Raw genomic sequence first — 56,893 nt, 5'->3', positions numbered from 1 at the left:
GGCGCACGCGCGTGTTGCTTTCCAGCGCGCGCTTGAAGTCGGGCGTCTCGTGGATGTTCAGGCGGATCCACAGGCCCAGCCCCACCAGCAGCGCGCTGCCGACAAACGGGATGCGCCAGCCCCACTGCAGGAAATCGTCCTGGCTCAGCCAGTGGCCCAGCAGCAGGAAGATGCCGGCCGAGAGCAGGAACCCCAGCGGTGCGCCCAGCTGCGGGAACATGCCGTACCACGCGCGCTTGCCCGGCGGTGCGTTCTCGGTGGCCAGCAGCACCGCCCCGCCCCACTCGCCGCCCAGGCCCAGGCCTTGGCCGAAGCGGCACAGCGCCAGCAGCGCCGGCGCCCACAGGCCAATCTGCGCATGCGTGGGCAGCAGGCCGATGGCCACCGTGGACAGCCCCATCGTCAGCAGCGCGGCGACCAGCGTGGCCTTGCGCCCGATGCGGTCGCCGAAATGACCGAATACCGCCGAGCCCACCGGCCGTGCGATGAAGGCCACCGCGAAGGTCGCCAGCGATTGCAGCAGGGCCGCCTTGTCGCTGCTTTCGGGGAAGAACAGGTGCGGGAACACCAGCACCGCCGCCGTGGCGTAGATGTAGAAATCGAAGAATTCGATGGTGGTGCCGATCAGGCTGGCCAGCAGGACACGACGGGGGGAATTGACGGGCAGTGCGGCAGCGGCGGTTGTCGACATCGGCAGATCTGGAAAGCGGTTCGGTCGATTCTGCCACGCCCCCTGCGGCAGCTGGGGCATTGGTTTCAATCGACACCGACGGCCGAGGGAACTTTTCCTGCCCCGGCCACTCTGTACCCTCCAGGTACCGCAGGGACGCAGCACCGATGCATTCCGTTGCCAGGGCATTGCCACATGACAGCCTGCTGCACCGCTGCGGCGCATGGAGCGTGGTCGCAGGCCTGCACCTGCTGCTGGGCTGGTGGTTGATGGGCAGCCTGCGGCCGGCACCCGGTACGCGTGAAGAGAGCCGCATCAGCCTGCGCTGGCTGATGAGCGAGGCCGCACCACCGGTGGCGGCCCCGCCCTCGCTTCCCCCGGCATCACAGGCCCCGGCACGACGCCCCTCCAGCCCGCCCGCGGCCCGGCCGGTACAGGGCGATACCGGCGCTGTCGACGGCCCGCCTCCAGCGGCTGCGGCCGGCACCACACTCGATCTTGCCCTGCCCGCCGGCAGCATCGACGGTGGCGATGGCATCAGCGCCGAAGGCGTGGCCACGAAGGTGCTGGGCCGTCGCGAAGTGCACCCGGCGTTCCAGCCGCGACGGCCGCCTTTCCGGCTGCGGCCGCAGATGTCGCCGCAGCAGAAGCTGCAGGCGATCAGCCGCTTCCTCGGACTTTGGCCACCGGGCTACATGACCGATCCGTGCGAGCTGGCGCGACAGGACATGGGCTACCTGCAGAACGCGGTGGACCCGCGCGACCGCGACGCCCTGCGCGAGGCGGTGCTGGAGGTCAGCGCGCGGTGCCGCTGACGGCCCCGCGCTCAGAGCTGGATCCAGGTCGCCTTGATCTCGCTGTACTTGTCGAAGGCGTGCAGTGATTTGTCGCGGCCGTTGCCGGACTGCTTGTAGCCACCGAACGGCGCGGTCATGTCGCCGCCATCCCAGCCGTTGACCCACACGCTGCCCGCGCGCAGCTGGCGCGCCACGCGGTGGGCACGCCCCAAGTCGCGCGTCCACAGGCCAGCCGCCAGGCCGTAGCGGCTGTCGTTGGCCAGGCGCACGGCCTCGCCCTCGTCATCGAACCCGATCACCGCCAGCACCGGGCCGAACACCTCTTCCTGCGCCAAGGCCTGCTCCGGCCGCACCTGGTCGAACACGGTCGGCTGCAGGTAGCTGCCACCCGCCTCGACCTCGGCACGGCGGCCGCCCAGCAGCAGGCGCGCGCCATCTGCCTCGGCCCGTGCGATATCGGCCAGCACCTTGTCGGCATGCGCGGCGTCCACCAGCGCGCCCATCGGGGCGTCGGCCTCCAGCGGGTGGCGGGGCTGCATCTGTCGCCCATAGGCCACAACCTGGCGCACGAAATCCTCGCGGATGGCGCGCTGCACCAGCAACCGCGCGCCCGCCGTGCAGACCTCCCCCTGGTTGAAGAAGATGCCCTTGGCCACGCCGCGGGCAGCCGCATCCAGGTCGGGGGCATCGGCGAACACCACGTGCGGGCTCTTGCCGCCACATTCGAGCCAGACCCGCTTGAGGTTGGAGCGCCCGGCATACTGCAGAAGGCGGGCGCCGGTGGCGGTGGAACCGGTGAAGGCCAGCGTATCGACGTCCATGTGCAGGGCCAGCGGCTCCCCCACGCGCACACCGAACCCGGGCACCACGTTCAGTACCCCCTCGGGCACGCCCGCCTCGGCCGCCAGCGCCGCCAGCCGCAGCGCGCTCAGGGGCGAACGCTCCGATGGCTTGAGCACCACCGCATTGCCCATCGCCAGCGCCGGCGCGATCTTCCAGCAGGCCATCAGCAACGGGAAATTCCACGGCACGATCGCCGCCACCACGCCCACCGGCTCACGGCTGACCAGGCCCAGTTCCTGCGCCCCGGTCGGGGCGAGTTCACCGTACAGCTTGTCCACCGCTTCAGCGGTCCAGGCCAGGCAGCGCACGGCGCCGGCGATGTCCACCCGGCGCGCGTCACGGATCGGCTTGCCCATGTCCAGTGTTTCCAGCAACGCCAGTTCGTCGCCATGGCGCTCGACCAGCGCCGCCAATGCCAGCAGCACCTGCTTGCGCTGCGCCGGTGCCATGCGCGGCCAGGGCCCGCCATCGAAGGCGCGTCGCGCTGCGGCCACCGCCCGTTGCACATCCTGCTCGTCGCAGTCGGCCACGCTGCCCAGCACACGGCCATCCACCGGGCTGATGCAGTCGAAGCGTGCGCCACTGGCGGCGTCGACGTATCGGCCGCCGATGAAGGCCTGCCCGGGGATGGCCAGGCGGCTGGCCAGGGCCTGCCAGTGCGCACGGTCGGGGAAGGAAGGCATGGGCCGGCTCCACAACGGGACTGTGGCCCTTTATAGCGCCGGCGTTGACAGCGCCAGGTGAGGCCGCTGCGGTACAGTCGGGCCATCTGCAGTGATGGAGCCGGCATGAAGACCCCCGCCCCCGACCTTGCCACGCTGGCCACCCAGCGCCCGGATTCGCTGCAGGCCTATTGGATGCCGTTCACCGCCAACCCGCAGTTCAAGGGCGCCCCGCGCCTGCTGGTGCGCGCGGAGGGCATGCACTACGAGGACGTGGACGGCCATCGGGTGCTGGACGGTACCGCCGGCCTGTGGTGCTGCAATGCCGGCCATGCGCGGCCGTCGATCGTGGCGGCCATCGCCGAACAGGCCGCCACGCTCGATTACGCCCCACCCTTCCAGATGGGTTCGCCGCCGGCCTTCGTCCTGGCCCAACGGCTGGCTGCACTGGCACCGGGCACGCTGAACCATGTGTTCTTCACCAATTCCGGTTCCGAAGCAGTGGACACCGCGATGAAGATCATCCTGGCCCATCACCGCCTGCGCGGCGAGGGCCAGCGCACGCGCTTCATCGGCCGCGAAAAGGCTTACCACGGCGTCGGCTTCGGCGGCATGGCCATCGGCGGGCTGCCCAACAACCGCAAGCAGTTCGGCCTGCAGCTGGCCGGTACCGACTACCTGCCCCACACCCTGGACCTGCAGCGCAACGCCTTCAGCAAGGGCCTGCCGCGCCATGGCGTGGAGCTGGCCGATGCGCTGGAGCGGCTGCTGGCCCTGCATGACCCCTCGACCGTGGCCGCGGTGTTCGTCGAGCCGGTGGCCGGGTCCGCCGGGGTGATCCTGCCGGCGGCAGGCTATCTGCAGCGCCTGCGCGAGATCTGCGACCAGCACGGCATCCTGCTGGTATTCGATGAGGTCATCACCGGCTTCGGCCGGGTCGGCATGCCGTTTGCCGCACAGCGTTTCGGCGTCACTCCGGATCTGCTCACCTTCGCCAAGGGCGTCAGCAACGGTGCGGTGCCACTGGGCGGCGTGCTGGTCAGCGATGCGGTGCATGCGCCCTTCAACCAGGGGCCGGCCCATGCCATCGACCTGTTCCATGGCTATACCTATTCGGGCCACCCGCTGGCCTGTGCGGCCGCGCTGGCGACGCTGGAGGTCTATGCCAGCGAGCGCCTGTTCGAGCGCGCCATCGAACTGGGCGAGTACTGGCAGGAGCGCCTGCATGCCCTGCAGGGGCTGCCCAACGTGATCGACATCCGCAACTTCGGGCTGGTCGGCGCGGTGGAACTGGCACCGCGTCGCGATGCCCCCGGCAGCCGGGGATATGAGGTGTTCCGGCGCTGCTTCCACGATGGGCACCTGCTGGTGCGCTGCACGGGCGACACCATCGCCCTGTCGCCACCGCTGATCGTGGACAAGGCACAGATCGACCAGATCACCGGCACCCTGGGCGAGATGATCCGGGCCACCGCCTAGGGCCGGGCCCGCGCCGGCGAGCGGGTACAATGGGCGGTTCCGCTCCTGCCCGTTGCCGTGCCCATGGACATCGTCGTCAAAGAAGAACTCAAGGCCTACATCGATCCGCTGACCACCGACGAACATGACGCGCTGGAGCGCAGCATCCTGGCCGAAGGCTGCCGCGATGCACTGGTGCTGTGGGGCGAGGTGCTGGTCGATGGCCACAACCGCTTCGGCATCTGCCAGAAGCACGGCCTGCCGTTCAACACGGTGCAGAACACCCGTTTCCAGAGCATGGAAGACGTGCACCTGTGGATGATCGAACAGCACCTGGGCCGGCGCAGCGTGTCCGATTTCCAGCGGGGTGTGCTGGCCCTGCGCAAGCGCGACATCCTGGCGGCGCGCAAGCAGGTCGAGCAGGCCCAGCTGCAGCGCGAGAGTGATGGCACCGCCGCACCGGCCGAGGAGGCCGGCGAGGACAGCCCGCCGTGGGAACCGGCGCCGAAGATCAGCCGCGCCGAGCTGGCCCGCGAAGCCAAGCTGAGCACGAGCCAGGTGGGCATGATCGAGCGCATCCACGCCCAGGCCGCCGCGGAAGTGGTGGAAGCGGTGAAAGCCGGCGTCATTTCGATCAGCGCTGCGGCCGCCGTGGCCGACCTGCCGGAAGACGAGCAGCGCGCCGCCGCCGCCGGGGGCAAGGACGAGCTGAAGCAGGCCGCCAAGCGCGTGCGTGAATCCAAGCGCAAGCCGCGGGCGCCGAAGCCGGAACCGGCGGAGATGGATTTCGAGGAGGCGGACGAGGATGAGATCGCCAGCCGCGATGCCGAGGTGATGGCCGCACTGGAACAGCTGGGCGAGGACGCCCCGGCCCTGCGCCGCCGCGTGGCCGCGCTGACCCGCGAAAACGACACCCTGCGCGCCCAGCTGGCCGCACTGCGCAGGCAGCTGGAAGCACGGTAAGCAGCAGCGCCGGCGTCCGATGCGCCGGCGTCATCTGGCGACGGGTAGACTTTGCCCATGTCGACTCCCCTCGATCCACGCCGCGCACAGCTGCGGCGCCTGAAGGCCATCGCGCTGGGCCTGCTGCTGTTGATGCTGGCCGGCTTTGCGGTCAGCCACTGGCAGGGCGAGCGTGGCGCGTGGGCCTGGGTATCGGCCTTCTGCGAAGCCGCCGCGGTCGGCGCACTGGCCGACTGGTTCGCGGTGGTGGCCCTGTTCCGCCGTCCGATGGGGCTGCCCATTCCGCATACGGCGATCATTCCGCGCAGCAAGGCGCGCATCGCCGACAGCCTGGCCCTGTTCGTGCGCGACCAGTTCCTGGAACCGGGCGTACTGCTGGCCAAGCTGCAGGTATTCGATCCGGCCCGCCGCCTCGGCAGCTGGCTGGCCGAGCCTGAGCGCACGCGCATGCTGGCCGACATGGCCCGCGGCTGGGCATTGCAGGCACTGGATTTCTTCGACGAAGGCGCCGTGCGCCGGCAGCTGCACGGCTTCGTGGTGCAGCAGCTGCGGCAGTGGAACGCGGCAGCCACCGCCGGCGAACTGCTGGCCCTGCTGACCGCCGATGGCCGCCACCAGCGGGTGCTGGACGAAGGCCTGCAGCGCCTGGGGCGGTGGCTGGAGCAGCCTGAGGTCAAGGAACGCGCCTCGCAGCTGATCGTGCGCTACATCCAGCGCGAGTGGCCGACACTGTCGAGCACGGTGAACTGGGTCAAGCCGATCGATGAGATCGGCGACAGCCTGGCCGAACGGCTGGCGCGGGCGGTGCTGGAGGAACTGCAGCAGGTACTGTCCGAACCAGAACATCCCCTGCGCCAGGATTACGAGCGGTGGCTGGGCAACTACGTACAGCGCCTGCGCGAGGACCCGGCCCTGGCCGAACGCATCGAACAGCTCAAGCAGGAAATGATCGATCACCCGGCCCTGCAGGACTACGTGCAGGGGCTGTGGGCGCGCATCCACGCCAGCCTGCGCGCGGACCTGCAGCGCCCCGATTCCCTGCTGGCCGGCCACCTGCAGCGCAGCCTGGCGTCGCTGGGGCAGGCACTGCAGGACGATCCGGCCCTGCGCGATGCGCTCAACCAGCACCTGCTGGACGGCGCGCAGCGCCTGACCGACCGCCTGCGCGACGGGGTCACCACGCACATCGCGCAGACGGTCAAGGGCTGGGACGAGCGCCATCTGGTGGAACAGCTGGAACTGAGCGTGGGCCGCGACCTGCAGTTCATCCGTTTCAACGGCACCCTGGTAGGCGGCCTGATCGGCCTGCTGCTGCACGCGGCAACGGTGCTGTTCCGGTTCTGAACGAGGGCCGGAAGGGCGCGGAAGCCCTCACGCTTGATTAACAAAATGAGAATGCCTATCATTCGCTGATCGGCTGTACGCTTAGCCAACCCGGCGCCCCCTGCGCTGCCGCCCGTGTACACCCCCGGAACTTCATGCCCGCCGCGCCCCTGCGCGGGCATGCCGATGGGAGAAACGTGGCGCCGCACCGGCCGGTGCGCGGGTTTCAATTGCGTGGCTTCCATCGCCTGTCTTTCTCCTGCATGGAATCGCACCCGCATGTCCCGACCGCTCCTGCCGCCCCCTGCTCCACTGGCTCTTGCCCTGATGTCACTGCTGGCCGGCTTCGCCGCCCATGCCGACGCTCCGGCCGACGCCTCCGCACGTACGCTGGATACGGTGAAGGTCACCGCCGATGGTGAGATTCCCAACAGCTACACCGTCAAGAGCGCCCGCAGCGCCACCAAGCTGGACCTGTCACTGCGCGAAACGCCGCAGTCGGTCACCGTGATCACCCGCCAGCGGCTGGATGACATGGGCCTGTTCGCGCTGTCGGATGTGATGGGCCAGGTGACCGGCGTGAGCGTGTCGGTCACCGACAGCGAGCGCATCAACTACGTATCGCGCGGCTACAGCATCACCAATTTCCAGGTCGATGGCATGCTCAACACCTTCGGTGGGTCGATCAAGACCAACACCGACAGCGCCATCTACGAGCGCATCGAGGTGATCCGCGGCGCCACCGGGCTGACCACCGGTGCCGGTGATCCCTCCGGCACCATCAGCATGGTGCGCAAGCGCCCCACCGACACCTTCCAGATGGGGGCCAACCTGACCGTGGGCCGCTGGGGCAACCAGCGCCTGGAAGCCGATCTGGGTGGCCCGATCGCGTGGGATGGCCGCATCCGTGCCCGCGTGGTCGCCGCCAAGCAGCAGAGCGATTCGTTCCGCGACGTCTACCGGCTCGACAAGGATGTGTTCTACGGCATCGTGCAGGCCGACCTGACCGACAGCACGCTGGCCGAAGTGGGCTATGAATACCAGTCGCCACGCACCACCGGCGTCACCTGGGGCGTGGTGCCGTACTGGGGCCCGGACGGCACGCCGGCCAACCTGCCGCGCTCGACCAACCTGTCCGCGTCCTGGAGCAGCTGGCCGATCGTGGAAAAAACCACGTTCGCGCGCCTGGAACAGCAGCTTGGCCAGAACTGGTCGGTCAAGGCCGCCATCAGCCGGGCCAAGCGCAGCACCAGCGGTGCGGTCTGGTACGGCGCGCAGGGCTACCCGCGTGCCGATGGCACCGGCGTGCGGGCCTACATCGGCAACTTCATGGAAGACAGCACGATGGACGTGGTGGACATCAACGCCACCGGCCGCTTCGCGCTGTTCGGCCACGCGCAGGAAGTGGTGTTCGGCATCGGCCAGTCCACCCGCAAGGGCGAAAATCCCGCCGCGACCGTCGGCACCTATCCGGCCAGCTACGCCCTCGTGCCGGATTGGCGCCACTGGACCGGCGATGTCGCGCCGCTGCCGGTGACCCGCCTGGGCTACCTCGGCTCTGAGAGCGAACTGCGCCAGCAGGCCGCCTACCTGGCCACGCGCCTGCGCCTGGCCGATCCGCTGCTGGTCGTGGCCGGCGTCCGCTATGGCAACTGGGAAACCAAGCGCTGGAACTACAGCTACGACAGCAGCGGCAACCGCACCGGCACCAAGCGCGACGGCTACTCGCCCAAGGACCAGACCACCCCGTATTTCGGCGTGGTGTATGACATCAACAGCGTGCTCAGCGCCTACGCCAGCTATACCGACATCTTCGCGCCGCAGGAACTGCGTGACCGCAACGGCAACTACCTCGAGCCGGTGGTGGGCACGATGTACGAGGGTGGCCTGAAGGCCGAATTCTTCGACGGCCTGCTGAACGCCTCCGCCGCGATCTTCCAGGGGCAGAAGGACAATGTGGGCGAAGTGGACGATACGGTGCCGTCCAATTCGCTGCCCGATGGCGGCCAGGCCTACCGTTCCACCGGCAAGGGCAACAAGGTGCACGGATGGGAAATGGAAGCGCAGGGCACGCTCGGTGAGCATTGGAACCTGGCCGCCGGCTACGCGCACACCGTCAGCCGCAACAAGGATGGCGTACTGCAGAACACCACCACCCCGCAGGACACCGTGCGCCTCAACGCCAGCTGGCGCCCCGGTGGCAGTGACGGCCGCTTCTGGCTGGGTGGCGGTGCGACCTGGCAGAGCCGCCTCTGGCGCATGAGCGCCAAGCCCGCCCCGGACTACGCCAGCAGTGGCCGCACCGTGCAGGCGCCGATCCAGCAGGACGCGTTCTACCTGCTGAACCTGGCGGCCGGCTACCGCTTCAACGCCAATTTCAGCGCGCAGGTGAACGTCAACAACCTGCTGGACAAGAAGTATTACAACAACGTCGGTTTCTACAACGGCGTGTACTGGGGCGAACCGCGCAACGTCACCGTGACGCTGCGCTGGAAGCTCTGACCGCTTGAAGGACGGCGACGGTTCTGCGACCGGCGCCTGGCCATGGATGGCCACCCCACCTTTGTTTTCCACTCCCTGCAGGACTACCGTGGACCGCCCGCCCGCCATCGCCAGCTCCCGCCTCGCCCGCGTATTCGCCCCGCTGCACCCGCACAGCCCGCGCTGGGGCGTGCTGTCCCGTTCACTGGCCGCCATCCTGGGCGGCTACGCGCTGGCGTCGATGACGTCCGTGTTCTGCGCGGTGGCCCTGCCGATGGCGCGCGGCCAGGCCGTGCTGACCGGCATGCTGGTCGGCATTGTCGTGGCCGCCTGCGCCGCGCTGTGGGCCTTCGCCACGCGCAGTGCCCTGCGTGCCTGGCTGGGCATCCTCGTTCCCACCCTGCTGCTGGCCGGCATCTCGCGGCTGCTGGGGGCCTGGGCATGAAGAACGGATTCCGCCAGTCGATGGCGTGGCTGCACACCTGGACCGGCCTGGTGGTGGGCTGGCTGCTGCTGCTGATCTTCATGGCCGGCACGGCCAGCTACTACCGCGAGGAGATCAGCCGCTGGATGCGCCCGGAACTGCCACGCAGCACGGTCAGTACCGATGAAGCCGCGCAGCGCGCCGTCGATTACCTGCTGGCCAACGCCGGCCAGGCCGAAAACTGGTTCGTGACCCTGCCGCAGCCGCGCAACCCGGCCATGCAGATGTTCTGGCGGCTGCCGCCGGACCAGGTGGACCCGGAAAAGGGCCGCCGTGGCGGCTTCGGCGAGGCCACCCTGGACCCGAACAGTGGCCAGCCGCTGCAGGCCCGCGAAACCCGCGGCGGCGATTTCTTCTACCGCCTGCACTTCGACCTGCACTACATCCCGGTGGTGTGGGCACGCTACCTGGTGGGCTTCTGCGCGATGTTCATGCTGGTGGCGATCATCACCGGGGTTATCACGCACAAGAAAATCTTCAAGGACTTCTTCACCTTCCGCAAGGACAAGGGCCTGCGTTCGTGGCTGGATTTCCACAACGTCAGCGCGGTGATGGCCCTGCCCTACCACGCCATGATCACCTATACCGGCATCGTCACCCTGATGCTGATGTACCTGCCTTGGGGTGTGCAGGCGGTCTACCAGGACGATCGCAACGCCTTCTTCGCCGATGCCATCGGTGGCATGCCGGAGTTGAGTGCACCGGCCGAAGGTCGGGCGGCCCCACTGCCGCTGCACCAGTTGCTGGAGGCCGCGCGCACGCGCTGGCACGGCATCGAAGTGGCTGGCTTCACCGTAGCCAACCCGGGCGCGGCCAACGCCGTGATCGACATCCGCCAGCGCGACGGCAAGCGCCTGTCTATCGACACCCCGGCGCTGCGCTATGACATGGTCACCGGCGCGCTGCTGGCCGAAACGCCGGCGTCCGGCGGCGCCACTGCGACACGCGGGGTGATGTACGGGCTGCACCTGGCGCGCTTCGCCGACTGGGGCCTGCGGGCGCTGTTCTTCCTGTCCGGCCTGACCGGCTGCCTGATGGTGGCCAGCGGCGTGGTGCTGTGGGCGGTGAAGGAACGGCCCAAGCATGCCAAGAGCGGGCGCACCGGTTTCGGCCTGCGCCTGGTCGATGCGCTGAACATCGGCGCAGTGGCGGGCCTGCCGATCGCGTTCGCCAGCTATTTCTGGGGCAACCGGCTGCTGCCGCTGGGCCTGGCCGAGCGTGCCGACGCGGAAGCCAACGTGTTCTTCTACGCTTGGGGTGCCGCACTGCTGGCGGCGTTCCTGTGGCCGAAGCGGATGATGTGGGCGTGGCAGCTGTACCTGGGGGCCGCGCTGTTCGCCCTGCTGCCGGTGCTCAATGCGCTGACCACCCACGCGCATCTGGGCGTGACCTTGTTCAATGGTGATGGGGTGCTGGCCGGCTTCGACCTGTCGATGATCGCCTTCGGCGCGATGCTGGCCCTGTGTGGCTGGCGCATGCAGCGCTGGACGCCGCCGCTGAGTGCTGCCGAGAAGAAGCGCCTTGCCGCTGCGGCCACCGGCAAGGTGGCTGCGCCCACGGAGGCCGGCGCATGATGCTGCTGGCCCTGGGCGTGACGTTCAGCGCGTTCACTGCGTTGTCGTTGGCAATGGAAAAGCACCAGCAGGACCTGCATGGCAAGGCTGCGGCCTCGCCCCGGCGGCGCACGGCCTGGCGCGTGCTGGGCTGGCTGCTGCTGGCGCTGACCTTTGCCCTGTGCGTGGTCGACCATGGCTGGGCGATGGGCCCGGTGCTGTGGCTGGGCACGCTGACCGTGGCCGGGATCGGGCTGGCGTTCGGGCTCTATCCCTACCGGCCTGCGTGGATCGCGCCGCTGGCGATCGTGTTGCCGGTGCTGGGGGCGGTGGCCGCGTTGGTGTGATGCAGGGAGCCGCGGGGGGTCTGATCCACGCATGGCGTGGATCTACCCGGGCTCATCCACGCATGGCGTGGATCTACCAGAGCCCATCCACGCGTGGCGTGGATGGACGGGGGCGTGCCGTTGCCGGGGTCAGCCCAGGCGCTTCAACTCCCACGCGCGGTGGATGCGGGCGTTGCGCTCGAAATCCGGGCCGATGGTGCGCGCGGTGATCTCGCGGCACTGGGCGAACTCGGCGATGGCGTTCTCTTCCAGCTTGAAACGGCGGAAGTTGTTGGAGAAGTACAGCACGCCGCCCGGTGCCAGCCGTGCGACGGCCGCGCGCAACAGGCGCAGCTGTTCGCGCTGCACGTCGAAATCCTCGGCACGGGACGAATTGGAGAACGTCGGCGGGTCACAGAAGATCACGTCGTACTGGCCTTCATCGGCTTCCAGCCACGCCATGGCGTCGGCCTGCACCAGCAGATGCTGGTGGCCACCCTGCCCGTTCAACGCCAGGTTGTCGTAGCACCACTGCAGGTAGGTGGCCGACAGGTCCACGCTGGTGGTGCTGGCCGCACCGGCCACTGCCGCCTGCACGCTGGCCACGCCGGTGTAGCAGAACAGGTTCAGGAAGCGCTTGCCCCGCACATGTTCGGCCATCATTTTCCGCAGCGGCCGGTGGTCCAGGAACAGGCCGGTATCGAGGTAGTCGAACAGGTTCACCTGCAGCAGCGCGTGGTTCTCGCGCACCATGATGAACTCCTCGCGCTGCTCGAAGCGGCCGTACTTGCTGCCGCCCTTGCCGCGCTCGCGCGATTTCATCGACACCTGCTCCGGCGGTACGCCGAACACCTCGCGTGCCGCCGCCAGCAGTTCGTTGCGGCGGCGACGCACGTCGTTCTCGGGAATCGCGGCCGGCGCGGCGTATTCCTGCACGTGCAGGAAGGTGCGGCGCTTGCCGCCGTCTTCCTCGTACACGTCAATGGCGGCCGCGTACTCGGGCAGATCGGCATCGTAGGCGCGGAAGCAGGTGATGTCCTCGCGCGCGCGCCAGCTCTTGAACTTCTTCAGGTTCTTGCGCAGGCGGTTGGCCACCATCTGCGCGCCTTCACTCAGTTCGCGCGGCTGCGCCGGATCACGGCCGGGCACGGCGATGGGGTCGCAGACGATCAGCGCACACTCCAGCGCGCCGTTGAACATCTGGTACTTCTTGCCGGCGCGCAGGCCGGTGGCGAAGGCCAGTTCGTCGTTGCCGCACAGCAGGCTGGCGCGCCACTGCGGCACTGCCTTCTGCAGCGCGTTGCCCAGCGCGCGGTACAGCGCCGGATCGGCCGCCAGGCGCTCGTCGTAGGGCGGGTTGCAGACCACCGCGCCGATTTCCTGCTCCGGTGCAGCCAGGTCGGCCACGTCGGCACGCGTGAAACGGATGGCGTGGGCCACGCCGGCCACTTCGGCATTCTCGCGGGCCGCGGCAATCGCGGTCGGGTCGATGTCGCTGCCGTGGATGACCGGCTTCAGTGCCGCCAGGCCGGCAGCCTCGCGCTCACGCGCTTCGACCAGGATGGCCTTCCAGCCGGCCTTGTCGAAGCCCAGCCAGCGGCTCGGCGGCAGGCTGCCATGGCGCATCAGGCCAGGGGCCACGTCGGCGGCCATCAGCGCGCCTTCGATCAGCAGCGTGCCGCTGCCGCACATCGGGTCCAGCAGGCCGCCACCGGCGGCGTGCAGGCGCGGCCACTGCGCGCGCAGCAGCAGCGCGGCGGCCAGGTTTTCCTTCAGCGGGGCCTCGTGGGCGGCACCGCGCCAGCCGCGGCGATGCAGTGGGCCACCGCCCAGATCGATCGACAGCGAAGCACGGCCCTTGCGCAGCGACAGGTTCACGCGCACGTCGGGCAGGTCGGTGTTGACCGAGGGACGCTCCAGGCCTTCATCGCGCATGCGGTCGACGATGGCGTCCTTGATGCGCTGCGCGGCGAAGCGGGCGTGGGTGATCTTGTCACCGGACACGTGCGCGTCCACGGCCAGGGTGTGCTCGGGCAGCAGGTGCTCGTGCCAGGGTTGCGCACGAACGCCGTCGTACAGCGCCTGCTCGTCGGGGCATTCGAATTCGGCGATCGGCCACAGCACGCGGCTGGCCAGGCGCGACCACATCACGATCCGCTGTGCCTGTGCCAGTTCGCCCTCGGCGTTGACGCCGGCGATGGTGGCGGTGGCCTTGGCCAGGCCGAAGGCCGACAGTTCATCGGCAAGCAGGTATTCCAGGCCCTTGGCGCAGGAGACGAAGAATTTCACGGGATCGGTTCGCAGGTGGTCGGGCACGGCAGGCAGCCGGGCCATTCGGAAGGGAGGGCCGTGGGCACGGCCGGCAGGCCCGCGCCGGGGGCGGCGGGGCTGCCATTGTAGTCAATGCGGGCCGGCCTGCCGTGCAGGCCGGGCCCGATCAGGGCCTCACAGGCGCTGCAGCAGCTGCGCGAAGGCCTGTGCGGAGGCGTCCACGTGGTTGGACAGGCGGTGGCCATCGTCCACCAGCAGCAGCGGCAGCGAGCGCTGCTGCGCCCAGGCGATGACATCGGCGGCCGGGATCAGTTCGTCATGCCAGGCATGGACGATGCTGGTGGGCACCCGGGCGACCTCCAGGGCCGGCATCGGGCCCATGGTGGTGGGCGGCACCATCAGGAACAGCCCGGCCACCGGCACCTGCAGCGAGGCGATGGCCGAGATGTAGGCGCCCAGGCTGGAGCCGGCCAGCACCACCGGGCCCTGCGCCGCTGCGGCGGCCGCGCGCTCGACCAGGCGCTGCAGGCGCGCCGGCACGTCGCCGACGCGGCTGACCGCGCTGAGCGCGTCCAGGTCGGTGTAGTCGGGGCGTTCGTGGGTCCAGCCCAGGCGCTGCGCCACCTCGGCCAGCGCGGTCACCTTGGTGGCGTCCGGGCCGCTTTCAAAGCCGTGGGACAGGATGCAGTGGCCGCGGCTCATGCCCGGCCTCCGGCGCGGTGGCGGGAAACAGAAGGAAGGTCCATGCGCCAATGCTAGCATCGCCACCATGTCCTCCCTGCCGCTGCCCGGGCTGCACGTCCAGCCCCTGCCCTACCACGACCTGCTGCCCGAACGTGCCGCCGAGGCGCTGCAGATGGTGGTCATCCACTGCACCGAACTGCCCGACCTGGCCATGGCCCGCGAGTACGGCGAGCGGGTGCTGTACCCCAGCGGCGCCGGCAACAGCGGCCACTTCTACATCGACCGCGACGGCAGTGTGCTGCAGTACGTGGCACCCGAACGCGTGGCCCACCACGTGCGTGGCCTCAACGCGCATACGGTGGGTATCGAACTGGTCAACACCGGGCGCTACCCGGACTGGTTCGACAGCCGCCACCAGGCCATGGACGAGCCGTACCCGGAGGCCCAGCTGCAGGCACTGGAACAGCTGCTGCTTGCGCTGGTGGCACGCTACCCGTCGTTGCAGCAGATCGCCGGGCATGACCAGCTGGACCGGGAGCAGGTGCCGGCCAGCGACGACCCGGGCCGGCAGGTGGCGCGCAAGCGTGATCCGGGGCCGCTGTTTCCGTGGGCACGCATTCTGGCGGCGGTGCCGTTGCAGCCGGTGGAATGAGCGGCAGGCCGGGCGACGTCAATGTCAAAAGCGGGCTGTCGTGGGTTGGCGCGGCGGTGTGGATGAATGTCAAAACGATCGGAAGCGGCTTTTCCGGTAGATCCACGCCATGCGTGGATGAAGGTCGAATCGATCCGCCCCCGCGCGGCTCACGCGCCGGTGGCGACCGGGCGGCTGCTGTCGCTGACCCAGCCGCTCCACGAACCGGCGTACAGGCGCGCACCGGACAGGCCGGCGCTTTCCATCGCCAGCAGCAGGTGGCAGGCGGTCACGCCGGAACCACACATCAGCACCACGCGCTCGGGGTCCTGGCCACCGATCACCGCCTGCAGTTCGGCACGCAGTTCCTGCGCATCGCGCAGGCGGCCGGCGGCCACGTTCAGCGCGAACGGCCGGTTCACTGCGCCGGGCACATGCCCGGCCACCGGGTCCAGCGGCTCTACCTCACCACGGAAACGCTCGCCGGCGCGCGCGTCGACCAGCCAGCCCGGGGCATGCTTCAGGCGCGCACTGATCTCCTCGGCGCTGGCCACCTGGGCGGTGTCGAACCGTCCCGGGTACGGCGGCAGGGCCGGCACCTGCGGCAGACCGGTCTGCAGCGGCTGGCCGGCGGCCTGCCAGGCCGCCAGGCCGCCATCGAGCACGGCCACGCGGGTATGGCCCAGCAACCGCAGCAGCCACCACAGGCGCGCCGCGGCCATGCTGCCATCACTGCCGTCATAGACCACCACCTGCGTTTCCGGGGCGATGCCCCAGCGGCCCACCGTCGCGGCGAAGGCATCGCTGTCCGGCAACGGGTGGCGGCCATGGCCACTGCGGTCGAGATCGGCCAGGTCGCGGTTGAGGTCGGCGTACACCGCGCCCGGCAGATGGCCGGCGGCGTACTGGCCGCTGCCGGCCTGCGCATCGGCCAGCGAGAACCGGGCATCGACCACGCGTACCGCCGTGCTGGCCGTCGCCCGCGCGTCGACCACGCGCAGTGCAGGCGACGACAACGCCGCCGACAACGTGGCGACATCGACAAGCGTGGTCCAGGGCGGATCGATCAGGCTCATTGCACGTGCTCCAGGCGGCGGCGCAGGTTGTAGAGGATGGCGGCGGTGGCGCCCCAGATGCGCTGGCCGGGCCAGCCGTACTCCAGCACGTGGCGCACGCGCCCGCGATGGGTGATTTCCACCTGCCGCAGACTATCCGGCGACATCAGGTAATCCAGCGGGACTTCAAAGACTTCCGCCACTTCGCTGGGCTGCGGCACCGCCACGAAATCCGGATCGACCACCGCCACCACCGGGGTGACGCGGTAGCCGGTGATGGTCACGAACGGGTCCAGGTAGCCCAGCGGCTGCACCTGCGTCGAGGACAGTGCGATTTCCTCCTGGCTTTCGCGCAGCGCTGCGGCCAGGGCATCGCGATCACCGGGTTCGGTACGGCCACCGGGGAAGCCGACCTGGCCACCGTGCTGGCGCAGCGTTTCGGTACGCCGGGTGAGGATGACCTGGGCGCCACCGGCACGCGGCACGATGCCGGCCAGCACCGCCGCTTCCACCGGCGGGCCAGGGGGCAACAGGTCGATCAGCTCGCTGCGGTTCCAGCCGTCGCCGGCCGGTGGCTGGGCCAGCGGGTGCAGGGCCTGCAACAGGCGGTCATGGTCGGCCAGCGAGCCGCGCAGCGACTGCTGGAGCTGCTCGCGCAGGGGCAGCACGCGCTGGACGATGTGGCGGCGCTCGCTGTCGCTCATCGACGACCACCGCGCGATCTCATCGATATGCCGCCCGCAGCCGGTACACAGCCGGTTGCGGTCCAGCTGGCACACTCCAATGCAGGGACTTGCCACAGCACGCGCGGGTTCTTCCGTAGTTTGCACCCTGCAACAGTAGCGCGAATGACCGGTCTTGGGGACGGTTGCGACAGTGGGCGCGACAGTGCGGCAGCGGCCGGGCGATTGCGACGGTGAAGGCCTGCCTCGGCGGCGGGTTGCGGAAACAGAAACGCGCCGGTGGAAACCACCGGCGCGTTTGTTTTCACTGCTTGGATTACTTGACGCTGACCAGCTTGATTTCGAACTGCACAGCCACGTTCGGCGGGAACGGGGTGCGCGGGTCGGCACCGTAGGCCTGGTCCGGCGGCAGGGTGACTTCCCACTTCGAACCGGCCGGCATCTGCAGCAGGGTCTCGCGCATGGCCTTCATTTCGACTTCGCTGACCTTGATCGACGGAATCTGCTGCGCCGGGCGCGCTTCTTCCGGACGCTGGCCGTACGGGAACGGACCGGCCACTTCCAGCTGCACGGTGCTGGCCTGGGTCGGCTTGGCGCCCTTGCCGGCTTCGATCACGCGGTACTGGACGCCGCTCGGCAGCGCCTGCACGCCGGCCTTGGCCTTGTTCTGCGCGATGAACTGGTCGCTCTTGGTCTTGTTGTCGGCAGCAGCCTTGTCGTATTCGGCCTTCGCCGCCTGGGCACGGCCCTGCTCACGCTTCTGGAAAGCTTCCACGGCCGGCTTCAGCTGCTCGGCGGTGATCGCCGGCTGCTTCTTGGCGTAGGCATCCTGCAGGCCCTTGACCACCGAGTTGATGTCCAGCTGCTCACCGCGACCGGTCAGCTCCGCCAGGTTGTTGCCGTAGTCGTAACCGAAGTAGTAGCTCAGCTTGCCCTTTTCGGACGAAACGTCCTGGGCGAAGGCATTGCCCGTCAGGGCCAGGGCCGCGACGGCGACCGCGATAGAACGCAACTTCATCAAACTTATCTCCAGGGGTGGTAACTCAGGGACGTTCTGCGCCGCCCTGAGGCGACGGGTTAGGATAGCCGCCGCAACGTCAGACCGCTACTAACGACGCACGCTAAGACCGGCGGGCGTTCCCAGAGTTCAATATCACTTATTTTTAACGTTCCAGGAGCTTCCGTGGCCGACACCCCTGCCGCCTCCCCTGTCTCGGTTTCCGACGACGGTGCCGTGCGCACCGTGACCGTCCAGCGCCCGGACAAGCTCAACGCGCTCAACGCCGCGACCCTGCAGGCGCTGGCCGATGCCTTCGAGGCCGCCGCCGCCGACCCGGCCGTGCGCGTGGTGGTGCTCACCGGTGCCGGCCCGAAGGCGTTCGTGGCCGGCGCGGACATCGCGGAAATGAACGGCCTGAGCGCCGTTCAGGGACGTGATTTCTCCCTGCTGGGCCAGGCGCTGATGTGCCGGATCGAACGCATGCCCAAGCCCGTGCTTGCCCGGATCAACGGTTTCGCCCTCGGCGGTGGCCTGGAACTGGCCATGGCCTGCCACCTGCGCATCGCCGCCGATACCGCCAAGGTCGGCCAGCCGGAAATCAACCTGGGCCTGATCCCCGGATTCGGCGGCAGCCAGCGCCTGCTGCGCCTGTGCGGCCGCGCGGCCACGCTGGAGCTGTGCCTGCTGGGCGCGCCGATCACGGCCGAGCGTGCACTGCAGCTGGGCATCGTCAACGACGTCGTTCCGGCCGATGCGCTGGACGCCCGCGTCGGCGACATTGCCGCGCAGTTGGCGCGGTCGGCACCGCTGGCGCTGCGCGGCCTGCTCGATGCGGTCCACGTCGGTGGCGAATGCAGCCTGGATGCCGGCCTGGAATACGAGAGTGCACAGTTCGGCCTGCTGTTCGCCACCGAGGACATGCGCGAGGGCACCAGCGCCTTCCTGCAGCGCCGCCCCGCCACCTTCCAGAACCGCTGAGCCGATGGCCACTCGACCCAACCCCGCCGAACTGCTCGCGCGGGTCCAGGCAGACGACCTCGATGGTGCCCTGCAGGCCGGCCTGATGGAGTACCGCGCCAGCGACGACGCCCGCCCTGCCCTGTCCAGCGCGCAGGTGCAGTGCCTGCTGCAGGCGCAGCTGCAGCTGCAGCGCGCCTGGCAGGCCCGCGAGCGCTATCGCGCGCGCGCGGTGCGCCTGGCCCGCCGTGAGGCCGAGCGTGATGCGCGCCGCGCCCCGGCCCCGGTACGCGGCGGCCCGCCGGCGGCACTGCCCCCCGCCGCTGCCGCCATCCTGGCCCGGGCCAAGGCCCGCGCCGCCGGCAGGGACAGCTGATGGCCACGGCAACGAAGAAAAAGGCCGCCGGCACCGCTGCGGCCAAGCCCCGTGCACGCCGGGTGGCACGCATGCCGCGCGCGGACGTGGTGGAGATGTTCACCCGCCTGCGCGAACTCAACCCGCACCCCAGGACCGAACTGGAATACAGCACCCCGTTCGAGCTGCTGGTGGCGGTAACGCTGTCGGCGCAGGCCACCGATGTGGGCGTCAACAAGGCCACCCGTCGCCTGTTCCCGGTCGCCAACACGCCGGCGGCGATCCTGGCCCTGGGCGAGGACGGACTGAAGCGCTACATCGCCACCATCGGCCTGTTCAACGCCAAGGCAAAGAACGTGATCGCCACCTGCGCCCTGCTGCTGGAGCGCCATGGCGGTGAGGTGCCGCGCGATCGCGAAGCGCTGGAGGCGCTGCCCGGCGTGGGACGCAAGACCGCCAACGTGGTGCTCAACACCGCCTTCGGCGAGCCGGCGATGGCGGTGGACACGCATATCTTCCGCGTGTCCAACCGCACCGGGCTGGCGCCGGGCAAGAACGTGCGCGAGGTCGAGGACGGGCTGCTCAAGGCCATCCCGGCCGAATTCCTGCTGGATGCGCACCATTGGCTGATCCTGCACGGGCGTTATGTGTGCAAGGCGCGCAAGCCGGATTGCCCGGGCTGCGTGGTGGCCGACCTGTGCCGCTTCGCGGACAAGACCCCGGCCGCAGACTGACACCGCTGCCGGCACCTGCGGAAACAGCGACGGCGGGCACAGGGCCCGCCGCCGGTACTGCATCAAACGTGGTACGACCGCGGATCAGAACGACAGGTCGCCCCAGACGCCGAATTCCTTGGTCTTGTCGTCCTTGGTGGCCGCATTGGCCAGGTGCGTGTACTTGTACACCGTGGACAGCTTCAGGTTCTTCATGACCGGGAACTCGACGCCGACGTTCCAGTACTTGTCGCTCAGGGTCGGGTCCAGGGTCTTGCTGACGTCGGTGTCATCGTAACGACCGAACACGTTGATGCCACCGTCGGTCACGCGCACGCTGCCCCAGACCGACCAGCCGCTGGTCTTGTCGGTGGCCACGGTCAGCACGTTGTTGAGGTTCTTGGCCTGGAAGTACTCACCGCCCAGGCGGAAGTTGCTGTCGGCGTAGGCCACCATCGCATCGGCGCGGGTATAGGTGTTCTGCGCGTCGAGGATGTCGGTTTCCTTGCCCAGCTTGCCGCTGTAGCCACCGACGGCGACCACGAAGTTCTCGTTCGGGGTGTAGGCCACGCGGCCTTCCACGTCCATGCCCTTGCTGCGGGTCGGGTTCTTGTAGCCGTTGCCGCTGACGACGGACACGGCATAGTTGAAGTCGCTGCCCAGGTTGCCGAAGCCATGCACACCCCAGTCGGAGGAGTTGCCGTACTTCAGGCGGTCGGTCAGGGTGTTCTCGACATAGCGCATGCCGTAGAACTTCTCCACGTACGGGATCCACGGCATGTCGGCCGCACCGACGCGCAGGTTGAAGGCCGGGTTGAAGCTGCCCTGTACGTAGGCCTTCTTGACGAACAGTTCGGTGTTGCCGATCGCCGAGCTGTACTGGAAATCGGTGGTCAGGTTGGCCGACCAGATGTCATTGAACTTGTGGTCGACGGTGAGGTAGAAGCGCTTGACGTCCAGGCCGTTGCCGCTGGCGGCGGTGTCCTTGCCGTTGCTGGTCTTGTCGATGTTGGTCAGGTCGAAGAACATGCGACCGCCGATCTTGTTGTCATTGACCAGCTTGGCCAGCTTGTCCACGCTGGTCTGGGTCTTCTGCGCACCTTCCAGGGCCTGGGCCTGGGTGATGTTCACTTCGGACTGCGCGTCGGACTGCGCCTGCAGCGCCTGCGAATCGTTCTGCAACTGCTGTACCTGGGCCTGCAGCGCCGCGATCTGGGCCTGCAGCTGCTGCAGCTGTGCCTGGGATACGCCCGTGCTGGCGGGGGCTGCGAAGGCGTCGGCGGAAACCAGACCGAGGCTTGCAACAACCGCGGCGGCGAGCAAATGGGAACGCATTTTGGATCTCTCCAGAGGGTTGGAATGGCTTGGGCAGAACGCCGCGCCGGGGGCCCGGTCAAGCGTTTTGCGAACGTTCCGTTAAAACCATGACAGTCAGGCGACAGCACGGTGACAACATGGAGACCGCAGGCAGATTTCGTCTGCCGGTCATCGCCACGTCGTAAATTCATATGTCGGGTGTATCGGCACCTGCCGCAGCGGCATCGTCGTGTATCGCGCGGTATCGGCATGCACGGGCAGGGCGCGCGGGATCCCCCCGGGGGAAATCCCGGTGCCTGCCGATGCCGCCCCCCGCTGCGGCGGCATCGACAGGCGCCACCGACGGTGCCTACGGCACGTTGCGCAGGCATGACAACCGGTGAAGCACGTCACGAAGGCGCTGTCACGATCGCGTCATACAACGGACCTTGCGCTGTCATCGAACCGTTATGGAATGTGCGCCGGGCGGGAACCCCGCACCTTCATCAACCCAGGAGCCACTCCGTGATCCGTTCCTTCAAGTCGCGCATCGCCATTGCCGTCTTCGCCGCGTCCACCGCGTTTGCCGCCAATGCCGCAGAAATCACCGGCGCCGGCGCATCGTTCATCTACCCGGTGATGTCCAAGTGGTCGGCCGACTACAACGCCGCCACCAGCAACAAGGTGAACTACCAGTCGATCGGTTCGGGCGGCGGCATTGCCCAGATCAAGGCGAAGACCGTGGACTTCGGCTCCTCCGATGCCCCGCTGAAGCCGGAAGAACTGGCCGCTTCGGGCCTGGCCCAGTTCCCGTCGGTCATCGGCGGCGTGGTGCCGGTGATCAACGTGGCCGGCATCGCCCCGGGCGCGCTGAAGCTGGACGGCACCGTGCTGGCCAACATCTTCCTGGGCAAGATCAAGACTTGGAACGATCCGGCCATCGCCGGCCTGAACCCGGGCCTGAAGCTGCCGGACGCCAAGATCACCGTCGTGCACCGCTCGGACGGCTCGGGTACCACCTTCAACTTCGTCAACTACCTGTCCAAGGTCAGCCCGGAGTGGAAGAGCTCGGTCGGTGAAGGCACCTCGGTGCAGTGGCCGGCCGGCATCGGCGGCAAGGGCAACGAAGGCGTGGCCGCCTACGTGAAGCAGATCAAGGGCGGCATCGGCTACGTCGAACTGTCCTACGCGCTGCAGAACAAGCTGTCGTACACCGCGATGAAGAACGCCGCCGGCAAGATCGTGCAGCCGAGCGATGCGTCCTTCGCCGCCGCCGCCGCCAGCGCCGACTGGGCCGGTGCCAAGGACTTCTACCTGGTCATGACCAACGCCCCGGGCGCCGAGTCCTGGCCGATCACCGCCACCAACTTCATCCTGGTGCACAAAAAGCCGAAGAACGCCGCCAACGGCAAGGCGACCCAGGACTTCTTCCGCTGGGTCTACAAGAGCGGCGGTGCGCAGGCCAAGCAGCTGGATTACGTGCCGCTGCCGGACTCGCTGGTCAAGCAGATCGAAACCTACTGGTCGCAGAACCTGAAGTAAGCCACCCGGCACAACGGGCACGGGGCCGGCGGGACTCTCTCCCCCGCCGGCCCTCGGGGCGCGGAACCCTTCACGGGTGCCGCGCCCTTCTGCGTTGCGGCCCGGCGGCCCCGGGCCTGCGGCCGCCAGCCCCGGCCAACCCCCGCCAGCACCTTGCCGAGCGTGGCGGGAAGCCCGTGGAACCTGGATGGAAACGTGATCCACGGCACTGCTGTCATGGACGTCATACGGCTGTAACAAAAACATCATTTCATAGCCGCATCCGCCGGCGACGCCGGTACTTCCCCGCTATGGAGTGACGCATGAAACTGCACTCGGCCGGCCTCGCCGCCCTTTCCCTGGCCATCGCCCTGGGCCTGTCGGCCTGCGGTGGCGACAAGCAGGCCGCCCAGCAGCCGGCAGCCGATGCGGCGGCAGCGCCGGCCCAGGCCGGCGCCAAGGTCACCGCTGAAGTCTCCGGCGCTGGCGCCTCGTTCATCTTCCCGCTGGTGTCCAAGTGGTCGGCCGACTACAACACCGCCACCGGCGCCAAGATCAACTACCAGTCCATCGGTTCCGGCGGCGGCATCGCCCAGATCAAGGCCGGCACGGTCGATTTCGGTTCCTCCGACAAGCCGCTGGGCAGCGAAGAGCTGGCCCAGGCGGGCCTGGCCCAGTTCCCGTCGGCCATCGGCGGCGTGGTGCCGGTGGTCAACATCGACGGCCTGGAAGCCGGCAAGCTGCGCCTGACCGGCGCGCTGCTGGGCGACATCTTCCTGGGCAAGGTCAAGACCTGGAACGACCCGGCCATCGCCGCGGCCAACCCGGGCGTGAAGCTGCCCGATGGCAAGATCACCCTGGTGCACCGCTCCGATGGTTCGGGCACCACCTTCAACTTCTCCAACTACCTGTCCAAGGTGAACCCGGAGTGGAAGGCCAAGGTCGGCGAAGGCACGTCGGTGCAGTGGCCGGACGGCGTCGGTGGCAAGGGCAATGAAGGCGTGGCCTCGTACGTGAAGCAGATCAAGGGCTCGATCGGCTATGTCGAACTGGCCTATGCCCTGCAGAACAACATGCCGTACACCGCGCTGCAGAACGCGGCCGGCACCTGGGTACAGCCGAGCGCGGACACCTTCGCCGCCGCGGCCGCCAGCGCCGACTGGGCCAACGCCAAGGACTTCAACCTGGTCATCACCAATGCCCCGGGCGAACAGGCCTGGCCGATCACCGCGACCAACTTCATGCTGATGCAGAAGCAGCCCAAGGACGCCAAGCGCAACCAGGACACGATCGCCTTCTTCAAGTGGGCCTTCGAAAGCGGCCAGGCCCAGGCCAACGAGCTGCACTACGTGCCGCTGCCGGCCGACCTGGTCAAGCAGATCGAAGCCTACTGGGCCACCGAGCTGAAGTGATGCAGACCCCGGTGCCCGCCTCGTGCGGGCACCGCTCCCTGTGGAACGCCTCACCCTGCCCTAGCCTGGACCCGCCGTCCTCATGAATGCCATCGCCCAGCCTGTAGCCGCCCCGTCCACGCGCGACGCGCGTGATGCCCGCAACGACAAACTGTTCCGATGGGTGCTGGTCGGCACCGTCATCTTCGTCCTGATCGCCCTGGCCTGCGCCGCACTGTCGATGCTGTGGGGTGGCCGCCATGCCCTGCAGATGCAGGGCCTGAGCTTCTTCTTCTCTTCCGACTGGAATCCGGTCGAAAACAAGTTCGGCGCCCTCGCCCCGATCTACGGCACCCTGGTCACCGCGTTCATCGCGATGGTCATCGCCGTGCCGGTCAGCTTCGGCATCGCCTTCTTCCTCACCGAAGTGGCACCGCGCTGGCTGCGTGGCCCGGTCGGCACCGCCATCGAGCTGCTGGCCGGCATTCCCTCCATCATCTACGGCATGTGGGGCCTGTTCGTGCTGGTACCGGTGATGACCGAGTACGTGACCCCCTTCCTCAATGAAACCCTGGGCGAATGGCCGATCATCGGCCCGCTGTTCCAGGGCCCGCCGCTGGGCATCGGCATGCTCACCGCCGGTTTCGTGCTGGCCATCATGGTCATTCCGTTCATCTCCTCGGTGATGCGCGAAGTGTTCCTGACCGTGCCGACCCGCCTGAAGGAATCGGCCTATGCGCTGGGGTCCACCAAGTGGGAAGTGAGCTGGGACATCGTGCTGCCCTATACCCGTTCGGCGGTCATCGGCGGCATCTTCCTCGGCCTCGGCCGCGCGCTGGGTGAAACGATGGCCGTGGCCTTCGTGATCGGCAACAGCGTGCGCCTGTCGCCGTCGCTGCTGGAACCGGGCACCACCATCGCCGCGCTGATCGCCAACGACTTCGGTGAAGCCACCGAAACCTACCGCTCGGCCCTGCTGCTGCTCGGCTTCGTGCTGTTCATCGTCACCTTCGTGGTGCTCGCCATCGCCCGCTTGATGCTGCTGCGCCTGTCCCGCAAGGAGGGCAACTGATGTCCACCACCGCTGATTCGCTGTACCTGCGCCGCCGCATCGGCAACGTCATCGCCATTGCGCTCAGCTGCGCCACCGCGCTGTTCGGGCTGTTCTTCCTGGGCTGGATCCTGTTCACCCTGGCCGCCAAGGGCCTGGCCGGCATCAACCTGGACCTGTTCACCAAGATGACGCCGCCGCCGATGCAGCAGGGCGGCCTGGCCAATGCCTTCTTCGGCAGCGCGGTGATGTGTGCGCTGGCGATCGGCATCGGCACCCCGCTGGGGGTGCTGGCCGGCACCTGGCTGGCCGAGTACGGCAACGCCCGCAAGGCCGGCACCGTGGTCCGCTTCGTCAACGACATCCTGCTGTCGGCCCCGTCCATCGTGCTGGGCCTGTTCGTCTACACGCTGTACGTGATGCAGACCGGCGGCAATTTCTCCGCCTTCGCCGGTGCCCTGTCGCTGGCCTTCATCGTGCTGCCGGTGGTGGTGCGCACCACTGACGAGATGCTGCGCCTGGTGCCCTCGCAGATGCGCGAAGCCGCCCTGTCGCTGGGCATCCCGCAGTGGAAGGTGATCGTGCAGGTGCTGTACCGCAGTGCCTCGGCCGGCATCATCACCGGCATCCTGCTGGCGCTGGCCCGCATTTCCGGTGAAACCGCGCCGCTGCTGTTCACCGCCTTCGGCAACCAGTACTGGAACAACAACATCTTCCAGCCGATGGCCTCGGTGCCGGTGGTGATGAACCAGTTCGCCGGCAGCCCCTACGAATCCTGGCAGGTGCTGGCCTGGGCCGGTGCGCTGGTGCTGACCGTGTTCGTGCTGCTGGTCAGCCTCGGCGCCCGCGCCATCCTGCTGCGCAACCGTATCTCCCATGACTGACATTTCCGCGGACATCGCCATGAACGATCTTTCCAATGCCGTGCCGATGCAGCGCATCGCGGTGCCGGCCTCCCATGAATCGCTGGCCACCCCGTCGCCGGTCAAGCTGGCCGCCCGTGGCCTGGACTTCTACTACGACAAGTTCCATGCGCTGAAGGGCATCAACCTGGAGATTCCGGAAAAGCGCGTGACCGCGCTGATCGGCCCGTCCGGGTGCGGCAAATCGACCCTGCTGCGCATCTTCAACCGCATCTACGCGCTGTACCCGAAGCTGGAGGCGCGCGGCGAAGTGCTGCTCGACGGGGAGAACATCCTCTCGCCGAAGTACCCGATGAACCGCCTGCGCAGCAAGGTCGGCATGGTGTTCCAGAAGCCGGTGCCGTTCCCGATGACCATCTTCGAGAACGTGGCCTATGGCATCCGCCACCACGAAAAGCTGTCCAAGGCGGACATGGCCGACCGCGTCGAGCAGGCGCTGCGCCAAGGCGCGCTGTGGGACGAAGTGAAGGACAAGCTCAACCAGAGCGCGCTGGGCCTGTCCGGCGGCCAGCAGCAGCGCCTGTGCATCGCCCGTGCCGTGGCCCTGCGCCCATCGGTGCTGCTGCTGGACGAGCCGACGTCGGCGCTGGACCCGATCTCCACCAGCCGCATCGAGCAGCTGGTGGAAGAACTGAAGAACGAGTACACCATCGTCATCGTCACCCACAACATGCAGCAGGCCGCGCGCGTGTCCGACTACACCGCCTTCATGTACCTGGGCGACCTGATCGAGCACGACCGTACCGAAGTGATCTTCTCGCAGCCCAACAAGCAGCAGACCGAGGATTACATCACCGGCCGTTTCGGCTGACCGGTGCTGACCTTCCGCCACATGTCCCAGCCAGGCCTGGCCTGGCTCTACCCGGATAGCAGAACATGAACCTTCCCAACGACCACATCGTCAAGAGCTACGACGAAGAGCAGCAGCGCCTGGTGGCCGAGATCGTGCGCATGGGCGAAATGGCCGTCGCCCAGCTCGATGCGGCGATGGACGTGATCGAGAAGCGCGACGAGAACGCCGCCCACCGCATCATCGCCAACGATGAAGCCATCGATGCACTGGAACAGCAGATCAGCCACGACGTGATGCGCCTGGCGCTGCGCGGGCCGATGGCGCGTGACCTGCGCGAGATCCTGGCCGGCCTGCGCATTCCGGCCGACATCGAGCGCATCGGTGACTATGCCGCCAATGTCGCCAAGCGTTCGATCGCGCTGGGCAAGGTACCGCCGCTGCCGCAGATCCAGGGCCTGCGCTCGCTGGGCCGCCTGGCCGCGCAGCAGGTGCGCCGCGCCATCGAGGCCTACCGTGACAGCGACGCCGAAGCGGCCATCGCCCTGCGCCAGGACGATGCCCTGCTGGACGCGCAGTACACCGCGCTGTTCCGCGAGCTGCTGACCTACATGATGGAAGACCCGCGCAACATCACCCCCTGCACGCACCTGCTGTTCATGGCCAAGAACCTGGAGCGCGTGGGTGACCATGCCACCAACATCGCCGAGAACGTGTGGTTCCTGGTGCATGGCGAGGCACCGCTGCCGCCGCGTGAAAAGCGCGATGAAACCTCGGTGGCCGGCGGCATTTGATATTGCACCGCAACACCGGAGTGGACTCCAGACAGGCCGTTGCCCTTGTGGCAACGGCCTTTCCTTTTGGGGCGTGGCGAATCTCACGGAAAATTGAAGGCCCCGTGAGGATTCGTTGAGTAGGATCGCGGCACCATGTTTCCACCGGTGCTTCAACCGGTCCACGGGCAGCTGCCCACCACCCAGGAGTACGACCGATGAGCAGTTCCAACAAGACCCTGTCCCTGCTGACCGCCACCGCCCTCGCCGCCGGCTTCGGCATCAGTGCCAGCGCCTCGGCGCTGAGCATGTCCGATCTGGCCCAGGGTTACCTGGTGGCCGGCCAGGCCGCAGCGGCCAAGTCGGCCGAAGGCAAGTGTGGCGAAGGCAAGTGTGGTGCCAACAAGGGCAAGACCGCCCAGCATGGTGCCAAGGCCGGTGCCGAAGGCAAGTGCGGTGCCGACAAGGGCAAGACCGCTGAAGGCAAGTGCGGCGCCGACAAGGGCAAGGCCGCCGAAGGCAAGTGCGGTGCCGACAAGGGCAAGGCCGGCGCGGACAAGAAGGCAGCCGAAGGCAAGTGCGGTGAGAAGCACTGACGCCCTGACCGGCGTCGCCCCCTCGCAGCGGCCGCTTCCGGCGGCCGCTGCGGGACTGGGCCTGCGCCGCGGCCTGCTGCAGGACCTGCGTGATGCGCCGGCCGGCGATTTCGATTTCCTCGAATGCGCGCCGGAAAACTGGATCGGCATCGGCGGCCCGGCCGGTGATGCGCTGGCTGCGCTGAGCGAACGCCATCCGCTCACCTGCCACGGCCTGTCGCTGTCATTGGGCGGCAGCGCGCCGCTGGACACGCAGCTGCTGGCCCAGGTCGGCCAGTTCCTGCAGCGCCACCACGTGCCGCTGTACAGCGAGCACCTGAGCTACTGCAGCGATGCCGGCCACCTGTACGACCTGCTGCCGATCCCGTTCACCGAGGAAGCCGTACGCCACACCGCCGCACGCATCGCCTGCGTGCAGGACGTGCTGGGGCGGCGCATCGCGGTGGAGAACGTTTCCTACTACCTCGCCCCGGAACCGCACATGGATGAGCTGGCTTTCACCACGGCGGTCCTGGCCGAAGCGGACTGCGACCTGCTGCTGGACGTCAACAACGTCTACGTCAACGCCTGCAACCACGGCTACGACGCCGACACCTTCATCGCCGGGCTGCCGGCCCAGCGCATCGTCTGCCTGCACGTGGCCGGGCACCTGGACGAAGCACCGGACCTGAAGATCGACACCCATGGCGGCCCGGTCATCGATCCGGTCTGGTCGCTGCTGCAGCGCACGTATGCCCGCATCGGCGCACGCCCGACCCTGCTCGAACGCGATTTCAACTTCCCGCCCTATGCCGAGCTGCAGGGCGAACTGCGCACCATCCGCCGGTTGATGGCGGGCACCGCGGAGGCCTTCCATGGCTGACACGCCGGCCGGCCTGATGGCCCAGCAGCGCGCCTTCACCGCCCACCTGCGCGACCCGGACAACGTGGCCGCCCCGGCCGGGCTGGATGACCGTCGCCTGGAGGTCTACCGGCGCCTGCTGTTCAACAACGTGGCCGGGCTGCTGGGCAATGCGTTCCCGGTCTGCGTGCAGGTGCTGGGCGAGGACGGCTGGGCACGGCTGGTGCGGCGCTTCTACGCCACCCACCCGGCGCACACACCGTTGTTCCCCGAACTGCCGGCCGAGTTCGTGCAGTGGCTGCAGCAACGGGATGACCTGCCACACCCGGCGCTGGCCGAACTGGCCCACTACGAGTGGGTGGAAACCGCGCTGTACCAGCTCGACGCCGATCCGTTGCCGGCCGCGCCCCTGCTGGACCCGCTGCACGCGCCCCTGCAGCGCTCCCCGCTGGCCTGGCCGCTGCTGTACCGCTGGCCGGTACACCGGCTCGGCAGCGACGACGCGCCGGCCCAGCCGCCGGATGAACCGACCGGCCTGCTGGTGCGGCGCGACCCGGATGGCCAGGTGCGTTTTGCCACGCTCAGTCCACTGGCCGCCCATCTGCTGGAGCAGATCGGCCAGCAGCCCGGGCTGACCGGGCACGTCCACCTGCAACAGCTGGCACAGGCCCACGGCCTGCCTGCCGGTGCCCTCGATGCCGCTGGCCACGACCTGCTGCAGCAGTTCCTGCACAACGGCGTGGTCGGCGCCGCCGATCCCCCTCGCTGATCCTCCCCTTTCCCAAGGACCCCCTGATGAAGATGCCGCTCCTGGCCACCGTGCGTGGCCGGCTGGATACGTTCGCCCCGTGGCTGGCCCCGCTGGGCCTGCGCGTACTGCTGGCCTGGGAATTCTTCGAATCCGGCCGCGAGAAACTGCATGGGCAGAACTGGTTCGCCGACCTGCAGGCCGCCTTCCCCTTCCCGTTCGACCAGTTGCCGGCGGCATTGAACTGGCAGCTGGCGACCTGGTTCGAGCTGGGCGGCGCGGCCTGCCTGCTGCTGGGCCTGTGCACGCGCTTTGCCGCCATCAGCCTGCTGGTGCTGACCGTGGTCGCCACCTGGGCAGTGCACTGGCCGGCCGAATGGCACAGCCTGTCCGAACTGGCGATGGGCTATGTGATCACCGATCAGGGCTTTGGCAACTTCAAGCTGCCGGTGCTGTTCATGGCCATGCTGGTACCGCTGGTGCTGCAGGGCGGTGGCCGGCTCAGTCTGGACGCTCTGCTGGTACGGCGCGGCCGTGGCGCCAGTGTTCCGGTGCCGGGCCTGCAGGCACCGCGGTGATGCGCCTGCGGCACGGCGTGGCGCGGTGATCCTGCCAGCCGGCAGGGTCCTGCGCCCCGGGCGCACTGGCGCCCTCTGCTAGAATGCCGCAATGACCGATGCTGCCCTGCCCCCCGACGCCGCCCCCGTTCCTGCTGTACCTGCGGCGCACGGGGCCATGGCACAACGCTTCCGCGGCTTCCTGCCGGTGGTGGTGGACGTGGAAACCGGTGGCTTTGACAGCCAGCGCAACGCGCTGCTGGAAATCGCGGCCGTGCCGATCGAAATGGATGAAAACGGCCTGCTCTACCCCGGGCAGACCGCCAGCGCGCACGTGGTGCCGGCGGAAGGGCTGGAGATCGATCCGAAATCACTGGAAGTGACCGGCATCATCCTGGACCACCCGTTCCGGCTGGCCAAGGAAGAAAAGGCCGCGCTGGACCACATCTTCACCCCGGTACGCGCGGCGATGAAGAAGTACGGCTGCCAGCGCGCGATCCTGGTCGGCCACAACGCGCATTTCGACCTGGGCTTCGTCAACGCCGCCGTGGCCCGCACCGGGCACAAGCGCAATCCGTTCCATCCCTTCAGCGTGTTCGACACGGTGACGCTGGCCGGCATCGCTTACGGCCAGACCGTGCTGGCACGTGCAGCCAATGCTGCCGGCCTGGGATGGGATGCCAACGAAGCACATAGCGCGGTGTACGACACCGAACAGACCGCACGGCTGTTCTGCACCATCGCCAACGCCTGGCCACGGTGAGCATGGCGCTGGATCCACGCATGGCGTGGATCTACCAGGCTCTCCGGACCAACCGGCACCGCGAACGCTTCCATCCACGCATGGCGTGGATCTACCGGATCACCCGCACCGGGCCGCGATGCCGTTTGCGCGATTCCACGCGCTCGCCCTCATCCGATGCTCGTGCGGTCGCGGCCATCGCTCTTGGCCCGGTACAGCGCGCGGTCGGCGCGCTGGTACAGCAGCTTCGGCGTGCGGTCACTGCCATCCAGTTCCACCAGGCCCGCACTGAAGGTCACCCGCAGGCCCGCCACGCCCGCCCAGTCCGGGTGGTCATGGAACAGGCCACGCAGCCGCGCGCAGACCTGGGCGGCTTCTTCCAGCCGGGTGTCGTTGAGCAGCAGCGCGAACTCCTCGCCACCGGTACGGGCCGGCATGTCCGAATCACGGCAGGCCGACGCCAGCAGCTGCGCCACCTGCACCAGCACCATGTCACCCACGCTGTGGGTGTGGCGGTCGTTGACGTCCTTGAAGTGGTCGATGTCCAGCACCACCAGGCACAACGGGTGGCCGCTGCGCTGTGAGCGGGCGAAATCGCGGGCCAGGGCTTCGTCGAACGCACGGCGATTGGCCAGCCCGGTCAGCGCATCTTCGCGCGCCTGCCGCTCAAAGGCTTCCGCCTGCCGTGCCAGGCGCTCGGCCAGTTCGGTCTTTTCCAGGTTCAGCGCCTGCAGGTTCACGGTCTGTGTCTGCAGGTCGAAGGTCGCTTCCTTGACCCGCTGCGCCAGCCGCAGGTTGCTGTCCCGGTAACGGGTCAGCAGGAAACGGTACAGCGCCACCAGCGCGACGATGAGCAGCAGTGCGGCCAACGCCTGCACGCTGTGCCGCTGCCACCAGAACGGTTCGACGGTGAAGCGCCACACGGCTTCGTGGTGGCCCCACTCGCCCCCCGGGTGCGCCGCTGCCACGTGCAGGGTGTAATCGCCCGGGGGCAGGCCGATGAACTCCACGCTGCGCTGCAGGCCACGGTCCACCCAGCCGGTATCCAGCCCGTCCAGGCGGGTGCGGTAGCGGATGCGGTCCGAGAGCAGGTAGCTCAGGCCGACATAGCTGACAGTCAGCCGGCGCCCGCCGGGAATATGGTTGAGGTCATTGCCTTCCCAGTGCACCGGCGCGCCATCGACCTGCACGCTCTCGATGGCCGCCGGCGGTGCCAGGCGCTCACGGAAATGCTGCAGCCGCAGGGGATCGACCATGCTCAGGCCACCGGCGGTCACCACCCAGAACGTGCCGTCCTGGCGCAGCAGCGCCGAGGGGCCCGAGCTGCCGTTGGCCTGCGAATTGGCCATGCCATCGATTTCGGTGTAGCGCTCCACGCTGATGCGGGGCGCGCGCCCATCGGCCACATCGTTGAGCGCGGCCATGTCGGTACGCAGCACGCCACGGTTGCTGCTGATCCAGACGTTGCCCAGGCGGTCCGGCACCAGCTGGAACACGGTATCCACCGGCATGCCCTGCTCCAGCCCGACGCGCGACAGCCGCCCCTGCTGCCAGCGGTACAGGCCGCGGTCGCTGCTGATCCACATCGCATCGCCGATCTGCTGGAAACCGAAGACACTGCGCCCGCCCCCCAGCGGCTCCAGATCGATGTTCTGCACGGTGCCGTCGCGCAGCACCCGTACCCCCTCCACGGTGCCGATCCACAGCGCTCCGGCCGGGTCGTGCGCCAGGGCCGTGATCAACGCCCGTGGCAGGCCCGCGGTAGTCGGCACGTGCACGCCACCGGCATCGATGGACACCACGCCTTTCTGCGTGCCAGCCCATACCACGCCCCCGGCATCGACGCTGATCGCACGGATGTTGCCCCCCGGCATGCCTTCGGCGGCGCCATAGACGTGCCGCAGCTGGCCCTGCGGGCCCAACCGCAGCACGCCATCACCGAACGTTCCCACCCACATATCGCCCTGGCGGTCCTGGGCAAGGCTCAGCACGGAGGGCGGCTTGCCGCCGCTGTTATGCAGCGGCACCGGTGCGAACCGCCCGTCCGGCAGGCGCCGGTCCAGACCACTGGCACTGCCCACCCACAGCTGGCGGTCGCGGTCTTCGAACACGGTGCGCACGTAGTCGCCGCTGAGCCCATCGTGCTGGGTGTAGCTGCTGAACAAGGTCTCGCGCAGGCGGTACAGGCCCCCGTTGGCACCGACCCAGATGCTGCCTTCGGCATCCTCGCGCAGGCTCACCACCCGCCCCCCGGGCAGGTTCAGGCCCGCCGGCAACCGCTCCAGCCCGTGGCTGGAAACACGCAGCAGGCCCTGGTTCTCGGTGCCCAGCCACAGGTCGCCATAGCGGTCCTGCAGCATCGATGTCAGGTGGGTCTGCCCCGGCAGCCGGTGCACCAGTTCGGGCCGGTCGTCCTGCAGGCGGTACAGGCGCTCGCCAGCCACGATCCACACCACGCCATCGGGCGCACGGTACGGCCAGACCAGGCCGCTCCCCAGCTCCCAGCCAGCCGGCGCGCGCTTGAGCACGCCATCGGTATCGCGCACCACCAGGCCATCCAGGGTACCGACCCAGACCCGGTCCTGCGCATCGACCACCAGCTTGGTGAAGCTCAACGCCATCGGCACGCCCGCCGGCGGCGGCTCGAAGTGCAGGCTGCCATCGGCATCCAGGTGGCCCAGGCCCTTGCCTTCATACAGCAGCCACAGGCGGCCGCGGCTGTCGGTCTGCATCGCCTGGATCAGCACCTGCGGTGTACCGCTGGCGTGCTCCCAGACCTGCCATTGGCCATCACTGCCGCGCCGGCTGACATTGCCCCGCGAATCGCTGATCCACAGGCCCCCCTGCCGGTCCACCAGCAGGGCGCCAATGCCGTTGTCGCGCAGGCCCGGGCGCGTACTGCGGTCGAACACGGTGAAATCCAGGCCGTTGTAGCGCACCAGCCCTTCCCAGGTGGCGAACCACAGGTGGCCTTCCGGGGTCTGTGCGATATCACGCAGCGAGTTGTGCGGCAGCCCATTGCGCGAGGTCCACACATCAATGGCGTAGTCACGCAGCGGCGGCGGGCGGTCCTGCGCCAGCAGCGGCCCGGCCAGGACCAGCAGCAGCCACAGCAGCAGCCCCCTGGCCGCGTGGCCTGCGCCCATGCGCCTCACCGCTGCACGCGCGGCGGCCCCGCCACGGCAAGGCAGGGCCACAGGGGCGATGCAGACCGACGGTGTGCGCCGACGGGAACAGGCTGGCTCATCTGGCAGACGCTGGGGAGATCAGCGAATGATAGGCAAATCCGTGCCGCTGCGTCTGCCGGCCGTCACTCCGGGCGCACCACCCCGGCCGGCCGGGGCGCGCCGCCGGCAGCTGCCGGCCATTCGACAACGGCCTCCAGCCCGCCTTCGGGGCGGTTGCGCAGCCACAGCCGGGCGCCATCCTTTTCCGCCAGCGCGCGGGCAATGGTCAACCCGAGCCCGGAGCCGCCGGTCTCGCGCGAGCGCGACGTCTCCAGCCGCACGAAGGGGTCGAATACCGCCTCCAGCTGGTCCGGGGCCAGGCCGGGGCCGTTGTCGGCCACCACCACCACGGTGGCACCGTCACGGCGGCTGGCCCGCACGCGCACGCGCTGGCCATACATCACCGCGTTGTCCACCAGGTTGGAAAACAGCCGGTGCATGGCCAGCGGGCGCAGCATCAGTACCGCGCCACTGCCGGCTTCAAAGGCGACATCGGCACCGCTTTCGGCAGCATCCTCCACGATGCTTTCCAGCAGCGAATCCAGGTCCAGCGCTGCCCGCTGCTCGGCACTCTCGGCGCTGCGTGCCAGTTCCAGGCCTTCGCGGACCAGCGCCTGCATCGCCGCCAGGTCACCGATCAGGCGTTCGCGCAGGGCCTCGTCGGTGACGTTTTCCAGGCGCAGGCGCAGCCGGGTCAGCGGTGTCTGCAGGTCATGGGTGATCGCCGCCAGCATCTGCGTGCGTTCGGACAGGTGCCGCTGCAGCCGCTGCTGCATGGCGTTGAAGGCTTCGGCCGCGCGCCGCACCTCGCGCGGGCCGGCCAACGGCAAGGGATCGCGCTGCAGGTCGTCACCCAGTTCCTCGGCGGCGCTGGACAGGGCCTGCAGCGGCGCGCTGGCCATGCGGGCCACCACGTAGGCCAGCACGGCAATGGCCAGCACCAGCAGGGTCAGGAACACCGGGTCCACGGCCAGGATGCCGTTGTGGGCCACCGCGGGCGAATCCAGCGCCAGCTTCAGCGGCGTGCCGTCGCTGAGCACCAGTTCCACGGCACGGCACTTGGGCGGGATGAAGGACGGATCGCGCTCGCGGGGGGGCCGCCGGTGCCCCGGGGGAGGCGGTGGTGGCAGCAGGTCCTGCAGCTTGGGCAGGCAGGAGCGGAAGGACGTGAAATGGACCTGCGCGCGCGCCGCCGGGCCCGGACGGTCGTCCAGCACCGCCATCAGCGCCGTGTCCAGCTTGCCCTCGCGCGCGCCCGGCGGCAGCGCCCGCACGCTGGGGCCGCCCACTTCCAGCAGGCGTTCGCGCAGTTCGGGGTTGCCATCGAGCAGGTTGATGTAGCCCTGCAGGCGGTCGGCGATGCGGGTCAGGTTCTGCCGTTCGAATTCCTGCTGCCGCTTGGCCGAGGCCAGCATGGTCGCGCCGATCGCGGCCACGCCCATGCCCAGCAGCAGGATCACGAACAGCCGCCCGACCATGGACGACAGGAAATGGCGCAGGCGCTTCATGGTGGCTTATTCCAGGTTGACCGCCGACGCCAGCACGTAGCCCTCGTTGCGCACCGTCTTGATGAGGCCATCCGGGCCACCATCATCGCCCAGCTTGTTGCGCAGACGGCTGACCTGCAGGTCGATCGCCCGGTCCTGCGACTCGTAGTTGCGGCCACTGCTCAGCGCCACCAGCTGCTCGCGCGAAAGCACCTTGTTGGCGTGGGCCACGAACACCCGCAGCAGCCGGAACTCGGCACCGGACAGCACCACCACGCGCCCATCCGGGTCCACCAGGTGGCGGTGCTCCAGGTCGAACACCCAGCGCGAGAAGCGCGCACGGCGGATCGCCAGCGGCTCCAGGTTGGCCGGCAGGGCTTCGGTCCGGCGCAGCACGTTGCGGATGCGGGCCAGCAGTTCGCGCGGCTCGAACGGCTTGGCCAGGTAATCGTCGGCGCCCATTTCCAGGCCCAGCACGCGGTCGATCGGCTCGGCCCGGGCGGTGAGCATGATGACCGGCGTGCTGGAACGCGCGCGCAGGTCGCGGCACAGGGTCAGGCCATCTTCGCGCGGCAGGTTCAGGTCGAGCACGATCAGGTCGACCAGCTCACGGTCCAGCACCTGGCGCATGGCCGTGCCATCGGCGGCGGTGCTTACCAGGTAGCCGGCACGGCCAAGCTGCTCGGCGAGCAGGGCGCGGATATCGTTGTCGTCATCGACGATCAGCAATCGATGCATGGGGTGTTCTGTCTCCATAGCGCGAATCATCCCCTGTCGGGAGCTGAACCGCATCAAGTTCCGTGCGTGCCACTGTATCCTCGGCCGTGAAGGAAACACACGGACACAAGGAGCTGCCGACAGTGTTACACAGGGACACACCCCGAGGATTGAGCCCCGCCCAACGCGCTCTTCACAATGCCGTCCACCGCCGCCCCACCGGCCCGAAGAGTGAAAACGCCACGTGACCACGCGCCTGCTGCCCACGACCCGACGCGGTCGCCTGTTGTTGTCCCTCGCCCTGCTGGTCCTGGTGGCGGCCCTGGTGGCCTGGCTGCTGCGCACGCCACCGCCCCCCGCACTGGCCACCACCCCCACCACCCGTGGCGACATCGAACAGACCGTGGATGCCACCGGCGTGATCGATGCCTACAAGCTGGTCAGCGTCGGCGCGCAGGCGTCGGGCCAGATCAAATCGCTGAAGGTGCAGCTGGGTGACACGGTCAAGCAGGGCGATCTGATCGCCGAGATCGACGCCACCACCCAGCAGAACCAGGTGCTCAACGCGCAGGCCTCGCTGGATCAGGTGATCGCCCAGCGCGCCGTGCAGCAGGCCACCCTGCGCCAGGCCGAGCTGGAATTCGCGCGGCAGAAGCAGATGCTGGCCGCCGAAGCCACCTCGCGGCAGGAATACGACGCGGCCGAAGCGGCACTGAGCACCGCCCGGGCGCAGGTGCAATCGCTGGACGCGCAGATCAAGGGCCGCCAGACCGAACTGGGCACGGCCCGCGCCAACCTGGCCTACACGCGCATCACCGCACCGATGGATGGCACCGTGGTGGCCGTGGTGGCCGAAGAAGGCCGCACGGTCAACGCCAACCAGACCGCCCCGACCATCGTGATGCTGGCGCGGCTGGACGTGGTGACCATCAACGCGGAAATCTCCGAAGCGGACGTGGTCAAGATCAAGCCAGGCATGCCGGTGTACTTCACCACGCTGGGCGAGCCGGACCGCAGGTACCACGCCACGCTGCGCCAGATCAATCCGGCCCCGGCGTCCATCGCCAACGAAAGCAGCTCCAGTTCCAGCGCGTCCAGTTCCAGTTCCAGCAGCGCGGTCTACTACAACGCACTGTTCGACGTGGAAAACCCTGACGGCACCCTGCGCATCGACATGACCGCGCAGGTGTCGGTGATGCTCAAGCAGGCCAAGGGCGTGCTGATGGTGCCGACGGTGGCACTGGGCCCGAAGACCCGCGATGGGCAGCAGGTGGTGCGCGTGGTGGATGCCAAGGGCCAGCCGCAGCCGCGCCGGGTCAAGGTCGGCATCAACAACGGGGCCACTGCGCAGATCCTGTCCGGCCTGGACGAAGGCGAGCGCGTGGTGGTGGGTGAAGCCAGCGCCGCCGGCATGGGCGGGGGCGGCAACCGTGGCGGCGGCGCCCTGCGCATGGGACCGGGCGGACCGGGCATGGGACCGCGCCGATGAGTGGCGGCGTCCCGCTGCTGCGCCTGCGCGACCTGCGCCGCGAATTCCCTGCCGGCGAGGATGTCATCGCCGTGCTGCGCGATGTCAACCTGGACATCCACGCCGGCGAGATGGTGGCCATCGTCGGCCAGTCCGGTTCGGGCAAGTCCACCCTGATGAACATCCTGGGGTGCCTGGACCGCCCGACCCAGGGCAGCTACCAGGTGGCCGGCCGCGAAACCGGGCGCATGGCGCCGGACGAGCTGGCCGCACTGCGCCGTGGGCATTTCGGCTTCATCTTCCAGCGCTACCACCTGCTGGGCGATTTGGACGCACGCGGCAACGTGGCCGTGCCGGCCGTCTACGCCGGCAGCCCCGGGCCGGTGCGCAACGCCCGTGCCGAACAGCTGCTGCAGCGGCTGGGCCTGGGCGACCGCATGCACCACAAGCCGGGCCAGCTGTCCGGCGGCCAGCAGCAGCGCGTGTCCATCGCACGCGCGCTGATGAACGGTGGCGAGGTGATCCTGGCCGACGAACCCACCGGTGCGCTGGACACGAAATCCGGCGAGGAGGTCATGGCCATCCTGGGCGAACTGCATGCCGAGGGCCACACCATCATCATCGTCACCCACGACATGAGCGTGGCCGAGCACGCCCAGCGCATCATCGAGATCCGCGATGGTGAAATCATCGCCGACCGCGCCAACCCGGCCGCACCGCACTACCGCGCGCAACGCGCGGCCAGCACCGGGGTGGCCCATGGCAGCAGCTGGCGCGCCACCCGCGACCGCTTCACCGAGGCCTTCCGCATGGCGCTGCTGGCGATGAACGCCCACCGGCTGCGCACCTTCCTGACCATGCTCGGCATCATCATCGGCATCGCCTCGGTGGTTTCGGTGGTCGCACTGGGCAACGGCTCCCAGCAGCAGGTGCTGCAGAACATCAGCGCACTGGGCACCAATACCATCGACGTCTACCCCGGCCGCGGCTTCGGTGACATGCGCTCCGGGCGCGTGCAGACGCTCAAGGCCAGCGATGCCGATGCGCTGGCCCAGCAGAGCTACGTGGACAGCGCCACGCCCAGCGTGTCCACCTCGGTTACCGCGCGCTACCGCAACCAATCGGCCACCGCACAGGTCAACGGCGTGGGCGAGCAGTTCTTCCGGGTGAAGGGCGTCAGCCTGGTCAGCGGCAGCTTCTTCGACCGCGATGCCGTGCGGGCACTGGGCCAGGTCGCGGTGATCGACGAGAACACGCGCACCCAGTTCTTCCCCGACAGCGACCCGGTCGGCCAGGTGATCCTGCTGGGCAACGTGCCCGCGCGCGTGGTCGGGGTGGCCAAGCGGCAGAGCTTCGGTTTCGGCGGCAGCACCAGCCTGAGCGTATGGGTGCCCTACACCACGGCCATGTCGCGCATGCTGGGCCAGAGCCACGTTTCCAGCATCACCGTGCGCGTGGACGACAGCACCCCGATGGATGCGGCCCAGGGGGCCATCACCCGGCTGCTGACGCTGCGCCACGGCACCGAGGATTTCTTCCTCAGCAACAGCGCCGAGATCCGCCAGACCATCGAGCAGACCACCCGCACCATGACCCTGCTGATCAGCGCCATCGCCGCCATCGCCCTGCTGGTGGGCGGCATCGGGGTGATGAACATCATGCTGGTGTCGGTCACCGAACGCACCCGCGAAATCGGCGTGCGCATGGCCGTGGGTGCGCGGCAGAGCGACATCCGCCAGCAGTTCCTGATCGAAGCCGTGCTGGTGTGCCTGCTCGGCGGCCTGCTCGGCGTCACCCTGGCGCTGCTGCTGGGCACCGCGTTCGGCCGCTTCTCCTCGGATTTCCAGATGATCTTTTCCACGTTCTCGATCGTCGCCGCCTTCGCCTGCTCCACCCTGATCGGCGTGGCGTTCGGCTTCCTGCCCGCGCGCAACGCCGCGCAGCTCGACCCGGTGGAGGCCCTGGCCCGCGAATGAAGAAACCGACGATGCCCCGATTGACCTTCCCTGCCCCGCCCCGCCGGCTGCTGGCCGGCACGATGCTGCTGGTGCTGTCCGGCTGTGCCTCGGTGGGCCGCTACCCGGTCGATGAACCCGGCGTGGCCGCCCGGTATGGCCGCGGCGATGCCACCGCCAATGCGTTGGCCGATGCCCCGCGCAGCAGCCTGGATACCCCCGGCCACGACATCCGCCAGGACACCTGGTGGACGGGGTTCGGCGATGCCCGGCTGGACCGCCTGGTCCGCGCCACGCTGGCAGCCAACAGCGACCTGGCCGCCGCCGGGCTGGCCGTGCAGCGCGCCCGCCTGCAGGCGGGCCTGGCCAGCAATGCGCTGTGGCCACAACCGACCTCGCAGGGCATCAGCGCCAGCGGCAGCCGCGCCACCGACCAGGCCGACGACTGGCGGCGCAGCTATTCCACCGGCGTGTCGCTGGGCTGGGAAGTGGACCTGTGGGGACGGCTGCGCACCCAGCGCGACATCGCCCGCTGGGAAGCACAGGCCACCGAAGAGGACCGGCAGAACACCGCCCTGCTGGTGGTCGGCGATGCCATCACCCAGTACTGGGCGCTGGCCTACCTCAACCAGTCCATCGCCGCCGGCCAGGCCAGCCTGGAACGGCTGGAGCGCACCCGCAGCCTGGTGCAGTCGCGCTTCGATGCCGGTGCGGTATCGCGGCTGGAAGTACGCCAGGCCCTGCAGAACCTGCAGGCACAGCGTGCTGCGCAGAGCGCACTGGAGCAGCAGCGGGTGGAAGTACGCAATGCGCTGACCGTGCTGCTCGACGGCACGCCCTGGCCGCAGCAGGATGAACCGCAGAGCCTGCTGGACGCGCGCAGCCCGGCCATTGCCGAAGGCCTGCCGGCCGACCTGCTGGGCCGCCGGCCCGACCTGCGCGCGGCCGAGCTGCGCCTGCGCAACAGCCTGAAGACGATCAAGGTCACCGCCACCCAGTACTACCCGGCGCTGAGCCTGACCGGCAGCCTCGGGTCCAGCGCCACCTCGCTGGGCGATGTGCTGCGCAACCCGGTGGCCACGCTGGGCGCAGGCCTGTCGCTGCCGTTCCTCAACCTGCAGCGCGCGCAGCTGGATACGGACATCGCCGGCACCAGTTACCAGATCAGCGCGACCAGCTTCCGCAAGACGCTGTACACGGCCCTGTCGGAGGTGGACAACGCGCTGTCCGCGCGCGAGCAGCTGGCACGCCAGGTGGCCGCCTCGCAGGCTTCCTACGATGAAGCGGTGGAAGTGGAACGCGCGCAGGAAGTGCGCTACCGCGTCGGTGCGACCGACCTGCGCACCTGGCTGGAAGCACAGCAGACCCGGCGCGATGCCGAACTGTCGCTGGCCCGCGTGCGGCAGAGCCAGTTGAACAACGATGTCACGCTGTTCAAGGCGCTGGGCGGCAGCGCCGGCTGAGGCGGCAAGAGCGCCACCCCAGGTTGGCGACTACCGGGCAAGTGTCGACCTTGGTCGACACGGTACATGAAAAAGGGGTCAGGTCCCTCGCCCGCGGAGAGGGATCTGACCCCGATCACCTGGCGCTGGCCGATCAACCGCGCTGGCGCACGGCCTCGAACAGGCTCACGCCGGCAGCGACGGACACGTTCAGGCTCTCGATCTCGCCCGGCATCGGAATCTTGACCAGGCCATCGCAGTTCTCGCGGGTCAGGCGGCGCAGGCCATCGGCTTCGCCGCCCAGTACCAGCGCGATGTTGCCCTTCAGGTCCAGGTCGTACAGCGAGGCCGTGGCTTCGCCGGCCAGGCCATAGATCCACACCCCCTGCTTCTGCAGGTCCTTCAGGCAGCGCGACAGGTTGGTCACCGCCACCACCGGGATGCGGTCGGCGGCGCCGGCCGAGGTCTTGCGCACGGTGGCGTTGACCGTGGCCGACTTGTCCTTGGGAATGATCACCGCGGTGGCACCGGCCGCAGCGGCCGAGCGCAGGCAGGCGCCCAGGTTGTGCGGGTCCTGCACCTCGTCCAGCACCAGCAGCAGGGCCTTGCCCTCGGCGGCGGTGACCAGGCCTTCCAGCTCGTTCTCGCTGTAGGTGCGGGCGGCGGCATAGCGCGCGGCCACGCCCTGGTGGCGCACCGCACCGCCGACACCGTCCAGCGCCTGGGCGGTCACCCGGCGCACGTCGATGCCCTTGCGGCGGGCGTTTTCCTCGATTTCGGTCAGGCGCGGGTTCTTGGCACCGGCCTCGACCAGCACTTCGCGGACGTTCTCGGCGTCGTTCTCGATGGAGGAGGCGACGGCATTGACGCCGACGATCCACTGGCTGTTCTTGCTCATGCGGGCAGGACCGGAAAGGGGGTGGCTATGGTAGAGCATCGGGGGCGGCCGCGCTTTGCGCCCGCCGGGCATGGCCCGGCGCTACCCGCCGTTCATCCGTCGGTCGAACGGGTACGCGGCGGCCAGTGCGGGGTGTCGTGGTCCGGGTGCTGGTGGGAGACGATGGTCGCCAGGAATTCCAGCGCCGCCATGTCCTGCTCGGTGCGCCGGGCCGGCAGGCTGCCCAGGCCGTCCACGAAGGGCAGCTTGCGCTCGATGCCGTACTGGATGGCGGGCGGCAGCCGCTCGGGATGGTCGAAGGCACCGGCAGCGATGGCCATGCCATCGGGCGCCTCGTAGGTGAGCGGCGTGCCACAGTCGGCGCAGAAGCCCCGCTGCACCACGTTGGACGAGGCGAACCGGCGCGGCTGGCCGCGTGTCCAGCTGAACTGCGCACCCCGCACCGATACCAGCGGTGCGTAGTACCCGCCGAACGCCTTCTGGCACATCCGGCAGTGGCAGATCGAGCTGTCGGTCAGCACGCCACGCACCTGGAAGCGGATGGCCCCGCACTGGCAGCCGCCGCTGTACTCGGGCTGGTTCTGCATTGCTGCGTTCCTCCGGAACATCGTGTCGACCAAGGTCGACACCTACCGATGTGGGGCCGTGTCGACCAAGGTCGACACCTACCTGATGAGCGGTGCCGGTACGGTAGGTGCCAACCTTGGTTGGCACACCGCGAATGTGCAGCCGGGCATGGCTCGGCCGTACCGATCAATACTGCTTCTTGGTGCGCTTGGCCGGCTTGCCGCGCTCAGGCAACGGCGGCAGCCCGGCGTCCTCGTCCTCACCCTTGTGTTCAACCAAGCGGAAGTCGATCTTGCGCTCTTCCATGCTGGCCTTCAGCACCAGGATCCGCACGCGGTCGCCCAGCCGGTAGCTGCCGCCGCGGCGCTCGCCGGTCAACGTCTTGCGGGTGGCATCGAACTTGTAATAGTCCTGCGGCAGCTGGGTGACATGCACCAGGCCCTGCACCTTCGATTCGTCCAGTTCCACGAACAGGCCGAAGCTGGTCACGCCGCTGATCACGCCGTCGAACTGCCCGCCCACGTGCTTTTCCATCCACGCGGCGCGGTAGCGCTCGTCCACCTCGCGCTCGGCCTCGTCGGCCCGGCGCTCGCGTTCGGAACACTGCAGCGCCAGCGCCGCCATTTCGCGCGCGTTGTAGGTGAACGTGTCCAGCGGCTTGCCGGACAGTGCGTGCTTGATCGCACGGTGCACCAGCAGGTCGGGGTAGCGACGGATCGGCGAGGTGAAGTGCGCGTAGGCCTCCAGCGCCAGGCCGAAGTGGCCGTGGTTGTCGGGGCTGTAGATGGCCAGGCTCTGGCTGCGCAGCAGCACCGATTCCAGCAGCGTGGCATCGGGGCGGTCGCGGATCTTCTTCAGCAGCTTGGTGTAGTCGCCCGGGCGTACCTTGGCCCATGGCGGCAGGCTCAGCTTGAACTCCTTGAGGAATTCCAGCAGGTCAGCGAACTTGGTCTCCGGCGGCTTCTCGTGGATGCGGTACGGCGCCGGCACGTGGCGCGACAGCAGGTACCTGGCCGCCTCCACGTTGGCCGCGATCATGCATTCCTCGATCAGCTTGTGCGCATCGTTGCGCACCAGCATGCCGGCCTGGGTCACTTCGCCACGGTTGTCCAGCACGAAGCGCACTTCGCTGCTTTCAAACTCGATGGCGCCGCGCTTGGCACGTGCCTTGGCCAGCACCTTGTACAGCTGGTGCAGGCGCTGCACCTGCGGCAGCAGGTCGCCGATGAACGCTTTGGCGCCCGCATCGTCCTCACCCACTGCCTGCCACACCTGGGTGTAGGTCAGGCGCGCATGCGAATTCATCACCGCTTCGTAGAAGCGCGAACCGGTGACCTGGCCCTCGCGATCGATCTGCATGTCGCAGACAAAGCACATGCGGTCGACCTTGGGCATCAGCGAGCAGATGCCGTTGGACAGCGTCTCCGGCAGCATCGGCACCACGAAGCCCGGGAAATACACCGAGGTGGCACGCTTCTGCGCTTCCTCGTCCAACGGTGTGCCGGGACGCACGTAGTTGGAGACGTCCGCGATCGCCACCACCAGCCGGAAGCCATCGGCGTTCGGTTCGCAGTACACCGCGTCGTCGAAGTCCTTGGCGTCCTCGCCGTCGATGGTGACCAGCGGCGTACGGCGCAGGTCCACGCGGTTGCCGATCATCGCCGGCTCGACCACCAGCGGCACCGCCGCGGCCTCGTCCAGCACCTCCTGCGGGAACTCGAACGGCAGTTCGTGGCCGTGGATGGCGGTCTCCACCACCAGCGAGGCGGTCAGTTTGTCGCCCAGCACCGCGATGATGCGGCCGATCGGCGGGCGGCGGCTGTCCGGTGCCTGGGTCAGTTCGCAGACCACCAGCTGGCCATCGCGTGCCCCCCCGGTCTGGTCCGGCGGTACCTGCACGTTGCGCTGCACGCGCTTGTCGTCGGGCACCACGTAATTGATGCCCATCTCGATGCTGAAGCGGCCGATCAGGCGGGTCATGCCGCGTTCCAGTACGCGGGCGATGCTGCCTTCGCGGCGGCCGCGATGGTCGATGCCGGTCACCCGGGCCAGCACCTTGTCGCCGTGCATGACCTTGCGCATTTCATAGGGCGGCAGGAACAGGTCGTCGCCGCCCTCGACCGGGCGCAGGAAACCGAACCCTTCCGGGTTGGCGATCACCACGCCGGTGACCAGGTTCAGCGTCTGGATCGGCGCGAAGCCGCCACGGCGGTTCTGCACCAGCTGGCCGTCACGGACCATCGCGCCGAGCCGGCGCGACAGCGCTTCGGCACGGTCAGCCGCGGTCAGGCCCAGGCGTGCGCCCAGCTCTTCAGCGGTCTGCGGCCCCTCGCAGCGCTCCAGCAGGGCCAGGATGGCCTCGCGGCTGGCGATGGGCTGCTCGTATTTCTCGGCTTCGCGTGCGGCGTAGGGATCGTCGATCACCTTGCCGGCCGGCGGCAGCTTGCGGCCCGGCGCCGGGCCAGGTGCGACGGCATCCGCGCTGCGGCCCTTGCGGCCGCGTGGCGGCGCGCCGCCTTCATTCAATTCGGGGAACCAGCCCGGCAACGGCTTGCCGGGTTTGGGGGTGCGGGCTGCGCCCGCCTTGGCGCCCTTCTTCGGGGCCTGGCTGCGGGACGTGGTCCCGCCCTTGCTTGGTTTTTTGGTAGTCATCGCCCTACATGGTAGCCGTTGATGGCGTGCAGAACGGGTCAGCGACCGTCCCTGAAGGCAGAGCGTGAGAAAAATTCAGGAAGTCGTTGACAGCCTGCGGGTTCATCTTCACAATTGCGCCTCTGGAACGCCCAGGTGGCGGAATTGGTAGACGCACTAGTTTCAGGTACTAGCGGGTAAAACCGTGGAGGTTCGAGTCCTCTCCTGGGCACCAACGAAAAAACTCCTCGCTTCGGCGGGGATTTTTTTTGCCCGTGCGCCGGCAGACGCGTGGCGCGGTGACAGGCCTGTACCGCCCTGACGGGCACTCCGGCATGATTTTCACAAAGGTGTTGACACCCCCATCACAGCACCCCATAATCTCGCTCCTCGACGCCCAGGTGGCGGAATTGGTAGACGCACTAGTTTCAGGTACTAGCGGGTAAAACCGTGGAGGTTCGAGTCCTCTCCTGGGCACCATGTCGAGAATGAGAAAAACCCGCGAAAGCGGGTTTTTTCATGCCCGGAATGCGCCAGCGCCGGGCCCTGCATGCCCGGCGAACGGCATCAGAACAACGGCCGCAGCACCAGCTCCAACCCGAGCAGCAACAGCAACCCCAGGAAACAGGCGCGGAACACCCGTGCGCTGATCCGCTGCCGGATCACCTGCCCCAGCCACATGCCCAGCAACGCCGGCAGTACCGCCAGCGCACTCAGTCCCAGCTGCTGCACGCCGAATGCACCGTGCAGCACCAGCCCGGCGGTGAGCGCGATCGTGGAGACGGTGAATGCCAGCCCCAACGCCTGCACAAGCTCCTCGCGCTGCAGCTCAAGCGCCTGCAGGTAAGGCACCACAGGCATCACGAACACTCCCGTCATGCCGGCCACCAGGGCCGACAGCGCACCGGCCAGCGGCCCAAGCCAACGCTCGCGCCGCTGCGGCACGCGCAGCACCGGCGCCGCCAGCGCATAGGCCGCGTACACCACCAGCGCCGCCCCCAGGGCCGCGCGCGACCAGACGCGGTCCACCCGCACCAGCAAGGTGGCCGCCGGCACGGTCACCACCACCACCGCCAGCATCATCGGCCACAGCCGGCGCACGGTACGCCCGGCCGATGGCCCCGCCAGCAGCTGCCAGGCGTTGGTGACGAAGGTGGGAATGAACAACAGGGAAGCCGCCGCCACCGGCGACAGCACGCCGCCCAGCAAGCCCATCGCCACGGTCGGCAAGCCCATGCCGGTCACGCCCTTGACCACCCCGGCCAGCACGAACACCGCCACCAGCAACAGATAGAAATATGCACGTTCATCCATGCCGTCATTGGAGTTGTGCCCGGCCCGGCGCACAATGCGGTTTTCCCACCCCTGCCTTCGGCCCAGCCGAAGGCGGATATGGAGGCTGGACATGCGGCTGGACCTGGCAGACCTGCGCCTGTTCCTGTCGGTCGCCGAGGCCGGCAGCATCACGGCCGGCGCGGCAAAGGCCCACCTGGCGCTGGCCTCGGCCAGCGAGCGTCTGCGCATGATCGAAGACGACGCAGGCACGCCCCTGCTCAACCGCCACCCCCGCGGCGTCAGCCTGACCGAGGCCGGGGCCGCGCTCGCCCACCACGCCCGGCTGATCCTGCAGCAGCAGGCCCAGCTGCGCGGCGAACTGCAGGCGTTCGCCCACGGGGCCCGCGGCACCCTGCACCTGTATGCCAACACCGCCGCACTGACCACCTACCTTCCCGTGCGGTTGGCCCCATGGCTGGTGCAGCGCCCGCGGCTGCGCGTCGAACTGCACGAGCGCACCAGCATCGACATCGTGCAGGCACTCCGCGCCGGCCAGGCCGAAGCAGGCATCCTCAGCGATGCCGTTGCCGCCGATGGGCTGCAGCGCCATGTCGTGGCCGAAGATCCGCTGGTGCTGCTGCTTCCCCGCCAGCATCGCCTCGCCGCGCACCGTGCGCTGGCGTTCACCGACGTGCTTGGCGAAACCTTCATCGCGCTGGCCGATGGCAATGCACTGCAGTCATGCATCGACACACAGGCCAGCGAAGCCGGCCGCATGCTGGATGTGCGCATCCGCATGAAGACCTTCGATGGCCTGTGCATGATGGTCGGCCATGGCATCGGCGTAGGCATCGTGCCGCGCACGATCGCCCGCCTGCATCGGCGTGCTACCCACACGGTCGCGGTTCCGCTGAAGGATGCCTGGACACAGCGCCGCCTGTGCGCGTGTTTCGCACAGTGGAAAGCACTCAGTACGCCGATGCGCAGCCTGCTGACACACCTGGGCGTGGAGCCCGAAAAAAAGCGTGAAATGGTGTTGACACATCCCGCGCCGTAACGCACAATTTCTCTCCTGAGTCGCCCAGGTGGCGGAATTGGTAGACGCACTAGTTTCAGGTACTAGCGGGTAAAACCGTGGAGGTTCGAGTCCTCTCCTGGGCACCATGACTCAAGATGATGAAACCCGCGAAAGCGGGTTTTTTCGTTTTCGGGGTTGCAGATCCAAGCGCCGCGCGCACGTCATCCACGCATGGCGTGGATCTACCAACACCCCGCCTGCAATTGCACGCCATGAACCGCACCCCGGCAAACCCACGCCGTGCCCGGACGGGGTTCAACGACCCACCCGGTAGATCCACGCCATGCGTGGATGCATTTCAACGACCACACACCCCAGCAAACCCACGCCGTGCGCGGACGGGGTTCAACGACCCACCCGGTAGATCCACGCCATGCGTGGATGCATTTCAACGACCACGCACCCCGGCAAACCCACGCCGTGCGCGGACGGGTTTCAACGGGCCCACGCGGTAGATCCACGCCATACGTGGATGCATCCCACCCCCACGGCACAAAGAAAAACCCCGCCTTGCGGCGGGGTAAAAGGTCACTCTTCAGAGTGCCAGGGAGAAATCAGTGCCCGCCGCCAGCGGCGGCACCGGCGCCCGCACCGAACGGCGGCTTGGCCAGCCACAGGAAGGTGATGATCGCCAGGAAGATCCAGCCCAGCAGGAAGAAGATGTCGTTGAAGCCCATCTGCGACGCCTGGTGGTTGATCATGTTGTTGAGCACGGCCGCACCGTTCTGCAGGTTGCCCTGCCCCATCGCCGCCACCTGGTCCTGCATGCCCGGCTGGTAGGCCGAGATGTGCTCGGTCAGGTCCGCGTGGTGCACCTGGGTACGGCGCGCCCACAGCCAGGTGGTCAACGAGGCGGCGAAGCTGCCGCCCAGCGTGCGCAGGAACGTGGCCAGGCCCGAACCGGCGGCGATTTCACGGCCATCCAGATCCGACAGCAGGATCTGCAGCACCGGCATGAAGAACAGGGCGACACCAATGCCCATGATCAGCTGCACGCCGGCCACATGGTGGAAGTCCACCTGCAGGTTGAAGCCCGAGCGCAGGAAGCTGGTCAGCGACAGGAACACGAACGCGATGCTGGCCAGCAGACGCATGTCGAAGCGCGAGGCGTACTTGCCCACGAACGGCGTCATGATCACCGGCAACACGCCGATCGGCGCGGTCGCCAGGCCCGCCCAGATGGCGGTGTAGCCCATGTCACGCTGCAGCCACTGCGGGATCAGCAAGGCCACGCTGAAGAACGCCGCATAGGCCACCACCATCGCCAGCGTACCGGCCCGGAAGTTGCGGTGGCGGAACAGCTTCAGGTCGACGATCGGATCCTTGTCGGTCAGTTCCCAGATCAGGAACACCGTCAACGCCACCACCGCCACGCAGGCCAGCACCACGATCTTCATCGACGAGAACCAGTCCTCGTCGTTGCCCAGGTCGAGCACCAGCTGCAGCGCGCCCACGCCGATCACCAGGGTGATCAGGCCGATGTAATCCATCTTCGGCTTCTCGACATGCTCGGGTCGGCCCTTGAGCTGGCTGCCCACCACCAGCGCGGCGAAGATGCCCAGCGGCACGTTGATCAGGAAGATCCATTCCCAGCTGTAGTTGTCGGTGATCCAGCCGCCGAGGATGGGGCCGCAGATCGGCGCCACCACGGTGATCATCGCCAGCAGCGCCAGCGCCTGCCCGCGTTTTTCACGGGGGTAGATCGACACCAGCAGCGACTGGGTGATCGGGTACATCGGGCCGGCCACGAAGCCCTGCAGGGCACGCGACAGCACCAGCATGCCCATGCTCTGCGCCAGGCCGCACAGCAGCGAGGTGATGACGAAGGCCAGCGTGGCCCAGACGAACAGCTTGCGCTCGCCGAAGCGGCGGCTGAGCCAGCCGGTCAGCGGCAGCGCGATGGCCGTGCTGACCGCGAACGAGGTGATGACCCAGGTCGCCTGCTGCGAACTGGCACCGAGGTTGCCGGCGATGGTCGGCAGCGAGACGTTGGCGATGGTGGTGTCGAGCACCTGCATGAACGAGGCCATCGCCAGGCCGACGGTGCACAGCGCCACGCTGGGCGGCAGGAAGCCGGCGGCCGCACCCGGCGCCGCCGGTGCGCCCGGTGCCCCGGGCGCGGCTGGAGCTTGTGCGGACATGGCCGACCTCAGCTCGCCTTGGCCTGCTGCGGCAGGTTGCCCTGGATGATCGTGTGGATCACCTCGTCGGCATCATGCAGCTGCTTGGCATACACATCGGTGTCGAACACCGTGCCCTTGGCGGCCTTGGCCGGCAGCACTTCGCCCTTCTGGTCGCGCAGGCTCACTTCGGCCTTCATCGACAGGCCGATGCGCAGCGGGTGTTCGGCCAGCTGCTTGGCATCGATGGCGATGCGCACCGGCACGCGCTGGACGATCTTGATCCAGTTGCCGCTGGCGTTCTGCGCCGGCAGCAGCGAGAACGCCGAACCGGTGCCCAGGCCCAGGCTGGTCAGCGTGCCCTTGTAGGTCACGTCACCGCCGTACAGGTCCGACTTCAGTTCCACTTCCTGGCCCAGGCGCATGTGGCGCAGCTGGGTTTCCTTGAAGTTGGCTTCCACCCACATCTGCTCGGTCGGCACCACGGCCATCAGGGCATTGCCCGGCTGTACGCGCTGGCCGACCTGCACCGAACGGCGGGCGACGTAGCCGGTGACCGGCGCGACGATGCCGGCACGGGCATTGTTGAGGAAGGCCTGGCGCAGCTGCGCGGCGGCGGCCTGCACGTCCGGCTGGGTGGCGATCACGGTGTCATCGACCAGCGCGCGGTTGCGCTCGACGGTTTCGCGTGAACCGGCCACGGCCGCTTCGGCCGCCGCCAGTTCATCGCGGGCGTGGGCCAGTTCTTCGTGCGAGATGGCACCGGTCGCGGCCAGGTCCTTGCGGCGGGCGAAGTCTTCGCGCACGCGCTTGAGCGAGATCTGGCGCGCATCCAGGTCGGCCTGCGCCCCTTCCACGCTGCGGTACAGGCCGCGGGTCTGGCGCACGGTCTTGGCCAGGTTGGCTTCAGCCTGCTGCAACGCCACTTCGGTATCGGACGGGTCCAGCTGCACCAGCAGCTGGCCGCGCTCCACGCGCATGCCGTCATCGGCGGCGATGGCCACCACGGTGCCGGCCACCAGCGGGGTGATCTGCACCTGGTTGCCCTGTACGTAGGCATCGTCGGTTTCCTCGAACCAACGGCCGAACATGAAGTACCACAGCGCCAGTGCGGCCAGCAGCAGCACGACGATGACGAAAAGCCCGCGCAGCAGCTTGCCGCGGCGGCTGGGGGCGGCCGCGGGGGCCGCAGTGTTGGAGGTCTGGCTCATGGGTCGGGTCTTCAGGAATGCGACGAATCGGAAAGGGAGGCGGTGGCCGGGGCAGCGTCATCGGCGGCCGGCTGGTAGCCGCCCCCCAACGCCTGGCTCAGGCGCACCGAGGACAGCACCTGCTGCGACTGCAGGTTGGCCAGCTGCTGTTCGGACTGCAGCAGCGTGGACTGCGCGGTCAGCACGTCCAGGTAGCTGCCGATGCCGGCGCGGTAGCGCTGCTGGGCCAGGTCGAAGGCCGAGCGCGCGGTATCCACCGCCTGCTGCTGCGACTGCGCCTGCTGGGCCAGCGAGCGCACCGCGTTGACCTGGTCGGCCACATCGCGCAGCGCGTCCAGCACGCTCTGGTTGTAGTTGGCCACCGCCAGGTCGTACTGCGCATCGGTGTTGGCCAGGTTGGCGCGCAGCTTGCCACCATCGAAGATCGGCAGGCTCAGCGCCGGGCCGATGTAGGCGAAGGTGGCGGTGCTCTTGAGCAGGTCACCCAGGTTCGGCGCGACGACGCCGCCCAGCGCGGTCAGGTTCAGGCTGGGATAGAACTTCGTCCTGGCCACCTTGATCTGCTTGTTGGCCGCTTCCACGCGCCAGCGTGCGGCGACGATGTCCGGGCGACGGCCCAGCAGTTCGCTGGGCAGCACGCCCGGCAGCTGCAGCGTGGCCGGGTTCAGCGGCTGCGGGCGGGCGATCGACAGGCCACGGTCCGGGCCCTTGCCGACCAGCGCGGCCAGTGCGGTGCGGCCCGCATCGATGCGCTGCTGCGCGGCCTGCAGCTGCTGCTGCGCGGCCGGCACGCGGGCCTCGGCCTGGCGCACCTGCAGGTCGCTGTCGATACCGGCGCTGCGGCGCTGGCGGGTCAGTTCCAGCGACTTCTGCGAACGGGCCAGTTCGGCATCGGCCACGTCATGCAGCTGCCAGGCATAGGCCAGATCCACGTAGGCGCGGGCAATGCTGGCCGACAGGTTCAGGCGTGCCGCCTGCGCGTCGATGGTGGCGGCATGGACGCTGTCCACTGCCGCTTCCCAGGCCGCGCGCTTGCCGCCCCACAGGTCGATACCGTACTTGAAGTCGAGCACGGCCTGCTCGCTGCCGCCGTAGCGGCCGCCCATCTCGTCACCGAGCATCGATTCGGGCAGGCGCAGGCCGGTATAGCCACCGGACACCGACAGGCTGGGCAGGCGGTCGGCACGGGCGGTGCCGGCCTGGGCTTCAGCCTGGCGCAGGCGCGCATCGGCCGCGTCCAGGCTCGGGTGGCCGGCCAGGCCTTCATTGATGAGGGCATCAAGCTGGGTATCACCCAGCGCCTTCCACCAGTCCTGCGCCGGGAAACCGGCAGCGCTCAGATCGGTGTCGGCCAGGGTGTGTTCGCTGTGCAGGCTGTCCACGTCCAGCAGGTGGCCCTGCGGCTGCAGGCCACGGCTGCTGGCACAGGCGGCCAGCGCCAGGGCCAGCGCCGACAGCAGCAACGGCCGGCCAAGCCGGCGGAAGGATGAGCGGTCGGGGATGGTGTTCATGGGGTTGTCAGGGAATCGCGGATTCGGGTCAAAAGGGACATCAACTGCTCACGTTCGTCCGGGCTGAGGTCACGCAGCGCGTAATCCATCACGGCATCGCCGCGCAGCCGCAGGCGCTCCCACAGCACACGGCCTTCGTCGGTCAGCACGATCTGCAGGGCACGACGGTCGCGGCCATGCGGCTCGCGCCGCACGCATCCCAGCGCCTCCAGCTTGTCCAGCAGCCGGGTCACCGCGCTGGGCACCTGGTCGATGGCCTGGGCCAGTTCGTTGGCGGTGCACGGCGCCATCGCCGAGAGCACCTTCAGGCCGATGTAGTGGGTGAAGTTGATACCAAGGTCTTCTTCGGCCATGGAAGCATCCAGCTGGCGTACCAGGCCATCGCGCACCTGGCGCAGCAGCAGGCCGAAACTGGGGGGAGTGGTGGCAGGACAGATCATGGGTGAGCATTTTCTTCCAAAAAAAATATTTCTCAATAGAAATATTCGATCTGGCATCATATGCTGTGTTGCAACAGTGGAACTGATCGCGGCAGGGACGTCACCTTAATAGGCGCCCCATCTGGCCGGGTAGTACAATCAAGCCAATGAATGACACATCCGGGCCATCGCCATCCCCCTCCCTCCCCCCTGAGCCGCCCCGGTCCGTCGTACTGGACGCTGAACAGGAAGGCGACCGCCGCCTGCTCAAGGACGCCGCACTGGCCTGGATGGAGCGCGAGGACGGCATGCCCGTGGTCGGCTTCCACATCGACAGCGCGCGCGGGCTGGACCATGAAGTGGACTGGCACCACCACGTCCGCGGCCAGCTGATCTGCGTGGAAAGCGGCCTGCTGACCACCCGCACCCGCCATGGCACCTGGTCGCTGGCGCCCGGCTCGGCCGGCTGGATGCCGGCAGCCGAGCCCCACACGGTGGCCATCGACGGGCCGCTGCGCGGCTGGGGGCTGATCCTGGCCCCGACACTGTGCCTGGACCTGCCGCCGGAACCCTGCGTGATCGGCATTTCGCCGCTGCTGCACGCGGTGGCCTCGCGCATCTGCGACTGGGTGCCCGACGCAGCGGCCAGCCCCCGCCAGCAGCATCTGGTGGAGGTCCTGCTGGATGAGATCCGCGAAGCGCCGCGGCAGCGCATGCACCTGCCGATGCCGCACGACCGGCGGCTGCTGAAGATCGTCTCGCAGCTGCTGGCCGACCCCGCCGACGAGCGCAGCCTGGCGCAGTGGGCGCACTGGGCCGGCCTGTCGCCCCGCTCGCTCACCCGCCATTTCCGCGAGGAAACCACCCTCAGCTTCGCCCAGTGGCGGCAACAGGCGCGCCTGGCCGAAGCCCTGCGCCTGCTCAGCGATGGCCGCAGCGTGGCCGACATCGCCCACCAGCTGGGTTTCAGCAGCTCCAGCGCCTTCGTCACGGTGTTCCGCCGCCACTTCGGCGTGCCCCCCGGACGCTACCTGGCCCGTGCCGGCCAGCGCCTGGACCCACCGCGCGGCTTGGCATCCCCGGCCGCATCCGGATAATCACAGGCTTGCGAGCGGCGACCACCGTCGCCGCCTCCCGGACAAAGGTAACAACCCCGCATGACCGACCTCGCCCGCCCCGTGTTCCACGGATTCGAACAACTGCCGCTGCGCGAGTACGCCGAGCGCGCGTACCTGGACTACTCGATGTACGTGGTCCTGGACCGTGCCCTGCCGTTCATCGGCGACGGCCTCAAGCCGGTGCAGCGCCGCATCATCTATTCGATGAGCGAGCTGGGCCTGAATGCGGCGTCCAAGCCGAAGAAGTCCGCGCGCACCGTCGGCGACGTCATCGGCAAGTACCACCCGCACGGTGACAGCGCCTGCTACGAGGCGCTGGTGCTGATGGCCCAGCCGTTCTCCTACCGCTACCCGCTGATCGAGGGCCAGGGCAACTTCGGCTCCAGCGACGACCCGAAGTCGTTCGCGGCGATGCGCTATACCGAATCCAAGCTGACCCCGATCGCTGAAGTGCTGCTGGGCGAACTGGGCCAGGGCACCACCGACTGGGCGCCGAACTTCGACGGCACCCTGCAGGAACCGACCTGGATGCCGGCGCGCCTGCCGCACCTGCTGCTCAACGGCACCACCGGCATCGCCGTGGGCATGGCCACCGACGTGCCGCCGCACAACCTCAACGAGATCGTCAGTGCGCTGCTGCACCTGCTGGACGACCCCGACGCCACCGTGCGCGACCTGTGCGAGCACGTGAAGGGCCCGGACTACCCGTCCAGCGCCGAGATCATCACCCCGGCCAACGACCTGCGCACGATGTACGAGACCGGCAACGGCAGCGTGCGTGCGCGTGCCACCTTCACCAAGGAAGCGCACAACGTGGTGGTCACCGCACTGCCGTTCCAGGTGTCGCCGTCGAAGGTGATCGAGCAGATCGCCGCGCAGATGCGCGCCAAGAAGCTGCCGTGGCTGGAAGACGTGCGCGATGAATCCGACCATGCCAACCCGGTGCGCGTGGTGCTGGTGCCGCGCTCGAACCGCGTCGACGCCGACCAGCTGATGGGCCACCTGTTCGCCACCACGGACATGGAACGCAGCTACCGCGTCAACCTCAACGTGATCGGCATGGACGGCCGTCCGCAGGTGAAGAACCTGAAGATGCTGCTGTCGGAGTGGCTGCAGTTCCGCAGCAACACCGTCACCCGCCGCCTGCAGCACCGCCTGCAGAAGGTCGAGCGCCGCCTGCACCTGCTGGAAGGCCTGCTGGTGGCCTTCCTGAACCTGGACGAGGTGATCCACATCATCCGTACCGAGGACGAACCGAAGGCGGCGCTGATCGCCCGCTTCGGGCTGTCCGAGGAGCAGGCCGACTACATCCTGGAAACCAAGCTGAAGCAGCTGGCCCGCCTGGAAGAAATGAAGATCCGCGGCGAGCAGGACGAGCTGGCCAAGGAACGCGAGAAGATCATCGGCATCCTGGACAGCAAGGCCAAGCTGAAGAAGCTGATCCGCGACGAGCTGCAGGCCGATGCCAAGAAGTTCGGCGATGCGCGCCGCTCGCCGCTGGTGCAGCGCCAGGCCGCCCAGGCCATCGACGAGACCGAGCTGGTGCCGAGCGAGCCCATGACCGTCGTGCTGTCGGAGAAGGGCTGGATCCGTGCGGCCAAGGGCCACGACATCGATGCCTCCACGCTGTCCTACCGCGATGGTGATGCCCTGCAGGGTTCGGTGCGCGCACGCAGCACCCAGCAGGTCGCCTTCCTGGACAGCGAAGGCCGCGCCTACTCCACGCCGGTGCACACCCTGCCCTCGGCACGTGGCAACGGCGAACCGCTGACCGGCCGCTTCTCGCCGGCACCGGGCACCAGCTTCGTGACCCTGGCCAGCGCCGAACCGGACACCCGCTTCGTGCTGGCTTCCAGCCACGGCTATGGCTTCGTGACCCGCTTCGAGAACCTGATCGGCCGCAACAAGGCCGGCAAGGCCATGCTGAACCTGTCGGCCGGTTCGTCGGTTCTGTCGCCGGCCGCGCTGGCCAATGTGGAAACCGACCGCATCGTGGCGGTGACCAGCTCGGGCAACCTGCTGGCCATCACCGCCAGCGACCTGCCGGAACTGGACAAGGGCAAGGGCAACAAGATCATCGAGATCCCCAAGGCCAAGCTGGCCACCGAGCGCGTGGTCGCCATCGTGGCCATCAGCCCCGGCCAGACCCTGCAGGTCCGCAGCGGCCAGCGCACCATGGGCCTGAAGTTCAACGAGCTCGACGCCTACCTGGGCGCCCGCGCCACCCGTGGCCACCTGCTGCCGCGCGGCTGGCAGAAGGTGGAAGGGCTGTCGGTGGAGTGAGGCCCCGCCCCGGGGAGGTGTCAACCTTGGTTGACACGCCCTGGCGGACACCAGACACGAAAAAGCCGGGGCATTCCCCGGCTTTTTCGTTTGTCGGCTGGCGGGCGGTGGAGCAGCTGGCGGGCGAAGGCTGGCTGGCGGTGCTCCGGTGCTGGCGGGCGACAGAACGTTGCAGAGTCGAGCCATGCTCGACTCGGATCCAACAGCAGCCGAGCATGGCCCGGCGCTGCTGAGAGCGGGCCGGGTCAGTGCGCCGGAGTGCCGCTGCTCTCGATCTTGCTCAACTGGTACAGCTCCAGGCCGATGCGCTTGATCAGCGACAGCTGCTGTTCCAGCCACCAGGCGTGG

General features: G+C 68.4%; 49 protein-coding genes and 3 tRNA genes (2 of these 52 running past the window's edge). 32 read left to right on the top strand and 20 right to left on the bottom strand.

Annotation, left to right across the window (positions count from 1 at the left end):
* Positions 1–691, bottom strand: the 5' portion of a protein-coding gene (locus Q9R17_RS15360) for an MFS transporter (protein ID WP_308155462.1). 590 nt of this gene lie to the left of the window's left edge; 691 of the gene's 1,281 nt are visible here — the first part of the coding sequence; its start codon is at positions 689–691; the stop codon falls past the left edge of the window.
* A gap of 146 nt (positions 692–837) precedes the next feature.
* Between Q9R17_RS15360 and Q9R17_RS15355 the strand changes: the two genes are divergently transcribed.
* Positions 838–1,485, top strand: coding sequence for a hypothetical protein (locus tag Q9R17_RS15355; RefSeq protein WP_308155461.1), 648 nt, complete (start codon positions 838–840; stop codon positions 1,483–1,485).
* An 11-nt stretch (positions 1,486–1,496) separates the two neighbouring features.
* Here Q9R17_RS15355 and Q9R17_RS15350 read toward each other — a convergent pair whose 3' ends face one another.
* A complete protein-coding gene (locus Q9R17_RS15350; protein WP_308155460.1) occupies positions 1,497–2,993 on the bottom strand; it encodes an aldehyde dehydrogenase in 1,497 nt (498 codons plus the stop codon).
* 105 nt (positions 2,994–3,098) lie between these two features.
* On the opposite strand from Q9R17_RS15350, the gene Q9R17_RS15345 reads away from it, so the two are divergent.
* The 7 genes from Q9R17_RS15345 (at position 3,099) to Q9R17_RS15315 (ending at position 11,581) form a co-directional block, all read left to right on the top strand.
* Positions 3,099–4,451 carry an aspartate aminotransferase family protein gene (locus Q9R17_RS15345; RefSeq protein WP_308155459.1) on the top strand — a complete coding sequence of 451 codons (1,353 nt, stop codon included), beginning with the start codon at positions 3,099–3,101 and terminating at the stop codon, positions 4,449–4,451.
* Positions 4,452–4,514: 63 nt separating this feature from the next.
* Complete coding sequence (locus tag Q9R17_RS15340; RefSeq protein WP_308155458.1) at positions 4,515–5,393, top strand: plasmid replication/partition related protein; 879 nt, start codon at positions 4,515–4,517, stop codon at positions 5,391–5,393.
* Positions 5,394–5,450: 57 nt separating this feature from the next.
* A complete protein-coding gene (locus Q9R17_RS15335) occupies positions 5,451–6,737 on the top strand; it encodes a DUF445 family protein (protein WP_308155457.1) in 1,287 nt (428 codons plus the stop codon).
* A 258-nt stretch (positions 6,738–6,995) separates the two neighbouring features.
* Positions 6,996–9,218, top strand: coding sequence for a TonB-dependent siderophore receptor (locus tag Q9R17_RS15330; protein ID WP_308155456.1), 2,223 nt, complete (start codon positions 6,996–6,998; stop codon positions 9,216–9,218).
* 142 nt (positions 9,219–9,360) lie between these two features.
* Positions 9,361–9,642: a DUF3649 domain-containing protein gene (locus Q9R17_RS15325; protein ID WP_308158357.1), complete on the top strand. Its 282-nt coding sequence runs from the start codon at positions 9,361–9,363 to the stop codon at positions 9,640–9,642.
* A complete protein-coding gene (locus Q9R17_RS15320) occupies positions 9,639–11,255 on the top strand; it encodes a PepSY-associated TM helix domain-containing protein (protein ID WP_308155455.1) in 1,617 nt (538 codons plus the stop codon). Before Q9R17_RS15325 ends, Q9R17_RS15320 begins: the two co-directional genes overlap by 4 nt.
* The gene (locus Q9R17_RS15315; RefSeq protein ID WP_308155454.1) at positions 11,252–11,581 is read left to right on the top strand and encodes a DUF3325 domain-containing protein; all 330 of its coding nucleotides are present in this window, start codon (positions 11,252–11,254) and stop codon (positions 11,579–11,581) included. Before Q9R17_RS15320 ends, Q9R17_RS15315 begins: the two co-directional genes overlap by 4 nt.
* Positions 11,582–11,710: 129 nt before the next feature.
* On the opposite strand, the gene rlmKL is transcribed toward Q9R17_RS15315, so the two are convergent.
* Both rlmKL and Q9R17_RS15305 read right to left on the bottom strand, forming a co-directional pair.
* Positions 11,711–13,849 carry a bifunctional 23S rRNA (guanine(2069)-N(7))-methyltransferase RlmK/23S rRNA (guanine(2445)-N(2))-methyltransferase RlmL gene (gene rlmKL, locus Q9R17_RS15310; protein ID WP_308155453.1) on the bottom strand — a complete coding sequence of 713 codons (2,139 nt, stop codon included), beginning with the start codon at positions 13,847–13,849 and terminating at the stop codon, positions 11,711–11,713.
* Positions 13,850–14,005: 156 nt separating this feature from the next.
* A complete protein-coding gene (locus tag Q9R17_RS15305; RefSeq protein WP_308155452.1) occupies positions 14,006–14,533 on the bottom strand; it encodes a hypothetical protein in 528 nt (175 codons plus the stop codon).
* A gap of 67 nt (positions 14,534–14,600) precedes the next feature.
* Between Q9R17_RS15305 and Q9R17_RS15300 the strand changes: the two genes are divergently transcribed.
* A complete protein-coding gene (locus Q9R17_RS15300; protein ID WP_308155451.1) occupies positions 14,601–15,167 on the top strand; it encodes an N-acetylmuramoyl-L-alanine amidase in 567 nt (188 codons plus the stop codon).
* A gap of 149 nt (positions 15,168–15,316) precedes the next feature.
* Here Q9R17_RS15300 and Q9R17_RS15295 read toward each other — a convergent pair whose 3' ends face one another.
* From Q9R17_RS15295 to Q9R17_RS15285, 3 genes are all read right to left on the bottom strand, one after another.
* Positions 15,317–16,222 carry a sulfurtransferase gene (locus Q9R17_RS15295; protein WP_308155450.1) on the bottom strand — a complete coding sequence of 302 codons (906 nt, stop codon included), beginning with the start codon at positions 16,220–16,222 and terminating at the stop codon, positions 15,317–15,319.
* On the bottom strand, positions 16,219–17,031 hold the full coding sequence (locus Q9R17_RS15290; protein WP_308155449.1) for a CoA pyrophosphatase: 813 nt from the start codon (positions 17,029–17,031) through the stop codon (positions 16,219–16,221). The genes Q9R17_RS15295 and Q9R17_RS15290 overlap by 4 nt, the downstream gene beginning before the upstream one ends.
* A 169-nt stretch (positions 17,032–17,200) precedes the next feature.
* Positions 17,201–17,902: an FKBP-type peptidyl-prolyl cis-trans isomerase gene (locus Q9R17_RS15285; protein ID WP_308155448.1), complete on the bottom strand. Its 702-nt coding sequence runs from the start codon at positions 17,900–17,902 to the stop codon at positions 17,201–17,203.
* Between the two features lie 165 nt (positions 17,903–18,067).
* Here Q9R17_RS15285 and Q9R17_RS15280 point away from each other — a divergent pair, with 165 nt between their 5' ends.
* The 3 genes from Q9R17_RS15280 (at position 18,068) to nth (ending at position 19,930) form a co-directional block, all read left to right on the top strand.
* Positions 18,068–18,862 (top strand): enoyl-CoA hydratase-related protein, encoded by a 795-nt coding sequence (locus Q9R17_RS15280; RefSeq protein WP_308155447.1) that lies wholly within the window; start codon positions 18,068–18,070, stop codon positions 18,860–18,862.
* A gap of 4 nt (positions 18,863–18,866) precedes the next feature.
* Positions 18,867–19,217, top strand: a complete 351-nt coding sequence (locus Q9R17_RS15275; protein ID WP_308155446.1) for a hypothetical protein — start codon at positions 18,867–18,869, stop codon at positions 19,215–19,217.
* Positions 19,218–19,288: 71 nt separating this feature from the next.
* On the top strand, positions 19,289–19,930 hold the full coding sequence (gene nth / locus Q9R17_RS15270) for an endonuclease III (protein WP_308158356.1): 642 nt from the start codon (positions 19,289–19,291) through the stop codon (positions 19,928–19,930).
* An 84-nt stretch (positions 19,931–20,014) separates the two neighbouring features.
* Here nth and Q9R17_RS15265 read toward each other — a convergent pair whose 3' ends face one another.
* Positions 20,015–21,244, bottom strand: a complete 1,230-nt coding sequence (locus tag Q9R17_RS15265) for a porin (protein ID WP_308155445.1) — start codon at positions 21,242–21,244, stop codon at positions 20,015–20,017.
* A gap of 486 nt (positions 21,245–21,730) precedes the next feature.
* Here Q9R17_RS15265 and pstS (Q9R17_RS15260) point away from each other — a divergent pair, with 486 nt between their 5' ends.
* The 11 genes from pstS (Q9R17_RS15260) (at position 21,731) to rnt (ending at position 31,159) form a co-directional block, all read left to right on the top strand.
* The gene (gene pstS, locus Q9R17_RS15260) at positions 21,731–22,747 is read left to right on the top strand and encodes a phosphate ABC transporter substrate-binding protein PstS (protein ID WP_308155444.1); all 1,017 of its coding nucleotides are present in this window, start codon (positions 21,731–21,733) and stop codon (positions 22,745–22,747) included.
* A 302-nt stretch (positions 22,748–23,049) separates the two neighbouring features.
* Complete coding sequence (pstS, locus tag Q9R17_RS15255) at positions 23,050–24,138, top strand: phosphate ABC transporter substrate-binding protein PstS (protein WP_308155443.1); 1,089 nt, start codon at positions 23,050–23,052, stop codon at positions 24,136–24,138.
* A gap of 82 nt (positions 24,139–24,220) precedes the next feature.
* Positions 24,221–25,189: a phosphate ABC transporter permease subunit PstC gene (gene pstC / locus Q9R17_RS15250; RefSeq protein WP_308155442.1), complete on the top strand. Its 969-nt coding sequence runs from the start codon at positions 24,221–24,223 to the stop codon at positions 25,187–25,189.
* On the top strand, positions 25,189–26,052 hold the full coding sequence (gene pstA / locus Q9R17_RS15245; RefSeq protein WP_308155441.1) for a phosphate ABC transporter permease PstA: 864 nt from the start codon (positions 25,189–25,191) through the stop codon (positions 26,050–26,052). The genes pstC and pstA overlap by 1 nt, the downstream gene beginning before the upstream one ends.
* Before the next feature lie 19 nt (positions 26,053–26,071).
* Complete coding sequence (gene pstB / locus Q9R17_RS15240; protein WP_308158355.1) at positions 26,072–26,902, top strand: phosphate ABC transporter ATP-binding protein PstB; 831 nt, start codon at positions 26,072–26,074, stop codon at positions 26,900–26,902.
* Between the two features lie 65 nt (positions 26,903–26,967).
* Complete coding sequence (gene phoU / locus Q9R17_RS15235; protein ID WP_308155440.1) at positions 26,968–27,675, top strand: phosphate signaling complex protein PhoU; 708 nt, start codon at positions 26,968–26,970, stop codon at positions 27,673–27,675.
* A 197-nt stretch (positions 27,676–27,872) separates the two neighbouring features.
* Positions 27,873–28,250: a hypothetical protein gene (locus tag Q9R17_RS15230; RefSeq protein ID WP_308155439.1), complete on the top strand. Its 378-nt coding sequence runs from the start codon at positions 27,873–27,875 to the stop codon at positions 28,248–28,250.
* A gap of 55 nt (positions 28,251–28,305) precedes the next feature.
* Positions 28,306–29,112 (top strand): DUF692 domain-containing protein, encoded by an 807-nt coding sequence (locus Q9R17_RS15225; RefSeq protein WP_308158354.1) that lies wholly within the window; start codon positions 28,306–28,308, stop codon positions 29,110–29,112.
* Positions 29,105–29,860 carry a putative DNA-binding domain-containing protein gene (locus Q9R17_RS15220; RefSeq protein ID WP_308155438.1) on the top strand — a complete coding sequence of 252 codons (756 nt, stop codon included), beginning with the start codon at positions 29,105–29,107 and terminating at the stop codon, positions 29,858–29,860. The genes Q9R17_RS15225 and Q9R17_RS15220 overlap by 8 nt, the downstream gene beginning before the upstream one ends.
* Positions 29,861–29,886: 26 nt before the next feature.
* Positions 29,887–30,417: a DoxX family protein gene (locus Q9R17_RS15215; RefSeq protein WP_308155437.1), complete on the top strand. Its 531-nt coding sequence runs from the start codon at positions 29,887–29,889 to the stop codon at positions 30,415–30,417.
* 157 nt (positions 30,418–30,574) lie between these two features.
* Positions 30,575–31,159 (top strand): ribonuclease T, encoded by a 585-nt coding sequence (gene rnt, locus Q9R17_RS15210; protein ID WP_308155436.1) that lies wholly within the window; start codon positions 30,575–30,577, stop codon positions 31,157–31,159.
* 149 nt (positions 31,160–31,308) lie between these two features.
* Here the strand turns inward: rnt and Q9R17_RS15205 are convergent, their stop codons facing one another.
* The 3 genes from Q9R17_RS15205 to Q9R17_RS15195 all read right to left on the bottom strand — a co-directional run bounded on the left by Q9R17_RS15205 (position 31,309) and on the right by Q9R17_RS15195 (position 36,608).
* On the bottom strand, positions 31,309–34,284 hold the full coding sequence (locus Q9R17_RS15205; protein ID WP_308155435.1) for a ligand-binding sensor domain-containing diguanylate cyclase: 2,976 nt from the start codon (positions 34,282–34,284) through the stop codon (positions 31,309–31,311).
* Between the two features lie 164 nt (positions 34,285–34,448).
* Positions 34,449–35,873, bottom strand: coding sequence for an ATP-binding protein (locus tag Q9R17_RS15200; protein ID WP_308155434.1), 1,425 nt, complete (start codon positions 35,871–35,873; stop codon positions 34,449–34,451).
* A gap of 6 nt (positions 35,874–35,879) precedes the next feature.
* Positions 35,880–36,608 (bottom strand): response regulator transcription factor, encoded by a 729-nt coding sequence (locus Q9R17_RS15195; RefSeq protein ID WP_308155433.1) that lies wholly within the window; start codon positions 36,606–36,608, stop codon positions 35,880–35,882.
* A gap of 205 nt (positions 36,609–36,813) precedes the next feature.
* Between Q9R17_RS15195 and Q9R17_RS15190 the strand changes: the two genes are divergently transcribed.
* From Q9R17_RS15190 to Q9R17_RS15180, 3 genes are read left to right on the top strand one after another with little or no spacing between them, the layout of a single operon-like run.
* A complete protein-coding gene (locus tag Q9R17_RS15190; protein WP_308155432.1) occupies positions 36,814–38,058 on the top strand; it encodes an efflux RND transporter periplasmic adaptor subunit in 1,245 nt (414 codons plus the stop codon).
* Positions 38,055–40,013 carry a MacB family efflux pump subunit gene (locus Q9R17_RS15185; RefSeq protein ID WP_308155431.1) on the top strand — a complete coding sequence of 653 codons (1,959 nt, stop codon included), beginning with the start codon at positions 38,055–38,057 and terminating at the stop codon, positions 40,011–40,013. The genes Q9R17_RS15190 and Q9R17_RS15185 overlap by 4 nt, the downstream gene beginning before the upstream one ends.
* Positions 40,014–40,024: 11 nt before the next feature.
* Complete coding sequence (locus Q9R17_RS15180; RefSeq protein ID WP_308155430.1) at positions 40,025–41,455, top strand: efflux transporter outer membrane subunit; 1,431 nt, start codon at positions 40,025–40,027, stop codon at positions 41,453–41,455.
* A gap of 133 nt (positions 41,456–41,588) precedes the next feature.
* On the opposite strand, the gene rlmB is transcribed toward Q9R17_RS15180, so the two are convergent.
* The 3 genes from rlmB to rnr all read right to left on the bottom strand — a co-directional run bounded on the left by rlmB (position 41,589) and on the right by rnr (position 45,551).
* Entirely contained in the window at positions 41,589–42,332 is a 744-nt protein-coding gene (gene rlmB / locus Q9R17_RS15175; RefSeq protein ID WP_294987798.1) for a 23S rRNA (guanosine(2251)-2'-O)-methyltransferase RlmB, read from the bottom strand.
* Between the two features lie 92 nt (positions 42,333–42,424).
* Positions 42,425–42,919 carry a GFA family protein gene (locus Q9R17_RS15170; RefSeq protein ID WP_308155429.1) on the bottom strand — a complete coding sequence of 165 codons (495 nt, stop codon included), beginning with the start codon at positions 42,917–42,919 and terminating at the stop codon, positions 42,425–42,427.
* 166 nt (positions 42,920–43,085) lie between these two features.
* Positions 43,086–45,551 carry a ribonuclease R gene (gene rnr / locus Q9R17_RS15165; protein ID WP_308155428.1) on the bottom strand — a complete coding sequence of 822 codons (2,466 nt, stop codon included), beginning with the start codon at positions 45,549–45,551 and terminating at the stop codon, positions 43,086–43,088.
* Positions 45,552–45,680: 129 nt separating this feature from the next.
* Between rnr and Q9R17_RS15160 the strand changes: the two genes are divergently transcribed.
* A tRNA-Leu gene (locus Q9R17_RS15160) sits at positions 45,681–45,765 on the top strand.
* Positions 45,766–45,925: 160 nt separating this feature from the next.
* A tRNA-Leu gene (locus tag Q9R17_RS15155) sits at positions 45,926–46,010 on the top strand.
* Between the two features lie 87 nt (positions 46,011–46,097).
* Here Q9R17_RS15155 and Q9R17_RS15150 read toward each other — a convergent pair.
* Positions 46,098–46,844, bottom strand: coding sequence for a sulfite exporter TauE/SafE family protein (locus tag Q9R17_RS15150; protein ID WP_308155427.1), 747 nt, complete (start codon positions 46,842–46,844; stop codon positions 46,098–46,100).
* A 91-nt stretch (positions 46,845–46,935) separates the two neighbouring features.
* Here Q9R17_RS15150 and Q9R17_RS15145 point away from each other — a divergent pair, with 91 nt between their 5' ends.
* Together Q9R17_RS15145 and Q9R17_RS15140 are read left to right on the top strand one after the other, a co-directional pair.
* Positions 46,936–47,862 carry a LysR substrate-binding domain-containing protein gene (locus Q9R17_RS15145; RefSeq protein WP_308155426.1) on the top strand — a complete coding sequence of 309 codons (927 nt, stop codon included), beginning with the start codon at positions 46,936–46,938 and terminating at the stop codon, positions 47,860–47,862.
* 22 nt (positions 47,863–47,884) lie between these two features.
* Positions 47,885–47,969: transfer RNA gene (locus Q9R17_RS15140), tRNA-Leu, on the top strand.
* 468 nt (positions 47,970–48,437) lie between these two features.
* Here Q9R17_RS15140 and emrB read toward each other — a convergent pair.
* From emrB to Q9R17_RS15120, 4 genes are read right to left on the bottom strand one after another with little or no spacing between them, the layout of a single operon-like run.
* Positions 48,438–50,024 (bottom strand): multidrug efflux MFS transporter permease subunit EmrB, encoded by a 1,587-nt coding sequence (gene emrB, locus Q9R17_RS15135; protein WP_308155425.1) that lies wholly within the window; start codon positions 50,022–50,024, stop codon positions 48,438–48,440.
* An 8-nt stretch (positions 50,025–50,032) separates the two neighbouring features.
* A complete protein-coding gene (emrA, locus tag Q9R17_RS15130; protein WP_308155424.1) occupies positions 50,033–51,214 on the bottom strand; it encodes a multidrug efflux MFS transporter periplasmic adaptor subunit EmrA in 1,182 nt (393 codons plus the stop codon).
* An 11-nt stretch (positions 51,215–51,225) separates the two neighbouring features.
* Positions 51,226–52,725 carry an efflux transporter outer membrane subunit gene (locus tag Q9R17_RS15125; protein WP_308155423.1) on the bottom strand — a complete coding sequence of 500 codons (1,500 nt, stop codon included), beginning with the start codon at positions 52,723–52,725 and terminating at the stop codon, positions 51,226–51,228.
* Positions 52,722–53,165: a MarR family transcriptional regulator gene (locus Q9R17_RS15120; protein WP_308155422.1), complete on the bottom strand. Its 444-nt coding sequence runs from the start codon at positions 53,163–53,165 to the stop codon at positions 52,722–52,724. The genes Q9R17_RS15125 and Q9R17_RS15120 overlap by 4 nt, the downstream gene beginning before the upstream one ends.
* 146 nt (positions 53,166–53,311) lie before the next feature.
* On the opposite strand from Q9R17_RS15120, the gene Q9R17_RS15115 reads away from it, so the two are divergent.
* Together Q9R17_RS15115 and parC are read left to right on the top strand one after the other, a co-directional pair.
* Positions 53,312–54,241 (top strand): helix-turn-helix transcriptional regulator, encoded by a 930-nt coding sequence (locus Q9R17_RS15115; RefSeq protein WP_308155421.1) that lies wholly within the window; start codon positions 53,312–53,314, stop codon positions 54,239–54,241.
* Between the two features lie 60 nt (positions 54,242–54,301).
* On the top strand, positions 54,302–56,545 hold the full coding sequence (parC, locus tag Q9R17_RS15110; RefSeq protein WP_308155420.1) for a DNA topoisomerase IV subunit A: 2,244 nt from the start codon (positions 54,302–54,304) through the stop codon (positions 56,543–56,545).
* A gap of 245 nt (positions 56,546–56,790) precedes the next feature.
* Here parC and bfr read toward each other — a convergent pair whose 3' ends face one another.
* Positions 56,791–56,893: the final stretch of a bacterioferritin gene (gene bfr / locus Q9R17_RS15105; RefSeq protein ID WP_308155419.1), read on the bottom strand. The gene runs 386 nt beyond the window's last position; the window shows 103 of its 489 coding nt (coding positions 387–489); its start codon lies beyond the right edge, outside the window; its stop codon occupies positions 56,791–56,793.

The sequence above is a fragment of the Stenotrophomonas sp. 24(2023) genome, from assembly GCF_030913365.1.
Lineage (GTDB): Bacteria > Pseudomonadota > Gammaproteobacteria > Xanthomonadales > Xanthomonadaceae > Stenotrophomonas.
Note: the sequence above shows the minus strand (reverse complement) of the source record. Positions and strands in the feature narration are given on the sequence as shown.

Bases quoted from the DNA above. Each gene is read 5' to 3' on its own strand.
- Q9R17_RS15355 (WP_308155461.1), top strand. From the start codon at position 838: ATGCATTCCGTTGCCAGGGCATTGCCACATGACAGCCTGCTGCACCGC.
- Q9R17_RS15350 (WP_308155460.1), bottom strand. From the start codon at position 2,993: ATGCCTTCCTTCCCCGACCGTGCGCACTGGCAGGCCCTGGCCAGCCGC.
- Q9R17_RS15345 (WP_308155459.1), top strand. From the start codon at position 3,099: ATGAAGACCCCCGCCCCCGACCTTGCCACGCTGGCCACCCAGCGCCCG.
- Q9R17_RS15340 (WP_308155458.1), top strand. From the start codon at position 4,515: ATGGACATCGTCGTCAAAGAAGAACTCAAGGCCTACATCGATCCGCTG.
- Q9R17_RS15335 (WP_308155457.1), top strand. From the start codon at position 5,451: ATGTCGACTCCCCTCGATCCACGCCGCGCACAGCTGCGGCGCCTGAAG.
- Q9R17_RS15330 (WP_308155456.1), top strand. From the start codon at position 6,996: ATGTCCCGACCGCTCCTGCCGCCCCCTGCTCCACTGGCTCTTGCCCTG.
- Q9R17_RS15320 (WP_308155455.1), top strand. From the start codon at position 9,639: ATGAAGAACGGATTCCGCCAGTCGATGGCGTGGCTGCACACCTGGACC.
- Q9R17_RS15315 (WP_308155454.1), top strand. From the start codon at position 11,252: ATGATGCTGCTGGCCCTGGGCGTGACGTTCAGCGCGTTCACTGCGTTG.
- Q9R17_RS15305 (WP_308155452.1), bottom strand. From the start codon at position 14,533: ATGAGCCGCGGCCACTGCATCCTGTCCCACGGCTTTGAAAGCGGCCCG.
- Q9R17_RS15300 (WP_308155451.1), top strand. From the start codon at position 14,601: ATGTCCTCCCTGCCGCTGCCCGGGCTGCACGTCCAGCCCCTGCCCTAC.
- Q9R17_RS15295 (WP_308155450.1), bottom strand. From the start codon at position 16,222: ATGAGCCTGATCGATCCGCCCTGGACCACGCTTGTCGATGTCGCCACG.
- Q9R17_RS15285 (WP_308155448.1), bottom strand. From the start codon at position 17,902: ATGAAGTTGCGTTCTATCGCGGTCGCCGTCGCGGCCCTGGCCCTGACG.
- Q9R17_RS15275 (WP_308155446.1), top strand. From the start codon at position 18,867: ATGGCCACTCGACCCAACCCCGCCGAACTGCTCGCGCGGGTCCAGGCA.
- nth (WP_308158356.1), top strand. From the start codon at position 19,289: ATGCCGCGCGCGGACGTGGTGGAGATGTTCACCCGCCTGCGCGAACTC.
- Q9R17_RS15265 (WP_308155445.1), bottom strand. From the start codon at position 21,244: ATGCGTTCCCATTTGCTCGCCGCCGCGGTTGTTGCAAGCCTCGGTCTG.
- pstS (WP_308155443.1), top strand. From the start codon at position 23,050: ATGAAACTGCACTCGGCCGGCCTCGCCGCCCTTTCCCTGGCCATCGCC.
- pstC (WP_308155442.1), top strand. From the start codon at position 24,221: ATGAATGCCATCGCCCAGCCTGTAGCCGCCCCGTCCACGCGCGACGCG.
- pstA (WP_308155441.1), top strand. From the start codon at position 25,189: ATGTCCACCACCGCTGATTCGCTGTACCTGCGCCGCCGCATCGGCAAC.
- pstB (WP_308158355.1), top strand. From the start codon at position 26,072: ATGAACGATCTTTCCAATGCCGTGCCGATGCAGCGCATCGCGGTGCCG.
- phoU (WP_308155440.1), top strand. From the start codon at position 26,968: ATGAACCTTCCCAACGACCACATCGTCAAGAGCTACGACGAAGAGCAG.
- Q9R17_RS15230 (WP_308155439.1), top strand. From the start codon at position 27,873: ATGAGCAGTTCCAACAAGACCCTGTCCCTGCTGACCGCCACCGCCCTC.
- Q9R17_RS15220 (WP_308155438.1), top strand. From the start codon at position 29,105: ATGGCTGACACGCCGGCCGGCCTGATGGCCCAGCAGCGCGCCTTCACC.
- Q9R17_RS15215 (WP_308155437.1), top strand. From the start codon at position 29,887: ATGAAGATGCCGCTCCTGGCCACCGTGCGTGGCCGGCTGGATACGTTC.
- rnt (WP_308155436.1), top strand. From the start codon at position 30,575: ATGGCACAACGCTTCCGCGGCTTCCTGCCGGTGGTGGTGGACGTGGAA.
- Q9R17_RS15205 (WP_308155435.1), bottom strand. From the start codon at position 34,284: ATGGGCGCAGGCCACGCGGCCAGGGGGCTGCTGCTGTGGCTGCTGCTG.
- Q9R17_RS15200 (WP_308155434.1), bottom strand. From the start codon at position 35,873: ATGAAGCGCCTGCGCCATTTCCTGTCGTCCATGGTCGGGCGGCTGTTC.
- Q9R17_RS15195 (WP_308155433.1), bottom strand. From the start codon at position 36,608: ATGGAGACAGAACACCCCATGCATCGATTGCTGATCGTCGATGACGAC.
- Q9R17_RS15185 (WP_308155431.1), top strand. From the start codon at position 38,055: ATGAGTGGCGGCGTCCCGCTGCTGCGCCTGCGCGACCTGCGCCGCGAA.
- Q9R17_RS15180 (WP_308155430.1), top strand. From the start codon at position 40,025: ATGCCCCGATTGACCTTCCCTGCCCCGCCCCGCCGGCTGCTGGCCGGC.
- rlmB (WP_294987798.1), bottom strand. From the start codon at position 42,332: ATGAGCAAGAACAGCCAGTGGATCGTCGGCGTCAATGCCGTCGCCTCC.
- Q9R17_RS15170 (WP_308155429.1), bottom strand. From the start codon at position 42,919: ATGCAGAACCAGCCCGAGTACAGCGGCGGCTGCCAGTGCGGGGCCATC.
- rnr (WP_308155428.1), bottom strand. From the start codon at position 45,551: ATGACTACCAAAAAACCAAGCAAGGGCGGGACCACGTCCCGCAGCCAG.
- Q9R17_RS15150 (WP_308155427.1), bottom strand. From the start codon at position 46,844: ATGGATGAACGTGCATATTTCTATCTGTTGCTGGTGGCGGTGTTCGTG.
- Q9R17_RS15145 (WP_308155426.1), top strand. From the start codon at position 46,936: ATGCGGCTGGACCTGGCAGACCTGCGCCTGTTCCTGTCGGTCGCCGAG.
- emrB (WP_308155425.1), bottom strand. From the start codon at position 50,024: ATGTCCGCACAAGCTCCAGCCGCGCCCGGGGCACCGGGCGCACCGGCG.
- emrA (WP_308155424.1), bottom strand. From the start codon at position 51,214: ATGAGCCAGACCTCCAACACTGCGGCCCCCGCGGCCGCCCCCAGCCGC.
- Q9R17_RS15125 (WP_308155423.1), bottom strand. From the start codon at position 52,725: ATGAACACCATCCCCGACCGCTCATCCTTCCGCCGGCTTGGCCGGCCG.
- Q9R17_RS15120 (WP_308155422.1), bottom strand. From the start codon at position 53,165: ATGATCTGTCCTGCCACCACTCCCCCCAGTTTCGGCCTGCTGCTGCGC.
- Q9R17_RS15115 (WP_308155421.1), top strand. From the start codon at position 53,312: ATGAATGACACATCCGGGCCATCGCCATCCCCCTCCCTCCCCCCTGAG.
- parC (WP_308155420.1), top strand. From the start codon at position 54,302: ATGACCGACCTCGCCCGCCCCGTGTTCCACGGATTCGAACAACTGCCG.